This is a genomic window from Clostridium sp. BL-8 (assembly GCF_002006495.1).
GTDB lineage: Bacteria > Bacillota > Clostridia > Clostridiales > Clostridiaceae > Clostridium.
Genome location: NZ_LZZL01000010.1, coordinates 1 through 57,671 on the forward strand (window position 1 = coordinate 1; position 57,671 = coordinate 57,671).

At 29.2% G+C, this 57,671-nt stretch carries 54 protein-coding genes (1 of these 54 running past the window's edge); 11 read left to right on the forward strand and 43 right to left on the reverse strand.

The features are described 5' to 3' along the window. Positions 1 to 255 precede the first annotated feature (255 nt). From CLOBL_RS04295 to CLOBL_RS04315, 5 genes are all read right to left on the reverse strand, one after another. Positions 256 to 561 (reverse strand): hypothetical protein, encoded by a 306-nt coding sequence (locus CLOBL_RS04295; RefSeq protein WP_077857888.1) that lies wholly within the window; start codon positions 559 to 561, stop codon positions 256 to 258. Between the two features lie 143 nt (positions 562 to 704). Next, entirely contained in the window at positions 705 to 1,142 is a 438-nt protein-coding gene (locus CLOBL_RS04300; protein WP_009169536.1) for an ACT domain-containing protein, read from the reverse strand. Further along, positions 1,142 to 2,038 carry a homoserine kinase gene (gene thrB / locus CLOBL_RS04305; RefSeq protein WP_077857889.1) on the reverse strand — a complete coding sequence of 299 codons (897 nt, stop codon included), beginning with the start codon at positions 2,036 to 2,038 and terminating at the stop codon, positions 1,142 to 1,144. The genes CLOBL_RS04300 and thrB overlap by 1 nt, the downstream gene beginning before the upstream one ends. A gap of 12 nt (positions 2,039 to 2,050) precedes the next feature. Beyond that, positions 2,051 to 3,508, reverse strand: coding sequence for a threonine synthase (gene thrC / locus CLOBL_RS04310; protein WP_077857890.1), 1,458 nt, complete (start codon positions 3,506 to 3,508; stop codon positions 2,051 to 2,053). Between the two features lie 161 nt (positions 3,509 to 3,669). Next, complete coding sequence (locus CLOBL_RS04315; protein ID WP_009169533.1) at positions 3,670 to 4,608, reverse strand: hypothetical protein; 939 nt, start codon at positions 4,606 to 4,608, stop codon at positions 3,670 to 3,672. A gap of 383 nt (positions 4,609 to 4,991) precedes the next feature. Here CLOBL_RS04315 and CLOBL_RS04320 point away from each other — a divergent pair, with 383 nt between their 5' ends. Beyond that, on the forward strand, positions 4,992 to 5,966 hold the full coding sequence (locus tag CLOBL_RS04320; RefSeq protein WP_077857891.1) for an alpha/beta hydrolase: 975 nt from the start codon (positions 4,992 to 4,994) through the stop codon (positions 5,964 to 5,966). 233 nt (positions 5,967 to 6,199) lie between these two features. Here CLOBL_RS04320 and CLOBL_RS04325 read toward each other — a convergent pair whose 3' ends face one another. From CLOBL_RS04325 to hemA, 8 genes are all read right to left on the reverse strand, one after another. Further along, a complete protein-coding gene (locus CLOBL_RS04325) occupies positions 6,200 to 6,751 on the reverse strand; it encodes a DUF3867 domain-containing protein (protein WP_009169531.1) in 552 nt (183 codons plus the stop codon). A gap of 102 nt (positions 6,752 to 6,853) precedes the next feature. Beyond that, positions 6,854 to 7,489, reverse strand: coding sequence for an epoxyqueuosine reductase QueH (locus CLOBL_RS04330; RefSeq protein WP_077857892.1), 636 nt, complete (start codon positions 7,487 to 7,489; stop codon positions 6,854 to 6,856). 92 nt (positions 7,490 to 7,581) lie between these two features. Next, positions 7,582 to 8,874, reverse strand: a complete 1,293-nt coding sequence (gene hemL / locus CLOBL_RS04335) for a glutamate-1-semialdehyde 2,1-aminomutase (RefSeq protein ID WP_077857893.1) — start codon at positions 8,872 to 8,874, stop codon at positions 7,582 to 7,584. A gap of 35 nt (positions 8,875 to 8,909) precedes the next feature. Beyond that, the gene (hemB, locus tag CLOBL_RS04340) at positions 8,910 to 9,878 is read right to left on the reverse strand and encodes a porphobilinogen synthase (RefSeq protein ID WP_077857894.1); all 969 of its coding nucleotides are present in this window, start codon (positions 9,876 to 9,878) and stop codon (positions 8,910 to 8,912) included. Positions 9,879 to 10,100: 222 nt separating this feature from the next. Then, on the reverse strand, positions 10,101 to 11,561 hold the full coding sequence (cobA, locus tag CLOBL_RS04345; RefSeq protein ID WP_077857895.1) for a uroporphyrinogen-III C-methyltransferase: 1,461 nt from the start codon (positions 11,559 to 11,561) through the stop codon (positions 10,101 to 10,103). Between the two features lie 72 nt (positions 11,562 to 11,633). Beyond that, the gene (gene hemC / locus CLOBL_RS04350; RefSeq protein ID WP_077857896.1) at positions 11,634 to 12,512 is read right to left on the reverse strand and encodes a hydroxymethylbilane synthase; all 879 of its coding nucleotides are present in this window, start codon (positions 12,510 to 12,512) and stop codon (positions 11,634 to 11,636) included. Between the two features lie 36 nt (positions 12,513 to 12,548). Continuing rightward, entirely contained in the window at positions 12,549 to 13,232 is a 684-nt protein-coding gene (locus CLOBL_RS04355) for an NAD(P)-dependent oxidoreductase (protein ID WP_077857897.1), read from the reverse strand. Beyond that, the gene (hemA, locus tag CLOBL_RS04360) at positions 13,190 to 14,401 is read right to left on the reverse strand and encodes a glutamyl-tRNA reductase (RefSeq protein WP_077857898.1); all 1,212 of its coding nucleotides are present in this window, start codon (positions 14,399 to 14,401) and stop codon (positions 13,190 to 13,192) included. The genes CLOBL_RS04355 and hemA overlap by 43 nt, the downstream gene beginning before the upstream one ends. A 517-nt stretch (positions 14,402 to 14,918) precedes the next feature. Between hemA and CLOBL_RS04365 the strand changes: the two genes are divergently transcribed. Then, a complete protein-coding gene (locus tag CLOBL_RS04365) occupies positions 14,919 to 15,560 on the forward strand; it encodes an undecaprenyl diphosphate synthase family protein (protein ID WP_077857899.1) in 642 nt (213 codons plus the stop codon). A 183-nt stretch (positions 15,561 to 15,743) separates the two neighbouring features. Beyond that, a complete protein-coding gene (locus CLOBL_RS04370; protein ID WP_009169522.1) occupies positions 15,744 to 16,016 on the forward strand; it encodes a DUF1294 domain-containing protein in 273 nt (90 codons plus the stop codon). On the opposite strand, the gene metA is transcribed toward CLOBL_RS04370, so the two are convergent. Beyond that, positions 16,003 to 16,917 (reverse strand): homoserine O-succinyltransferase, encoded by a 915-nt coding sequence (gene metA / locus CLOBL_RS04375; RefSeq protein WP_077857900.1) that lies wholly within the window; start codon positions 16,915 to 16,917, stop codon positions 16,003 to 16,005. The two genes, CLOBL_RS04370 and metA, sit on opposite strands and share 14 nt — an antisense overlap. 348 nt (positions 16,918 to 17,265) lie before the next feature. Here metA and CLOBL_RS04380 point away from each other — a divergent pair, with 348 nt between their 5' ends. Both CLOBL_RS04380 and ade read left to right on the forward strand, forming a co-directional pair. Next, complete coding sequence (locus tag CLOBL_RS04380) at positions 17,266 to 18,324, forward strand: beta-propeller fold lactonase family protein (RefSeq protein WP_077857901.1); 1,059 nt, start codon at positions 17,266 to 17,268, stop codon at positions 18,322 to 18,324. Between the two features lie 199 nt (positions 18,325 to 18,523). Beyond that, positions 18,524 to 20,293, forward strand: coding sequence for an adenine deaminase (gene ade, locus CLOBL_RS04385; RefSeq protein ID WP_077857902.1), 1,770 nt, complete (start codon positions 18,524 to 18,526; stop codon positions 20,291 to 20,293). A gap of 137 nt (positions 20,294 to 20,430) precedes the next feature. Here the strand turns inward: ade and CLOBL_RS04390 are convergent, their stop codons facing one another. Together CLOBL_RS04390 and yidA are read right to left on the reverse strand one after the other, a co-directional pair. After that, the gene (locus tag CLOBL_RS04390; protein WP_077857903.1) at positions 20,431 to 21,549 is read right to left on the reverse strand and encodes an HD domain-containing phosphohydrolase; all 1,119 of its coding nucleotides are present in this window, start codon (positions 21,547 to 21,549) and stop codon (positions 20,431 to 20,433) included. Between the two features lie 107 nt (positions 21,550 to 21,656). After that, entirely contained in the window at positions 21,657 to 22,472 is an 816-nt protein-coding gene (gene yidA / locus CLOBL_RS04395) for a sugar-phosphatase (RefSeq protein ID WP_077857904.1), read from the reverse strand. A gap of 262 nt (positions 22,473 to 22,734) precedes the next feature. On the opposite strand from yidA, the gene ytaF reads away from it, so the two are divergent. Further along, positions 22,735 to 23,361, forward strand: coding sequence for a sporulation membrane protein YtaF (gene ytaF / locus CLOBL_RS04400; protein ID WP_009169516.1), 627 nt, complete (start codon positions 22,735 to 22,737; stop codon positions 23,359 to 23,361). A gap of 408 nt (positions 23,362 to 23,769) precedes the next feature. Then, a complete protein-coding gene (locus tag CLOBL_RS04405) occupies positions 23,770 to 24,828 on the forward strand; it encodes an HD domain-containing phosphohydrolase (RefSeq protein ID WP_077857905.1) in 1,059 nt (352 codons plus the stop codon). Between the two features lie 106 nt (positions 24,829 to 24,934). Here the strand turns inward: CLOBL_RS04405 and CLOBL_RS04410 are convergent, their stop codons facing one another. The 24 genes from CLOBL_RS04410 to CLOBL_RS04525 form a co-directional block, all read right to left on the reverse strand. Further along, on the reverse strand, positions 24,935 to 25,450 hold the full coding sequence (locus CLOBL_RS04410; RefSeq protein ID WP_077857906.1) for a hypothetical protein: 516 nt from the start codon (positions 25,448 to 25,450) through the stop codon (positions 24,935 to 24,937). 16 nt (positions 25,451 to 25,466) lie between these two features. Then, positions 25,467 to 26,966 carry a cobyric acid synthase gene (locus tag CLOBL_RS04415; RefSeq protein WP_077857907.1) on the reverse strand — a complete coding sequence of 500 codons (1,500 nt, stop codon included), beginning with the start codon at positions 26,964 to 26,966 and terminating at the stop codon, positions 25,467 to 25,469. A 105-nt stretch (positions 26,967 to 27,071) separates the two neighbouring features. Then, a complete protein-coding gene (gene cobD / locus CLOBL_RS04420; protein WP_077857908.1) occupies positions 27,072 to 28,157 on the reverse strand; it encodes a threonine-phosphate decarboxylase CobD in 1,086 nt (361 codons plus the stop codon). A 51-nt stretch (positions 28,158 to 28,208) separates the two neighbouring features. Continuing rightward, positions 28,209 to 29,153, reverse strand: a complete 945-nt coding sequence (gene cbiB / locus CLOBL_RS04425) for an adenosylcobinamide-phosphate synthase CbiB (protein ID WP_077857909.1) — start codon at positions 29,151 to 29,153, stop codon at positions 28,209 to 28,211. Between the two features lie 12 nt (positions 29,154 to 29,165). Next, entirely contained in the window at positions 29,166 to 29,774 is a 609-nt protein-coding gene (locus CLOBL_RS04430; protein WP_077857910.1) for a phosphoglycerate mutase family protein, read from the reverse strand. Between the two features lie 16 nt (positions 29,775 to 29,790). Then, positions 29,791 to 30,165 (reverse strand): bifunctional adenosylcobinamide kinase/adenosylcobinamide-phosphate guanylyltransferase, encoded by a 375-nt coding sequence (locus tag CLOBL_RS04435; protein ID WP_077857911.1) that lies wholly within the window; start codon positions 30,163 to 30,165, stop codon positions 29,791 to 29,793. Between the two features lie 50 nt (positions 30,166 to 30,215). Then, positions 30,216 to 30,974, reverse strand: a complete 759-nt coding sequence (locus CLOBL_RS04440) for an adenosylcobinamide-GDP ribazoletransferase (protein WP_077857912.1) — start codon at positions 30,972 to 30,974, stop codon at positions 30,216 to 30,218. After that, positions 30,958 to 31,500 (reverse strand): bifunctional adenosylcobinamide kinase/adenosylcobinamide-phosphate guanylyltransferase, encoded by a 543-nt coding sequence (locus CLOBL_RS04445; protein ID WP_077857913.1) that lies wholly within the window; start codon positions 31,498 to 31,500, stop codon positions 30,958 to 30,960. The genes CLOBL_RS04440 and CLOBL_RS04445 overlap by 17 nt, the downstream gene beginning before the upstream one ends. 7 nt (positions 31,501 to 31,507) lie before the next feature. Continuing rightward, the gene (locus CLOBL_RS04450) at positions 31,508 to 32,038 is read right to left on the reverse strand and encodes a cob(I)yrinic acid a,c-diamide adenosyltransferase (RefSeq protein ID WP_077857914.1); all 531 of its coding nucleotides are present in this window, start codon (positions 32,036 to 32,038) and stop codon (positions 31,508 to 31,510) included. Positions 32,039 to 32,052: 14 nt separating this feature from the next. After that, positions 32,053 to 33,144 carry a nicotinate-nucleotide--dimethylbenzimidazole phosphoribosyltransferase gene (gene cobT / locus CLOBL_RS04455; protein ID WP_077857915.1) on the reverse strand — a complete coding sequence of 364 codons (1,092 nt, stop codon included), beginning with the start codon at positions 33,142 to 33,144 and terminating at the stop codon, positions 32,053 to 32,055. 31 nt (positions 33,145 to 33,175) lie between these two features. Next, a complete protein-coding gene (locus tag CLOBL_RS04460; protein ID WP_077857916.1) occupies positions 33,176 to 34,138 on the reverse strand; it encodes a glycoside hydrolase family 73 protein in 963 nt (320 codons plus the stop codon). 360 nt (positions 34,139 to 34,498) lie between these two features. Continuing rightward, on the reverse strand, positions 34,499 to 34,678 hold the full coding sequence (locus CLOBL_RS04465) for a transcriptional regulator (protein ID WP_009169503.1): 180 nt from the start codon (positions 34,676 to 34,678) through the stop codon (positions 34,499 to 34,501). A gap of 169 nt (positions 34,679 to 34,847) precedes the next feature. Beyond that, entirely contained in the window at positions 34,848 to 35,609 is a 762-nt protein-coding gene (locus tag CLOBL_RS04470) for a cobalt-precorrin-6A reductase (RefSeq protein WP_077857917.1), read from the reverse strand. Between the two features lie 40 nt (positions 35,610 to 35,649). Beyond that, entirely contained in the window at positions 35,650 to 36,219 is a 570-nt protein-coding gene (locus CLOBL_RS04475) for a GNAT family protein (protein WP_077857918.1), read from the reverse strand. A gap of 27 nt (positions 36,220 to 36,246) precedes the next feature. After that, a complete protein-coding gene (cobJ, locus tag CLOBL_RS04480; RefSeq protein ID WP_077857919.1) occupies positions 36,247 to 36,981 on the reverse strand; it encodes a precorrin-3B C(17)-methyltransferase in 735 nt (244 codons plus the stop codon). Positions 36,982 to 37,265: 284 nt separating this feature from the next. Then, on the reverse strand, positions 37,266 to 38,243 hold the full coding sequence (locus tag CLOBL_RS04485) for a substrate-binding domain-containing protein (RefSeq protein ID WP_077857920.1): 978 nt from the start codon (positions 38,241 to 38,243) through the stop codon (positions 37,266 to 37,268). Positions 38,244 to 38,298: 55 nt separating this feature from the next. Continuing rightward, positions 38,299 to 40,290, reverse strand: coding sequence for a methyl-accepting chemotaxis protein (locus tag CLOBL_RS04490; RefSeq protein WP_077857921.1), 1,992 nt, complete (start codon positions 40,288 to 40,290; stop codon positions 38,299 to 38,301). Positions 40,291 to 40,578: 288 nt separating this feature from the next. After that, positions 40,579 to 42,969, reverse strand: a complete 2,391-nt coding sequence (gene lon, locus CLOBL_RS04495) for an endopeptidase La (protein ID WP_077857922.1) — start codon at positions 42,967 to 42,969, stop codon at positions 40,579 to 40,581. A 119-nt stretch (positions 42,970 to 43,088) separates the two neighbouring features. Continuing rightward, positions 43,089 to 43,655, reverse strand: coding sequence for a TetR/AcrR family transcriptional regulator (locus CLOBL_RS04500; protein ID WP_077857923.1), 567 nt, complete (start codon positions 43,653 to 43,655; stop codon positions 43,089 to 43,091). Between the two features lie 148 nt (positions 43,656 to 43,803). Further along, on the reverse strand, positions 43,804 to 44,175 hold the full coding sequence (locus CLOBL_RS04505; protein ID WP_077857924.1) for a four-helix bundle copper-binding protein: 372 nt from the start codon (positions 44,173 to 44,175) through the stop codon (positions 43,804 to 43,806). A gap of 140 nt (positions 44,176 to 44,315) precedes the next feature. After that, a complete protein-coding gene (locus CLOBL_RS04510) occupies positions 44,316 to 45,578 on the reverse strand; it encodes a S8 family peptidase (RefSeq protein WP_077857925.1) in 1,263 nt (420 codons plus the stop codon). A 244-nt stretch (positions 45,579 to 45,822) separates the two neighbouring features. Next, positions 45,823 to 46,200, reverse strand: coding sequence for a SnoaL-like polyketide cyclase (locus CLOBL_RS04515; protein WP_077857926.1), 378 nt, complete (start codon positions 46,198 to 46,200; stop codon positions 45,823 to 45,825). A gap of 48 nt (positions 46,201 to 46,248) precedes the next feature. Continuing rightward, on the reverse strand, positions 46,249 to 47,250 hold the full coding sequence (locus tag CLOBL_RS04520) for an acyltransferase (protein WP_077857927.1): 1,002 nt from the start codon (positions 47,248 to 47,250) through the stop codon (positions 46,249 to 46,251). Between the two features lie 233 nt (positions 47,251 to 47,483). Further along, positions 47,484 to 48,959: a methyl-accepting chemotaxis protein gene (locus CLOBL_RS04525; protein WP_077857928.1), complete on the reverse strand. Its 1,476-nt coding sequence runs from the start codon at positions 48,957 to 48,959 to the stop codon at positions 47,484 to 47,486. A 310-nt stretch (positions 48,960 to 49,269) separates the two neighbouring features. On the opposite strand from CLOBL_RS04525, the gene CLOBL_RS04530 reads away from it, so the two are divergent. After that, positions 49,270 to 50,268, forward strand: a complete 999-nt coding sequence (locus CLOBL_RS04530) for a 3-oxoacyl-ACP synthase III family protein (RefSeq protein ID WP_077857929.1) — start codon at positions 49,270 to 49,272, stop codon at positions 50,266 to 50,268. Positions 50,269 to 50,419: 151 nt separating this feature from the next. Here CLOBL_RS04530 and amrS read toward each other — a convergent pair whose 3' ends face one another. Next, positions 50,420 to 51,406: an AmmeMemoRadiSam system radical SAM enzyme gene (gene amrS / locus CLOBL_RS04535; protein WP_077857930.1), complete on the reverse strand. Its 987-nt coding sequence runs from the start codon at positions 51,404 to 51,406 to the stop codon at positions 50,420 to 50,422. Between the two features lie 228 nt (positions 51,407 to 51,634). Between amrS and CLOBL_RS04540 the strand changes: the two genes are divergently transcribed. Continuing rightward, positions 51,635 to 52,183: a manganese efflux pump gene (locus tag CLOBL_RS04540; RefSeq protein WP_077857931.1), complete on the forward strand. Its 549-nt coding sequence runs from the start codon at positions 51,635 to 51,637 to the stop codon at positions 52,181 to 52,183. A 134-nt stretch (positions 52,184 to 52,317) separates the two neighbouring features. On the opposite strand, the gene amrA is transcribed toward CLOBL_RS04540, so the two are convergent. Both amrA and CLOBL_RS27870 read right to left on the reverse strand, forming a co-directional pair. Next, a complete protein-coding gene (gene amrA, locus CLOBL_RS04545) occupies positions 52,318 to 53,724 on the reverse strand; it encodes an AmmeMemoRadiSam system protein A (RefSeq protein ID WP_077857932.1) in 1,407 nt (468 codons plus the stop codon). A gap of 80 nt (positions 53,725 to 53,804) precedes the next feature. Next, positions 53,805 to 53,960, reverse strand: coding sequence for a hypothetical protein (locus tag CLOBL_RS27870; RefSeq protein WP_009169488.1), 156 nt, complete (start codon positions 53,958 to 53,960; stop codon positions 53,805 to 53,807). 379 nt (positions 53,961 to 54,339) lie between these two features. Here CLOBL_RS27870 and CLOBL_RS04550 point away from each other — a divergent pair, with 379 nt between their 5' ends. Both CLOBL_RS04550 and CLOBL_RS04555 read left to right on the forward strand, forming a co-directional pair. Next, complete coding sequence (locus tag CLOBL_RS04550; protein WP_077857933.1) at positions 54,340 to 56,343, forward strand: KUP/HAK/KT family potassium transporter; 2,004 nt, start codon at positions 54,340 to 54,342, stop codon at positions 56,341 to 56,343. Between the two features lie 331 nt (positions 56,344 to 56,674). Then, on the forward strand, positions 56,675 to 57,671 hold the 5' end (the start) of the coding sequence (locus CLOBL_RS04555; RefSeq protein WP_077857934.1) for a KUP/HAK/KT family potassium transporter. The gene runs 1,007 nt beyond the window's last position; the window shows 997 of its 2,004 coding nt (coding positions 1-997); it begins with the start codon at positions 56,675 to 56,677; the stop codon falls past the right edge of the window.

A 57,671-nucleotide genomic window follows, 5' to 3' on the forward strand; every position in this document is an offset into this window, starting at 1 on the left:
ATATGTTGCAATAATAAAATTACATTTAGGATGTCTATCCGCTAAGTAAATATCTGAATGTTAATTGTAGAAAATCAATTGCAACATATATATTAAAAACACCTAACAAAAAGTGTACTATACCCATGTTTACTTCACTCAATATTTAAAGTAAACTTAAAAAATATAAACACACATTCTATTAAGTGTTTTTTATAGATAACTATTTTAAGAAAACGTATATGCCTAATTGTCATTTAAATTAATAAATTTGATTTAGAAACAGCAACGTCTAGAACATCTTCTTCTGCCTGCAAGATTTAAAACGGCCTGCCTTGTTCTAGCATTAGCATCTTTTACGCCTTGCCTATACCCTTCCATAACTCCCTGGTCTCTCCCACCTGTAAATCCATCATTGTAGCCATCATTATAGCCTTCTCTATATCCTTGATTGTACGTATCTGCTAATGTACCTGCTAGAATGTTATCCCTTCTGCAATTACGATTAACATTTTCTCCAGCTGTCTCTCCAAACGGATTTGAATTATTACATCTGCATCTTCTATAATTTCTATTTTCCATTTTTTCTCTCCTTTGTATTTTATCAATTTCTATATAGTATATTATGATTATTTATTTTATTTGTTATTGATTTAAGTACTCATAAATATTTAATAATTCACTATTTTATATAAAAAAATAGCGAGGGCCCCACCTCGCTATTTCTATTCCATACCTACAAAATCAACTTTTTCTACATTTTTAATATTAAGCAATCCATTTGTTAAAGTTTTTATGTCACAATCCACAGTTGAAAGATCTATTGTTATACTTAAATTAGCATAACCATTAAGAGGTATACCTTGATTTATTGTCAAGATATCTCCACCTTTTTCTGAAATATAATTACTAATAATAGATAAAAGTCCTTTTTCATTTCTAAAAATGATATTATAAGTGATTTTTCGCCCCTCTGAAGTTTCTGCAAAATCAAATACAAAATCCTTATACTTATAATATACACTTCTACTTATCCCTGCTATTTTTACAGCTTCTGTTATTTCTTTTACTTTGCCGTCTTTTAAAAGTTTTTTAGCATATAAGACTTTTTCATAAACATCGGGTAATACCCGTTTATCTATAACTAAGTAATCTCCACTCATTAGTTTCTACCTTCTATAATGGTCGCCCCCGCATTATCTATAGATAATTCTAATATATCCCATTCCAATCCTTTTATTTTTAAAAATTCCCTAAGCTTATTGCTAAAGCGCTCATCCTTTTCGTCGATAATCGCCATGATTGTCGGACCTGCACCACTTAAGTAGCACCCCAATGCTCCTAATTCATAGCTCTTATTATACACCTCTTCAAAACCAGAAATCAATTTGCTTCTGTAGTTTTGGTGAAAGGCATCTTTACATGCATACTTAATTAATTCATATTTTCCACTTGAAAAACTTGCTACCATAAGAGCAGCTCTTGAAACATTATAAATCCCATCTTTCAAGCTTATGTCTTTAGGAAGTACACTTCTTGCTTTTGATGTGGATAATCTAAAATCAGGAATTATCGAAATAAACCTAATCCCCTTTTTTACATCTACCTTATCATAGAAAGTTTTATTTTCATCAACTATTGCAACCACCATACCACCAAGTAATGCTGGTGCAACATTATCTGGATGGCCTTCAATTTCTACAGCCATCTGTAATAATTCATCTCTTGAAAACCTTCGCCCTAAGATCTCATTTGCTCCTACTAGTCCCCCAACTATACATGTAGAACTGCTCCCAAGACCTCTAGATACTGGTACATCTTGTTTTGTTTCACTTATTTCAAGTCCTTTTATTTTATAGCCCGCCTTATCAAAACAATATTTCATTGCTTGATATATTATATTGCTTTCATTACAAAATTCTTCTGGCATTCCATTGAACTTCAAACCATCTTCCAATTCTTTGAATTCGAACTCATTATATAAGTTTAATGCTATCCCTAAAGAGTCAAATCCAGGTCCCATATTAGCTGATGTAGCTGGTATTCTCACTTTTATCATACGCATATTCCTCTATGCATTTAAGTAAGAAAGTAGAGCATTTTTCATCTCATTCTTATCCCATACTTCATCATAAAGTACCTTAGCATTTTCCAAAACACTTAAGCTATCTGGCACTTTATTATCAGTTGCTTTAGATAATTTTTCTAATACCTTAAAATCATTTAATCCTTCTACATCAATGTTAAGCGCATTACAAATGCTTCTTGGAAATTTGAATGGACTTGCCGTTGAAAGTATTAAAGCTGGTTTGTCATCCTTAGTGTCTTTTACATACTTCTCTTTAACAACATATGCTACAGCAGTATGAGTATCCATTAAATACTTATCTTTTTCATAAACTTCTTTTATTGCTGCATATACTTCTTCAGTTGTTGCAAAATTTCCATAGAACTCTTTTATAAAGGTTTTTATTTTTTCATTCACTTTATAAATACCTTTTGTATTTAAATCCTTCATCAATTCACTGACAACTGCTGTATCCCTTCCGCTTGCTTCAAATAATAATCTTTCTAGATTTGATGAAACAAGTATATCCATTGATGGCGATTCCGTTAAAACAAGTTCTCTTTTCTTATCATATACTCCTGTTTCAAAGAAATCTGTTAAAACTTTGTTTTCATTTGATGCACAAATAAATTTATCTATTGGTAACCCCATTTGCTTAGCGTAGTATCCTGCTAAGATATTACCAAAATTTCCTGTTGGAACTACTACATTTATTGCATCATCTTTTTTTATTATTCCTTGATTTACTAAATCAAAGTATCCATAAAAATAATACACTATTTGAGGTACTAGTCTTCCAATGTTAATTGAGTTTGCTGATGATAAAATGAATCCTTTTTGAGCTAGCCCTGCTCTAAAATCATCATCTCCAAATATTTCTTTAACTCCAGTCTGAGCATCATCGAAATTGCCCTTTATTCCGATAACTTTAACATTGTTTCCTTCTTGACTTGACATTTGTCTCTCTTGAATTGCACTAACTCCATTTTTAGGATAATAAACTACGACTCTAAAGCCTTCAACATTCTTAAACCCTTCAAGTGCAGCTTTTCCAGTATCTCCTGACGTTGCAGTAAGAATTGTTATATCCTCTTTAACCTCACAAATCTTCTTAGCCCTTTTCATAATTTGTGGTAAAAATAACAATGCTGCATCTTTAAATGCGCATGTAGGTCCATGATACAATTCCAAAAAGTTATTTTTCACTTCTACACTAAACCTATCATTATATGCATCATTAATCGCCCCTATTAATTCCGCATCATCAATGTCAGTGAAATACTCATTGATAATTTTAAATGCTAGCTCTTCATATTTGATGTGTGTATCCTGTTTCAGCTCATCATAAACCTTAGGAAATTCATCTGGAACATATAATCCTCCATCTTTAGAAATTCCATTAATTATCGCTTTAGCAGATAGTATGTCTTTTTCTAAACCTCTAGTACTTCTAAACTTCATCTGATCTCACCTCAAAATTGTATTAAATATGAAAATATATTCCTCTTTTACTGACAAATTTAAATATATAAAAACATATTCCACTTGTTATATATATTATCATGTATTTTATAGATATACAAGTGTTTTTCTGTAAAATACATGATAATATAATTATTTTTTTACATGTAAATGTTTAAAGGCATAATTTGAATCGCGCATTCATTTATTCTTAAATCTGGACACTTAGGTACAAATATATCATTTTTCTCTAAACACTCTAAAAGAGGTTTACATTTTTCAAAAAAATTTTCATAGAACTCCTCTTGTCCTGTTTTTCTCAAGAGACTTATGGAATCACATTCTTCAGTGCAAGTTTTAATCACTTTTCCAATAACCCTGCAAGGGCAATTTACAGTATCAAATATGTTATACCTATTATTCATAAAGTTTTCTTTATTTACAGTTAGAATTGCTGTTCCTTTTCCACTGTTCATTATTAAATCCAATGTATTGTTATATGTCAAAACACTTTTTACATATGTTAACATCTTCAAGAACATTGTAAAATTAATATTTCCAGGACAATTCTTAGCTAAATCATCTAGATATTCACTTCCAAATATAGATATTAAATTTATCAATGTATCAACAAAAGGCAGAATACCTTGATTTGTAACTGTCCCTCTAAGTTCTATTAGATCTCCTGGATATATATTATTATTCTCTATATCATTTTCAGTCTTATGCTGCAAATGCTTATTTTCATCAAAATAATCAATTAAATTTCTATTTAATACAAAAGTAGTATAAGTAGTTTTAACCTGTCTTTCTTCTCTTATACATTGCTTTGCATCTATGTCTTTATCCATATGATGACTTTCCATATTATTATTAGCATCTAATTTATTTTTATCCCTATATCCTTTTCTTTCAATTCTTGCAATACTTCCCTGGTTAGAATTTTCTATTCTATCTCCTTGGTGCAATCCTGCCGATAATGTTCTATCAAAAGCCTTAGTATTAGTTATTGTTTCTATAAATCCTGTTAACACTAAAGAAGATAAATTTCTAACTAAATTTTCGTCTAAATAAACAAGTACATCAAAGGAATTATTCATAAATGCTCCTTCCCTTCAAAAGGATTACTAAATAAATGTTCTTCTTATATATTATTCATATTCATATGACCATAAAATATTATTTCTATTTTTATTCCGATATTTCCTAATTAATTACATAATTCTTACACTTAAAACTTTTTTAATTTCTTATGATATAATTTACTGTATAATTCTTTATTAATGTAGAAATTCTAATATAGTCTTCACTTCATTCTATTATAACTTAATACGTAAACTACTTTGATTTCCACGTTAGTAAATCACTTCTAGTAACACTCACATAAGAAAGGAGGATGCTAAGGCATATTTAAAAATATCAATAGTATGCCTAATTTTTGATAAACTATATAATTTCTAGTTTATTGCTAGCATATGTTTTAATGAAGAAATTTTTCAAAAGATCATTTTTGATTCTTATTGCTGTAACTATTATCTTTTCTATAATATTTCGTACGCGAATTATGTTTTGCTACAGAATTGCAGATAAATATATTGCTTTAAAAAATAATCAATGGGACTTACAACTAACTAATCCCCAAAAATTATCAAACTCTATAACTTATAAAGATGTTGTATATAAGAACACTAATAACGTTCCTCTAAAATTAGATATTTATGAACCAATAAATCAAATATATAAGTCTTCACCTGTACTTTTATATGTTCATGGTGGAAGCTTTGTTTATGGCGATAAAAGTATTCCTTATACTTTAAGTCCAATATTAGATACATTCAGAGAACAAGGTTATACAATCATAAGCACTTCCTATGAACTTATGAAAGATAAAGAAAATTTCAACAAACAGATTTGCGATATTAAGGATACCATTAGATGGATCTATAAAAATAAGTTAACTTATAATTTCAATACAAGCGAAATAGGAATTATCGGTATTTCATCAGGTGCTCATCTTTCACTTATGGCAAGCTATAGTGGAGAGAATGAATTTGTAGACGATAAAGACTTGAGTAATTATCCTTCAAAAATCAAGTATTTAATTGATTTTGCAGGCCCAACTGATTTAAGCCTTTTAAATACTAGTAATTTAAATTATGATCTCTCAAAAATATTTTCTTCAATTTCAGATAAAGAAGAGGTAATCAAAAAATATAATCCTATAAACTATGTTAATAAATCAATTCCAAATACATTGATAATACATAGCAATTTTGACCCCACAGTTCCTTATGAAAGCTCAAAGGAACTTTATGATGCAGGTGTAAAAGTACATGCTGGCATTAAGCTAATCACTCTAAATAGCAGTGTTCATGATCTATCAAGTATTTCAAATAACGATATAACTTCAATTTCCAAAGGATTGTTGGAATTTGTAATATTCAATTCTCCTCTATGATATTTTTTAGTTAATTTAAGGCACATGAAAATAAATAACAGGTCCAATATTTTTCATCATGCAAGGAGGTAAATTGACCTCATAGCCGGATCTATTAGGTCAATTTGCCAACGTAGTATGATGGAAAATAGGCTAACAAATGGACTTATTATTTATTTGATTGTGCCTAAATACTTATATATTAAAATAAAGGATGAAATTTCCTTAAAATTTCATCCTTAACAACTTATCTATTAATATTCATAGTTTTTTATATTTTCGCATAAGACTATATTTATTTTTTTATCCTCTATTACTTTCTTATACGAGCATAAAAATTCATTTAATTCATTATCATTTAAATCTATGCTCTTTTCACTTGCTAATATGACATCACTTTTTTCTATAAGTACTTTCAAATCATTTTTATCATTTTTTATGAAGTACTCAGACATAACCTTATTTGCCATCCTGCTTTTATACTTTTCTTGAAAGCTCATATTTTTCTTCATAGTATCATAATTTGAATTATCAATACTTAATCCTGGAATCTTAAACTGCTCTTCAATCATAGAAGGATCTACTCCATATCTCTCCAAAAACTTCTTTTGTATATTAATTAATTTGTCTTGAGATATATTGTTTTCCTCCATATAAGTCATTATATTTTTAGAGAACTCCGCCATATTCATTTTTCCTTCAGCTAATTTATAATACATAGAATATATATAATCTTCAAACTTATCTACATCTTTGTCTTTAACTTTATTCTTTAACTCATTAAAATCTATAATCTTATCAGACATATTAATCCTCTCCTTTATACTATTATATAATAACAAGTATTTATCTGGTGTAAATTTTTTATTACATTGGTAATGCATAAGAAAAAATGATCATTGTCTAATTCATTCTTTATTCATCTGCGCTCTTTCATTTTTCGAAAATACGCAACCGCAATAATCTTGTCTATATAAATTGTATTCATTTGAAAGTTCTATGGAACGTTTATAGCCTTCTTTTTTTTTGAAATCTGAATACAAATATTTTATATTATATTCTGTACTTAATTTTTGGCCTATTTCATTTAGTTTTTGTGCATTCTTATGAGGACTTATCGATAATGTTGTTGTAAAATAATCATAACCTTTATCTTTAGCTATAGCAGCTGCCTCTTCAAGTCTTAATTCATAGCACTTAAAACATCTCGTGCCACCTTCCCTTTCGTTTTCTAATCCTTTAGATATTTCATAGAAATTTTCAGTATCGTATTTTCCCTCAATAAAATCTATTTCATGCTCAACTTTAAGCTCTGAAATAAATCTTTTTTGTTCTACTACTCTTCTTGAATATTCATCTAAAGGATAGATATTGGGATTATAAAAGAAAATCGTTATTTTAAAATATTTTGATAAATATTCTAATACGTAGCTGCTACATGGTGCACAGCAGCTATGCAACAATAATCTTGGAACCTTTTTATCATTCACTAAATTTTCTATTAGTAAATCCAATTCCTTTTGGTAATTAATTTTATTCGTCATAAGCCATTCCTTTAATATTACAGACCTCTCCTCAAAAGAGTATAGTCCACAATCTCTTTAAATATTCTATTCTTAGTCTATATAAATTTTCACTATTTATTACGACTTTCGTTAATTGCAAATTCTTCGAAGGCATTTAAAAATCTATCAATATGTATTTCTTCATGTTTTACACTTAAAAATACTGCTTCAAATTGAGATGGTGCTATATTTATTCCTTTTCTTAGCATATGATCAAAATATCTATTAAATCTTTCCACATTACATTTCTTAACATCTTCGTAAGTTCTAACTTCCTCCAAGTCAGTAAAGAATATTGTCATCATACCTCCAACTCTGTTCATTACACTTGGGAGATTGTATTTTTTTGATATCTTTACTACCCCTTCTTGAAGCTTTGCTCCTATTTTTTCAATATGATCATAATAATTTAAATTATTATTTAATTTATTTAAAGTTGCAAGTCCTGCTGCCATGACTATTGGATTTCCAGACATTGTTCCTGCTTGATATACTCCACCAAGTGGTGATAATTTTTCCATTATCTCTCGTCTTCCGCCATAAGCTCCACATGGAAGTCCGCCGCCCATAATCTTAGCATAGGTAATCAAATCTGGTTTAACATTAAACAAAGCCTGAGCACCTTTAAATGTAACTCTAAATCCATTCATTACCTCATCGAATATTAATAACGCTCCATATTGTGTACAAAGATCTCTTAAGGTCTCCATAAAATCATCTTCTGCTTTTATTACTCCCATATTTCCTGCAACTGGTTCAATAATAACACCTGCTATTTCATTTCCATACTTCTCAAATAATTCTGTAATTTGCTTTTTATCATTATATATACCTATTAATGTATTCTCTATGCTTTCATTTGGGACACCAAGTGAACCTGGAATTCCTCCTGTCATTACCCCAGAACCAGCTTCGATTAAAAATCCATCAAAATGCCCATGATAGCATCCTGCAAATTTCACTATTCTCTTTCTATTAGTATATCCTCTTGCCAGCTTTACTGCACTCATAGTTGCCTCTGTACCAGAATTAACCATTCTAATCATTTCAACATTGTCTAAATTAGTACACATAAACTTAGCTAAGTCTAATTCTAATTTTGTTGGCGCCCCAAAAGCTAGAGCTTCTGAGCTTATTTTTTGAATAGCCTCGACAACATCATCATCGCAATGTCCAAGAATTAGCGGCCCCCAAGCTAAAACAAAATCAATATACTCGTTATCATCTTCATCTTTAATTATTACACCTTTTCCAGACTTTATAACTGGCGGGTTTAATTTAACACCTTTAAACGCTCTAACTGGGCTATTAACTCCACCTGGCATATATTTTTCTGATTCTTTAAATATTTCAAGGTTTTTCATGTCTTTTCCTCCTTGGGCTTACATTATTTATATATTTATCGTCCATTTAAAATTTTTGATGCTTCTAATGCATGATAAGTAATAATTATATCAGCTCCAGCTCTCTTAATTGAAGTTAAGGTTTCCATCATTACTCTCTCCTCATCAATAAGCCCAAGTTTTCCTGCTGCCTTAATCATAGCATATTCTCCACTTACATTATATGCTACAAGCGGCATATTAAAGTTTTCTCTGCAATCTCTTATTATATCCAAATAAGAAAGTGCTGGCTTAACCATAATGAAATCTGCTCCTTCTTCTATATCCATTTGTGTTTCACGAAGAGCTTCCATTCTATTAGCTGGGTCCATTTGATATGTTTTTCTGTCTCCAAATTGTGGTGCAGAATTTGCTGCATCTCTAAAAGGTCCATAATATGCAGAGCAATATTTTGCTGAATAACTCATTATACTAATATTTTTAAATCCATTTTCATCTAATGCTTTTCTTATAGCTCCAATTCTTCCATCCATCATATCAGATGGTGCAATTATATCTGCTCCTGCTTTAGCATGAGATACAGATATTTTAGCTAAATATTCCAAAGTTTCATCATTATCTACATATTCATCATGAATTATTCCACAGTGGCCATGAGAGGTATACTCACACATACAAACATCTGTTATGACAAGCATGTCTTTGTCTAGCTTTTTGATTTCTCTTATTGCTTGTTGAACAATTCCATTATCATTATAAGCCTCTGATCCACATTCATCTTTATGATCTGGTATTCCAAAAAGCAATACTCCTGCAATATCAGCTTCCTGAATCTCTTTAATTACTTCATGTAATCTATCAATAGAAAAATGATAATTTCCTGATAATGAAGAAATTTCATTCTTTATATTATTTCCTTCTACAACAAAAATAGGATAAATAAAATCCTTTGAATTTAATATTGTTTCTCTAACCATATCACGAATGGCTGGATTTACTCTAAGTCTTCTTCCTCTTTTAATCATAATAATACATACCTCCACTAATTCAGTTCACAGCTCGCAAAATATTAATTAACAGTTTCAAATGAAAATCCATGTTTCCAAATATAACTTACTTATACATTCACTTTTCTTTCAAAATCTCTAGATTAATCTCTTTTACTTGCATAACTCTTCCAATTTTCATTTATATTTATGATTACCTTCAAGTAACATTTTAATCTTTTTATTATTAACTTCTAATTATTAAATAAATGCTTGTATTTCCTTTAAAAAGCCCTCTTCACTATGTTCTGTGCATACATAGGCCTCTATTCCTAATTTTTCTAATGGCTCACTTGTTTTTGGTCCTATTGCTATAATCTTCTTCTTTTTGATTTCTTCTATGCCTAACATCTCTATCATATTATTAACAGTTGATGGGCTTGTAAAGAATACTATATCAACTTCATCAAAAGACTTTTTATTAACCACAGAACCACAAACAGTATCATAAATATATACTCTATCAACCTCAATACCACAGCTTATAAGTTCTTCATATATATACTTTCTGCTCTTAGCTGAGCATGGTAAAAGTAAATTCTCATTTTTATTTAAATGTGGCTTTAATATATTTAATAGACCCTCAGAAGCAAATTCCTTTGCTTTTGCAAAGCATCTAATTCCTCTTTGCTTTAAAGCTTTCTCTGTTGCATCTCCAATAACTGAAATTTTTGCCTTAATTCCTCTTATATCATAATCTTTTTCTATTAAATAATCAAAGAATACTTCAACACTATTTACCGAAGTAAACACTATATGTTCATACTTTCCTAATTTATCTATATAATCTTTTAGATTATCTGCCTCATTTTTTATCTCTATAGCATTGAAGCTTGTAACTTCTGCTCCTAATTCTACTAATTTATTTTTTAAATTTATCGATTGTTTCCTTGAGCGTGTAATACATATATTCTTTCCGAACAAAGGTTTATTCTCATACCAATTTAAATCTTCACTTAAATTTACTACTTCCCCAACTACAATTATGCATGGAGATTTTAAATTAGCAGCTTTTACTTTTTGGGAAATATTATCTAGAACTCCTATCACTTTTTTTTGCTTAGCTGAAGTCCCTCTCATTATGACACCACATGGAGTAGCTGAATCTTTTCCATTTTTAATAAGCTCACTAACTATATTATCTAAATTACTTAAACCCATCATAAATACCAAAGTTCCTTCTTCAGATGCTAATGCCTTGAAATTCACCTTTAGATCTTTAGCTGATTTACCTGTTATAACATGAAAGCTTTGAGCTATCCCTCTATGAGTTATTGGAATTCCTGCATAATTCAAAACTGCAATGGGAGATGTTACTCCCGGAATTACTTCAAAGGATATATTTTCTTTTTTTAAAGCTAATACTTCTTCTCCGCCTCTTCCAAACACATATGGATCTCCACCTTTTATTCTTCCAACTATATGTCCTTTCTTAGCTAGCTTTACTAAAAGTTCATTAATTTCATCCTGAGTTTGAGAATGAGCCCCTGGTTCTTTGCCACAATAATAAACCTCACAGTTTTCACTTAAGTAATTTAATATATTATTTGAAACCAATCTATCATAAAGTACAGCCGTACATTTTTTCAACGCTTTAACAGCTTTTAAAGTTAATAACTCTTCATCTCCTGGTCCTGTCCCTATTATATATACTTGCTTCATAACATGCCTCCTAATTAAATCAGTTAACAGCTATCAATTAACAGTTAACGATTATTAATAAAACTCATCAATCTATACATTTATTATCTTTTCAGCTAATTTTTTTCCTAAGATACTATGCTCATCTTTACTTCCTAAAATATCCTTTTTTACTATTTTGCCTCCAATATCATATATACCAATCATATATAAATCATTTCCTTGAATTTCTGAATACGCCCCAATAAGGCTGTGACAGTCTCCATTTAGTCTTCTCATAAAACTTCTTTCTGCTTCAACTGTCAATTTAGCATTTGAATCCTCTAACATTTCAAAGTAGCTTTTAGCCTTACTTGTTTTTAAACACTCAATTCCAATAGCCCCTTGGGCAACTGCTGGTAGGAACTTCTTAGGATTAAAATATTCAGTTATTAAACTTTCTTCATTTAATCTTTTAAGACCTGCTGCTGCAAGTATGATTCCATCTAAATTTTGATTTTTCATTTTTTCAAGTCTTGTTTGAACATTTCCCCTAATTGAAACTATTTCTATGTCATCTCTTAAGAGTTTAAGCTGACAAGCCCTTCTAATGCTGCTGGTCCCTACTATTGCTCCTTTTTTAAGTTCCTTAAAAGGTATATTATCCTTTGAAATAAGGACATCTCTTATATCTTCTCTTTCAGTTATTGCAGCAATTTCAAATTCCTCACTTAATTCATAAGGAACATCTTTCATACTGTGAACTGCTCCATCTGCTCTTTTCTCTAAAAGTGCACGTTCTATATCTTTGACAAATAATCCTTTGCCACCAACTTTAGCCAAAGAAACATCTAATTTTCTATCGCCTTCTGTTACTATAAGCAGCTTCTCGCTGTCTATATTAAATTTTTCTTTTAAGCTTTTCATTATAATTTCTGTCTGTACCTGAGCCAATCTGCTTTTTCTTGTTGCCACTGTTATAAGATTATTCATTAATTAACATTCCTCCGTAATTATATGTAAAAATTATCATTTAAAATCCAATAAGTACTCAGCAATTTCTTTTGAAAATTTAGTCCTAAGAGCACTTTCACTTTCTCCTTTATCAAATGAGTCTTTAAAATCTTCATCACCAATAAATTCAAGTATATCTTTTTTGTATTGTGGTACTTTTTTTGCTTTATCTCTAATTCTACCTGTAAATTCAATAAATTCATCATATTCTTCTAAAAAATTTTTCACTTTATTTGAAAGTAAAATTGTACCTTTTGGATTTCCCTGTTTTGTATTAAGTGCAAAAGTTATATTTTTAGTGTTCCTCTCAATTGGAACTGCTCCCATTCCGTCTTTAAAACATGTTGAATCTATATAAAGTTTATAATTATCGTCACAATATTTTTTAATTTTACTTCTTAATTCTTCATCATCCAGCGCAATTATTATAAGATGCTTATCTTCTAAAAATTTAAAATTAAAGCTATCAGTAATTAACTTTAGCCGTTCAGGTTCACATTCTGCTAATTTAATTATATTATTATCAAAAGTCCTCGATAGTATCTCAACATAGCATTTACTATTTACAAAATGTCTAGCTTTTATTTCACCGGCTTTTCCACCACCAATTATTCCAACCCTAAGCTTCTTAGATATTAATGCAATATATGAAAAATCTACTTCGTCATCATAAATATCTTTTCCATTATTTTTGTCCATTCTTCACCACGTCCCTTTAAAGTTTCTTCTTTAATAACTTCAATGGCTCTATTTATATAAAAATCTGATGTACTTTTAATTAGCTTATCAGCTAAGGCAATGTCTTTTTTTTCATTGCTCTTATGTGAAAAAGTTTCAATTCGCTTTTCACTCACCTCGTTACCTAAGTCTCTTAATTTTTTCATTGTAGGTGCAATGCTTCTAATTTTAAGCCAATCTTCATATTCTTTTATGTACTTGGTCATAATATATGTATGCTCTTCCATTCTTTCTTTTCTAAGCTTCTTATTCTTATCATCAATTCGACTTATGGTATCAATATTATAAACTTCAGTCCTATCTAATAGTGCAACTTCCTTTTCTATATCTCTAGGAACGGATAAATCATATATTATAAGTTTATTTCCCTCTTTTTTTACATCTTGTCTTCTAACAACTGGATGAGGTGCTGATGTACAACCAATTATACACTCTACTTCATCTATATAATTGTTTTTTTCTTCAAAATTTATTACTCTGACCCTTTCATCACATATTTCATCCTTTATTCTACTATTCCTAACTACCAAATAAATAACTTCAACATTATGAGAAAGGAGATATTTCATGATTAATTGTCCAACTTCCCCATATCCTAAAACCATAAACCTAGTACATTTATGATCGATTGCTTCATTTGCTACTATTGACGCTGAAGATACCGGAATTTCAAATAACTTAGCATCTCTTCTAAATTTCTTTCCACAAGTAATGGCTTCTTGAAATAATCTATGCAATTCTAAAGAGACACCTTTAATATTTAATGATTCTTCATAAGCATCTTTGACCTGCCCTAAAATCTGATCCTCACCTAATATTTTAGAATGAAATCCACAACAAACTTCAAACAGATGCCTATAAGCATCTTCATTTGCTTCTATGAATATATAGCTTTTATATTCATAATTCCAATCAAATATTTCAAAAATCTCTTTTAATAATTCTTCTTCATTTTTATCTGATGAAGCATTAAAATAAATTTCTGTTCTATTGCAAGTAGCCAAAATCACTACTTCTTGTAATTCTTTAAGCAGCTTTTCAACATATTCATTATGTTTCTTAGCTTTTATTATAAATTTTTCTCTAATTTCTAATGGAGTATTTTTCTTAATACCTATTAAGCCTATCATCCATTATCACCTCACATGTCTTTTCAATTAATATGCTAATTTCCTTATTTCCTTTATAAACTCTCAGCTTACAAGAATAAGCATAAATTAGGTTTCCAAAGTAAACTTAATTTATTATAGTATATCTTTAGATAAATGCAAAATTTTGAGTCTATAAACCCTGAGTAAGTTCGAGCAGCCAAATACAAGATTTGGGCTCTTAGAGGAAACTCGACTCACATTCGCTCCCTGAGTAAGTTCGAGCAGCCAAATACAAGATTTGGGCTCTCACTTAAGTTTATCAAATAAGTCGCACTTTTTCCAACAAATAAATTTTATAGTATGATAATATTTACTTATAAAGCGTATTAATTACATAGCAGATATCCAATATAAGAAGTAGATTTATAACTTAGAATTCAAATATAGACATTCAATCACCATATATAGCTTATTCGCATTTTCAAGAATGTATTTTTTTAAAATTACTTGGTTATACTCTTAATGTCAATACTAATACAAGAGGTGAAATAAAATTATGCGAATTCCAAAACATATCGGCATTATTCCTGATGGTAATAGGCGTTGGGCTTTATCTAATTCATTAAATAAAGAAAACGGCTACGATCACGGAATAAATCCTGGACTTGAAGTATTTAAACTATGTCAAAAAGAAAATATTGAAGAAGTAACCTTCTATGGATTTACAATAGATAATACTAAACGTCCTAGGGAACAAAAAGCAGCCTTTACAAAAGCCTGTATTGACTCAGTTATGCTTTTAACAAAAGAAAACTGTGAAATTTTAGTACTTGGAAACACTGAATCCAGCTGCTTCCCAAAAGAATTATTACCATTTACTGAAAGAAAAAAATTCGGATTAGGTGGAATAAGAGCAAATTTTCTAATAAACTATGGTTGGGAATGGGATCTAAATTTATTAAAAAACAGTGATACATCCAAAAAGCACATTCATCCATATCTAAGGTCTAAAGATATTTCAAGGGTAGATCTTGTAATAAGATGGGGTGGTCGAAGAAGACTTAGCGGTTTATTACCGGTTCAGTGCGTATATTCAGACTTTTACATTTTGGATAATTATTGGCCTGATTTTAAAGACGAAGATTTTTATAACGCCTTAGCTTGGTATAATGAGCAAGATGTAACTTTAGGCGGCTAAAATCAGTTCCGAATAATATCATCATTTAAATACATATGACAATAAATAAAATTATAATCATTGCTATTATTTCAAATATAAATTTCATGGACTTTAACATATTTATGTTCTAAAATAAATTAGGCACATCAAAATGAATAATGTGCCCTATTATCATAAATAATTTATATTGGAGTGAAATTTATGCTAAAGACCGTTTTGATATATTTATTACTAATTAATTTTATTGGATTTATTATCATGCTTATAGATAAGCAAAGAGCTATTCATAAAGAATGGAGAATACCTGAAAAAACTCTTATTTTACTTTCAATTTTTGGAGGTTCAATAGGGATGCTTGCTGGTATGTCTACATTTAGGCATAAAACAAAGCATAAGAAGTTTACAATTGGAGTCCCATTTATACTTCTTATGCAGATTTGCTTAATAATGATATTGTATTTTAAAGCTTATTAAGATCAAAAGGTGTATTTTGATATACACAATAATTGAGCCAGTTTCCAAAAACTATACTTGCAGGGCCTCTCCATATATATTGAGGTCTTTCATTTACATCATCATTTTTGAAATAGTTTTTAGGTATTGCTATCTCTTCGCCTTTTTCCTTATCTCTTATATATTCATCTTTTAATGTGTCTCTATCATATTCCATATGACCTGTAACAAAAATTTTTCTTCTATCTTTGGTTGCTACAATAAACACTCCAGCTTCTTCAGATTCAGATAAAATCTCAAGCTCTGGAACCTTTTCTATATCTTCACGTCTTACTTCAGTATGTCTGGAATGTGGCGCATAAAATATATCATCTAATCCTCTTGTAAGATCAGCTTTCTCATCATTTACCCAATGGGAAAATACTCCAAACATTTTTTCTTTCAAATCATATTTAGGTATATCATAATGATAATACAATCCTGCTTGTGATGCCCAGCATATATAGAAAGTGGAAAATACGTTAGTCTTACTCCAGTCCATTATTTCAGTAAGCTCATCCCAATATGTGACTTCTTCAAATTCCATTCTTTCAACTGGAGCTCCTGTAATTATAAGCCCATCAAATTTTTCATTTTTTATATCCTCAAAATAACAATAGAATTTATTTAAGTGCTCCGATGATGTATTATGAGAAATATATGTTTTAGTTTGAATAAGTGTTATTTCTACTTGTAGCGGCGTATTAGATAAATATCTGAGCAGTTGATTTTCAGCCACCACCTTTTTAGGCATTAGATTAAGAATCGCTATTTTTAGTGGTCTTATATCTTGTGTATTAGCTCTCTCATTATTCATTACAAATATATTTTCATTTGATAAAACCTGAAATGCAGGTAATTCTATAGGAATTTTTATTGGCATTCCTATGCTCCCCCCTTTATTGTAGTACTTCTTATTGCTATATTTCTTATTAAAATTTTTTTTCAATCTTATTATTTATAGTTATTATTATATCAAAATTCTATGCCTTAGCAATATCTTAGCTTAATATATATGTTGCAATAATAAAATCACACTTGGGCATTCTATCGGCTAAGTAAATATCTAGATGTAAAATATATAGAACCAATTGCAGCATATATGTAATAATTTTAATTAATTTTAGTAGTTAAATTCTCATATAATTTATTATTAGAGGTAAATTCAAGAAAAAATTTTCTATAATTTATGCTATACTAATAAATATATTAATACTAGGGGGCATACGTAATGATATCAACAAAAGACACTACAATTGGATTCATTGGAACTTATACAAAAAATAAAAGTAAAGGAATTTATAGAATTAAGTTCAATACTAGCAATGGGCATATTGAAGAAAGCAATCTAGCTTACGAAATCGAGAATCCTACATATTTGTGTATTGATAAAGAAAGACATATACTTTATTCTACTTGTAAAATTGATGAAAAATCTGGGGTATCCTCATTTAAATATTGGAATGAAAAAAGCAAGCTTAATTTAATTAATTATAATCTCTCTGAGGAAAAACAACCTTGTCATGTCAGTCTAAGTGATACTAACAATATATTAATTTCATCAAACTACCATGAAAATAAGATGCTTGTCTACAATACCTTGGATGGTTTTATTTTAAACCCTCCTTTGACTGGAAGCCATTCTGGCCATAGCCTACATACCGAAAGACAAGAGAAACCGCATATTCATTGTTCAATGTTCACAGATGATCAAAAATATATTGTATCAATTGATTTAGGAATTGATAAGATGATAATTTATACTTTAGAAAACGGGAAACTTCTAAAAAAAGATGATATCAGTCATTCTTTTCCTGCTGGAACAGGCCCTAGACATATTACTTATTCAAAACTAAAGCCATTTTATTACGTTTTAAGTGAATTAACTTCAGAAATTTTTGTTTTAAAATATAATTCTGAAGCAGAAATTCCTTTCGAAAATATCCAAACTCTAAGTAGTTTACCTAAAAATTATAATGATAAAAAATCTGGTGCTGCCATTCGTATACATAAAAACAATAGATTCTTATATACTTCAGATCGAGGAAGTAATACTTTAAGTTTATTTATTATAAATCAGGAAAATGGAAAACTGACATTTGTAGATGCTTGTTCTTCCGAAGGAAATTCACCCAGGGATTTTCAAATTGATCCAACAGGAAATTTCCTGCTTTGTGCAAACGAAAACTCTGATAATATATCTATATTCTCTATTGATCAAACAACCGGCAGCCTAACCTATATTAAATCTGAAAATATTCCTACACCTACTTGTATAGAATTCGCATAGTATTATATTAACAAGGTTACATTACTTATGTAGCCTTGTTCTATATAAATAATATGCTATTCTAAAATAGATATTTATCTTTAAGCAAACCTTTTCTATTTTTGTCAATATTAATTTATTTAAATAATGATAAGTAAATATATCTTAAAGAGAGATTATACATATAATAATTTCAACTTTAGAAAAGGAGGATCTTATTTTGAAAAGAGAAAATCTAATTAATCATATTAAGGCTTCAAATAAAAATATTAAATGTGATTTAACAATAAAAAATGTTACTATAATCGATGTTTTTGATAAAGATTTGTTTATAGATAGCATTGGAATTAAAGATGGTTATATTGTTGGTATTGGAGAATATGATGCATGTAAAATTGTAGATGGTACTAATAAATATATCTGCCCTGGACTTATTGATGCTCACTGTCATATTGAATCAAGCCTTGTAACTCCTGAAGAATATTCTAAATTAGCTTTACTAAATGGAATAACTTCTGTTATTGCTGATCCACATGAAATATCAAATGTATTAGGTACTGATGGAATAAATTTTATGCTTGATTCTTCAAAAAACATTCCTTTTGATATATATTTTATGCTACCTTCTTGCGTTCCTGGTACCAGTTTTGAAAATTCCGGTGCAATTTTGTTAGCCAAAGACCTAATAAGTTATTATAAAAACAATAAAGTTTTAGGTTTAGCTGAAATTATGGATTATCCTGCAATAGTAAATTGTGAAAAAAATATGATAGATAAAATTTACGATGCTATAAATAATAATAAAGTCATTGATGGTCACTGTGCAGGTTTTTCCCCTATGATGGCTAATACCTATAGAAGTGCTCAAATTTTAACAGATCATGAATGCACTAATGCTGAAGAAGCAATTGAAAAAGTTAAACGAGGAATGTACATTTTAATGAGAGAGGGTACTGTAGCTAAAAACTTAAAGGAGTTATTGCCTGCTGTTAATGAACGTAATAGCGATAGATTCTGTTTTTGTACTGATGATAAACATATTGATGATATTGCCAATAATGGATCAATTAATAGTTCAATAGTTTATGCAATAAAAAATGGTTTAAGACCTCCAACTGCAATTCAAATGGCTACCATTAATCCAGCCAATATATACAAGCTAACTAATAAAGGGGCAATAGCACCAGGATATATAGCTGATTTTATTCTACTTAGTAACTTAGAGCAATTTAAAATCTCTCAAGTTTACAAAGAAGGTAAGCTTGTTGTTGATGATAATAAACTAATGGATTATGATAATGACTCAAATAGATATTTTTATAAAAATATCTATACCAGTAATTCTGTAAACCTTCCAAATATAAATACAGATAATTTTAGAATTGATATAGAAAATAAATCTTCTAACTTATTAAATGTAATCAAAATAATTCCAAACAAGCTTGAAAGCATACATTTAAAACTTAACATTTCGAATATTGACTCAATAAAAAGTAATAATTCTAAATATTTCACCTCATCTTTAAAAGATGATTTAATAAAAATTTCAGTCATAGAAAGACATAAGGCTTCTGGAAATATAGGCCTTGGAATATTGAATGGTTTAGGACTTAAAGAAGGAGCAATTGGAACCACCATTGCCCATGATTCCCATAACTTAATAATTGCTGGAGTAAATGATAATGACATGTTATTTGCAGCTAAAGAGTTAGAGAAAATGCAAGGTGGAATTATAGTTGTCAAAAATCAAACTATTCTAGCACAAATAAAACTTGAAATTGGCGGCCTTATGACAAGTAGAAAATATACTGAAATTCAAACAAATTTGGATAATCTTCATTCGGCAATTAAAATAATAGCTCCCGACATTACTTTTAATCCATTTTTGACTTTATCATTCTTATCATTACCTGTAATACCTGAATTAAAAATTACAGATAAAGGACTATTTGATGTTATTAATTTTAAGTTCATAGATATTTGTGAATAATAAGTGTACGAATAAAGCCTTCTTTTAATCTATTAATAAAAAACAATAGAAATTAAGTAAAAATAAAATCTCCTTTTAAAAGTTCGAAAATATAAAAACTTAGAATCTCGAGCTTTTAAAGGAGATTTATAATGTAATCACTCTAACTGATGTTTTACTCTAGTAATTACAATTGAAATTTCTTTAATCAATTCAGTTTTATCATCAATTCTGCTTACTCTAGGGCTTTCAATTATTCTTACTGTTGGCCTTAAGGGAAAGCCTGGCTTTGTTTCCTCAACTATAGCTGTTTCACCTGTGCTTAGCTCTACTATTGTTCCTTTTGGATATGGGATAACTATTTTGCAAAAAACATTGACAATATCATGGTCAAACATTGTTCCGGCATTAGACATCAAATATTCTAAAACATCACTTGGAAACATTGCCCTCTTTCCTGGCAAATCTGTTGATAAATTATCATAAGCATTTGCAATACTTACAATATTACTTAAATCAACGATATTTTCTTTGCTTAAACCATCTGGGTAACCTTTACCATCAATTCTTTCATGATGCTGCAAAACCACTATCTTGCTTAAACTATTTATGTTATATGTGTTTGATAGATATTTATATCCAAGCCTTGGGTGGTTCTTTACTAGTTCTTCCTCTTCTTCAGTCAGTTCACAGTGAATATTCTGTTTCCACAAAATCTCTTTTGGTAACATTGATTTTCCAATATCATGAATCAAAGCTCCTATGCAAAGTGCCTCTAACTTCTTCTTTGGAAATTGAAATGCAATTCCTATTGTAAGTGAAATTACAGCAACATTTACTGAGTGCGAATACGTATAATTATTCATACTTCTTATATCCACTAGTGCAAGTAATACGTCTTTGCGTTTCAATATATCTTCAACTATGCTGACTGCCATTTTTCCTATATTATAAAAATAACTTTGCTCCTGCCACGTATAATCGCTCTCTTTATTTCTTAATGCATCACCGCTATTAAGCCTTCCTATATTTGAGAAAGCCTCTTTTATAGTCATAATTGTCTTCTGCCTTATTTCCGGCTTAATGATATCTTCAATTTCTTCATTGCTATATTTATCAACTATATATATAGATAAAATATTTATCTCTTTTATCTTTGCAATTGTATTTTCTCTTAAAACAATTCCAGCTCTAAGTAAAACTCTTCCCTCAACATCATATAATGTTTTGCCTAGCACTGTATTAGGTTTTACGCTTTCAATCGGGACTAATCTCACATTTTTCCTCTCCCTTAAATTGTTACAACTTATCTATTTTTTTATAACTTTGAATCATTGTGCATTGTACATACTTTTTCTTTAGTCTATTTAATTATAATACTTTCTTATACAGATTCATTTAAAATAAATTTTTCTATTACATTTGCAATACCATCTTCGTCATTTGATGTAGTAATAAAATTTGCTACCTCCTTAACTTCTTTGGTTGCATTCTCCATAGCAACTCCAAGCCCAGCATATTTTACCATTGATAAATCATTTCCTGCATCTCCACAGGCTATAATTTCTTCCTTCTTTATTCCAAGATACTCGCCAAGTTTCTTAAGCCCAAGTCCTTTATCTACTTCTTTATTGGTAAACTCTAAGAAAAATGGTGCACTTTTAAATACACTGTACTTCTCATAAAGTTCAGCTGGTAATTTTTTTATAGCTGGATCTAATATTTCTTGTGGGTCTATCATCATAACTTTTATAATATCTTCTTCATCATCAATTTCATTAAAATCTCTTATATTAATTTCAATTCCATTTATATCTGCCTCATGTTCTGTATATTGACTGATTTTAGGTGTGATCAATCCATCTTTTGCAGAAAAAGCATGAATATTAATATTAAGTTCTTTACTAATCTTATATATATTCTTTAGATCCTTTCCTTTTAATGGAAGTTCAGATACAACTTTCTGAGTCTTCGTATTTTGAACTAATCCTCCATTAAAGCTAAGTACATAATCGTCATCTTTTAATAAATCAAGCTCATTTAAATATTTAGTTATTCCAATTAGAGGTCTCCCTGATGCTAATACTATCTTTACTCCCTTTGCCTCCGCTTCCTTTATGGCTGCTTTGTTTTTTTCTGAAACTCTCTTATCTGTTGTAAGTAGTGTTCCATCCATATCTAGTGCAATTAGTTTGTACATATTTTTCCCCCATTTGTTAGTTATTTATTTTATTCTTTAAGTTAATTACAACAAATCTCTGTATAAATTATAACATGAAATTCATCTTCTTAAATATTAACTTTAATATATTATCATTAATTTGATTTACTAAACTGATTAATTGGCTTTATAACTGTTTCAACGTGTATAATTCACTTGTTATATCCATACTAATTTTGTAACTAATAATATCTTTTTTTCATATCATGAATTGTATCTAACACTTTATGAGGTAATATTTATGCTCGAATCTCTATTATTAGTATCCTCTTTATGTATAGATTCTTTTGTTGCAAGCATTGCTTATGGTACATCAAAAATTCGTATTCCTCCTCTATGTATACTAATAATTAACTTAGTCTGTACCCTTACTCTTGCTTGTTCCTTATTTATTGGATCTATATTTAAAAACCTTCTTCCAGGTAATATTCCAATGCTTTTAGGTTTCTTCCTTTTAATGCTGCTTGGGATATATAGATTATTTGAATATATTTTTAAAGCATATATTTTTAAATGTTCAAAATCTGACAGGCCTCTCACTTTTAAACTTTTTGATTTTCAATTTGTTTTACAGGTATATGCAGATGAAATTAAGGCTGATTTTGATAACTCTAAATGTTTAAATGTTAAGGAATCTTTTTATTTAGCCTTAGCTTTATCTCTAGATAGTCTTACCGTAGGAATTGGTTCAAGCTTATGCAATATCAATTACATTCAAGTTCTTATTTTATGCTTTATCATGGGAACTCTTTTAGTATCCATCGGCGTTTTTCTCGGAAGAAGATTCGCACAAAAAATTCATTTCGAATTATCCTGGTTGTCCGGAGTACTACTCATCTTATTAGCAATACTTAGAGTTTTAAAGTAACTTAATTTATAAAAACTTCATTTGTCTCATAATGAGCTTAATACCACTTGTAGTATTAAATACTCTAAAATATTAAATCGATGATTTCTTTATATTAAAGAAATCATCGATTTAATTGCATTAAATTACATTATCTTTTACTTAATACCATTTTTCTGCTAAAATATTACTAGGGTATTGTAAAAATTTTTTATAAAGAATAAATAACATAATTCATAAACTAAATTTAAGATATTATATTAGGGATGTAATCGGTATACCTTATTTAAAATCGTAAACTTACTTTTACTTTCTATGTATACCAATGCATAATTATACAGCAAAATATTTTCAATAATAACTAGATTGCTATATAAACAAAAAATGTATTTATTGAAGTTATATTGCTAAAAATGAGGGGGATAATATATGGATCATATCATAATTGTAGATGATAATGTACTAAATTTGAAGTTTGCAGAGCAAGCTTTGAAACCATATTATAAAATTACTTTGCTTACTTCTGCTACTCAAACAATGAATTTTTTATCAAAATTTACTCCAGATTTAATATTGCTTGACATTAATATGCCTAATATTAATGGATATGAACTATTTAGCACAATAAAATCGATTGATAGATTAAAGAAAATACCTATAATATTTTTAACAGCTTTAAATGATATCGAAAGTGAGCTAAAATGTCTTAGACTTGGTGCTTTAGATTTTATTAGCAAACCTTTTGTTCCTGAATTAATGCTAAGCAGAATTAGACTTCATTTGGAACTTACAGCTTATAGAAAAAATCTTGAAGTTCTTGCTGCCGAAAAAACAAAAACCATAGAAAAACTTCAAGATAGTATGGTTGTAGGTCTAGCAGAATTAGTTGAATGTAGAGATGGTGAAACAGGTGGTCATATTAAAAGAACTGCTAAGTATCTTGAAATTTTAGTAAATGCCATGCTTAAAGCCGGACTTTATACGGATATTCTGACAGAAGAGTATATTCATAATATCATCCGTTCCGCTCCACTTCATGATATTGGGAAAATAGGAATTTCTGATAGCATTCTTTTAAAGCAAGGTGACTTTGATAAAAATGAACGTGATTATATGAAACAACATACAACATTAGGTGGTATGGCACTTCAGAAAGTTATTGATGCAACGTATGGTGAGAATTTTTTATATGTAGCAAGAGATATGGCCCTTTGCCATCATGAAAAGTGGGATGGAACCGGCTATCCATCTGGTATTTCTGGTTACTCCATCCCTCTATGTGCTCGAATTATGGCTGTTGCTGACGTCTATGATGCTCTAACCTCAAAACGGCCTTATAAGAAACCTTTTCCGCACTCAAAAGCAGTAGATATAATTATAAATTCTTCAGGAACTCACTTTGAGCCCTGCATTGTAGAGGTATTTGAATCCGTAAGTAATTCATTTAATAACATCTCACAATTATATAATCAAAAATTAGAGGTATAGATACAAAAAAAGATTTAGTTCTAAAATATTTCTTGAACTAAATCCTCATAACATAACACTTGGTATTTCTTTTATTCCTTTACATACAAAATACAATTTAATAGATTTATAAATTCATAAATCTATTAAATTGTTTATCTAACTCTTCAAGGTCTGATTCTAAAAATTTATGGAAGGTTTCTTTTTCTAATTTAAATAAAAATAGCGGAGAGTTTAAATAATTTAAATACTTTTCTGTCAATTCCATTATTTCTTCATCTGGAACTTTATAAACTTCTCTTAAAATATCTAAAAATGATCCGCCTCCAAAATTTTTCAATCTTCTCTCTGCAGTATATAACACACCTTGTACTTTATCTCCACCAAATACTTCTACTTGTTCTTGTATTGATCCATATCCTTTTTTTAACATATCAATATATTCATTTATAATCGCTTCTTTAGAATTTCCTATATTTTTTCTTGAAATTATATTCCTTAGTACTTCATATGCTCTATCTTCTGATATCCAAAAAGCTTGTTCTAATACATCAGTCATCTTATAAAAAGTTTTTCCTTTAACATTTTCTCTTGCTCGCTCTTCTATATACTTTAATAATCTTTCTTCTGTAACTGTTAGCATACCTTTCCTCCAAATCCTATATATTCATTATGCCTCTTAATTTATATATATCGATATTTTCTTCAAATACCTTAGCTAATTTATCATATTCGCTATCCTTATATTCATTTATCTTTTGAATGATTACTTCCTCTGAAAATTTTATGCTGCTCTTATCTCTTAACGATTTTACAAACGAAGTCATAAATTTTTCCGAATCAAATATCCCATGAAGATAAGTTCCTGCAACCATCTTTTCTTTATCACATACTCCTACGATAGTTCCATCCAAATCAGTTATAAATGGCATCACTTTTTTTCCAACCTTGCTTATTCCATTGTGGGTTTCATAACCTTTTATTATAATACCTTCTATAGATTTTATTAAATTAAGATCACATAAAATTTTTCCCTGAGTCTGCTTTGTAATTTTCGCCTCATTAAATCTTGTCTTTATGTCCAAAAAACCAAAGCCATCTTCCTGGCAAATATTTCCTTCAACTCCCAACTTATCAAGAATTAAAGTTCCAAGCATTTGATACCCCTCACATATACCAAATATAGGAGTTCCATTTTCTTTAGCTTCTTTTATCTTATCAAAGAGCTTATTTTCCTTTATATTTCTTAAATCTTCAATTGTATTTTGGGTTCCAGGTATTATTATTAAATTCGGATTCTTTAGCTCGTTTGGTTTAGTTATATATCTAACTGTTACTCCTGGCATTCCCTCTAAAACATTAAAATCTGTGAAATTTGACATATGTGAAAGTTTAACGATAGCTATATCTACAATTCCTTCTTCTTGGTTATTTCCTATTTTCTCAATTCCACTATCTTCATCTTCAATATCGAACTTTTCATAGGGCATAACTCCAAGTACAGGAATATTTATAATTTCTTCAAGCTGTTTTATTGCAGGTTTAAATAACTTCATGTCTCCTCTAAACTTATTTATTATTACACCTTGAATCCTTTTTCTTTCTGATTCAGATAATAATTGAATAGTTCCAACAATTGAAGCAAAAACTCCACCCCTATCAATATCTGAGACTAAAATTACTGGTGCATCTGCTATTTCAGCCATGGACATATTTGAAACATCACCATCTTTTAGATTTATTTCAGCACAACTTCCAGAACCTTCTAACACAATTATATCATAGTCTTCACTTAATTTCTCATAAGATTCTTTAACTTGCATTTTTAAAGTCTCAGTAAGTTCTTTATATTTATATGGATCAATTCTACAAAAGACCTTTCCTTTTACAATTACTTGTGTATAATCTCCACTAGGTTTTAATAATATTGGATTCATTAAAGCATTTGGTTCAACTTTACAAGCTTCTGCTTGTACTATTTGTGATTTTCCCATTTCCAATCCATCTTTTGTAACATAGGAATTCAATGAAATATTTAAAGCCTTAAAAGGAGCTACTTTTACACCTAAATTTTTCAAATATCTACATAGGGCTGTTACTAAAGTACTTTTCCCAACAGAAGACGCTGTACCTAAAAACATTATACTTTTTTTATCCATTTATTTACTCCCCTCAAACTTAGGCACCTAAAAATGAACTTTCATCCATTTATTATATGCAATACAGGTCATTTTTTTATGCTGAGTTTTAATATATATCTTATATTACTCTCTTTTTCCATTTCCTTCAAATATTTTCTTTAGATTCTTTATTAATATAAGATTTTCTTCATGGTTTCTTACCGCAACTCTATAATAACTATCATTTAAACCATTATAATTGCTACAACTTCTAATTAAAATATTCTTTTTTAAAAGTTCAATCTTTAAATCAACTTCAATAAGTGTTTTAAGGAGAATAAAATTTACACTTGGTTCATATACCTTTAATTCATTAATCTGTTTTAGTTCTTTATATAAATATTCTCTTTCACTTATTAAGCATTTTCTGGATTGGCTTATATATTTTTTATCATTAAGCCCTGCTTTTACAGCTACTTCAGCTAAAACATTTATATTCCAGGCCGGAGTTATCTTCTCTAACTCTTCTTTTAAAATATAGCTTTTACATAGTCCATAACCAATTCTTAGGCCTGGAAGAGCAAAGAATTTTGTTAATGACTTTATTATAACTAAATTATAATATTCATTTATGTATGACGCCATCGATAAATCTTCTTCTATAAAATCTAAAAAAGATTCATCTATTATAACAATAACATTATTTTGTTTTGCTTTAAATAGAATTTTTATTAATAAGTCTTTTGAGGTTATAACTCCTGTTGGATTATTTGGATTGCATATAAATATTAGATCTAATTTGCTATTTATATAATCTAAAATATCATCCTGTATATGAAAATCATTTTTTTCCATTAATCTATAATAAATAATCTCGCCATTTACAGCCCTTATAGCTTCTTCATATTCCGAAAAAGTAGGTGCCAAGACAAGTGCATTTTTAGGCTTAATTCCTCTAACCACATTAAATAATACTTCTGCCGCACCATTTCCTAATATTATATTCTCTGCATTTACATTTTCAAATTTACTAATTGCAGCCTTTAGTTCAAAGTAAGTTATATCAGGATATTTTTCAATTTGATTCAGATTCTCTATAATTTCTTTTCTTATACTATCCGCCATTCCCAAAGGATTTATATTCGCTGAAAAATCAATTATTTTATCATATTCCAGCTTATTTTTTCTACTTATTTCTTTTGCATTTCCTCCATGCCCAAAGCTTGCCATAACAGTTCCCCCATCATAAATTATACATTGCTAATTTTACTTATTTACAACTTAATATAGTTTTATTGTCACTCTAACTAACAATATAAGAACAAAACATATAAAAGAAGATAAATATAATACTTTAGATGTTTTACTCACATGATCAATATTTATTTCCTTAATTTTGTCTCCTATTGTAGGCTTTTCTACAAGTTTTCCAAAGTAGTAATTAGCTCCTCCAAGCTGAACTCCTAAAGCTCCTGCCATTGCTGCCTCCGGATGTGCACTATTTGGACTTGTGTGATTATACCTATCTCTTTTAAAGATCCTATAGCTATTTTTATAATCATATCTTAATATTGCAGCTGATATCACAATTAATATTCCTGTTATTCTAGCCGGAATATAATTAAAAATATCATCTAATTTTGCTGGAAAGTATCCAAATTCCATATATTCATCATTCTTATAACCAAACATTGAATCCATAGTGTTTACTGCTTTATAGGCAAAAGCTAAAGGTGCTCCAAAGATTCCTGCATAAAATAAAGGTGCTATTACTCCATCTGCCATATTTTCTGCTATAGTTTCTACAACTGCTCTTATTATACCTTCTTTATCCAAACTTCCAGTATCGCGTCCAACAATAAAGGAAAGTTGCTTTCGTGCACCAACTATATCGTCTTTTAATAAAAATTTAATGACTTTATATCCTTCAACCACTAAAGCCTTTGAGGATATGCAAAAATATATTAAAATCCCTTCTACTATAATTCCAAAATAAATATTAATTTTTTTAGAGATAACACTAATTCCCAAAGTAACTGCAAATGTAATTGCAATTGTTAAAATCCAGGTTATAAGACCAGCAAGTTTTAATTGCTTTTTAAAAATTTTTCTAAATATCATCTCTAATCTTTTAGTAAGATACCCAATTCCCCTTACAGGGTGAAGTGGATTATTAGGGTCTCCAATTATTAAATCTAGCAAAAACCCTATTGAAAGTTCAATCATATATGCCTCCTTTTAAATATGCCTAACCTCATCTATTGTAAATCTTTCATTATCATCATCCATATAAATGATCATCTTATATCCTTCACCATTCTTAGGCTGCCATTCGTAAAATTTCTTATTATCATCATACAGCATTTCTAGTATCATTCCTATACTTCCGCCATGAATCACCCCTAGTGCTGAATGCATCTCCTCTTTAGCTAAATATTTTACAAGGCTTATAAATGCTTCTTTTATTCTTTTTTTAAACTCTCCCCTGCTTTCTCCATTTGGACATTTAATAATTTCTTCCTCATCCTCTATCCAGCTTGTATATTCTTTTAGTAATTTCAACTCTTCATATCCTTTTAACTCAAAATCTCCAAAATTATATTCAAAAAAGTGTTCTAATATATTATATTTTTTTTCAGGACAAATAATCTCTAGAGTTTGATTTGCCCTTTTAGCTCCACTTGTAAAGTAAAAGTCACACTCTGGATATCTAACGTTTTTTAAAATTTCCTTTAAATCATTAATACCATTTTCACTTAGATCAACATCACTTTTTCCACAATATAATTGTTTTTCATTACAATAAGTTTTTCCATGTCTAATTAAATATAATTCTATTTTTTTCATATATCATCCTTACCAATTACTTAATTTTTTCTTCAATTCCAAAAAATATTCTGTATACTTCCGAAGAATTTTTACTTAAAACCTGTAATATACGTCCTGTTGCTTCTCTCCATTCTCTATCTAACTTTTCCATTGGAACAATCCCTGAATTTATTTCATCGCAGATTATTATCTTGCCCTGTAATAACTCCATATTATTCTTTAGCTGTTCCAAAGGATCTAGCTTCTTTAAAATACATGCTCTTGTAAGCATATGCAGGCCACATATGACTTTTTTTTCAAATTCTAAATTCTCATCTTCGCAAAAAAATATTTCTTCATTACTTATGTCATATTTCTCTTTCACAAATTCAAGCTTCCCATTATAGGCTCCGCCAAAGACTAAGATCATTATTTGCCACCTCAAAACTCAACATATATATAATCTATTACTATATATATCTATAATATTATTGCTAAAGCCAGTATTCCTGTAACTTCTCCTATAACGAGGGCAAACCCCGCAACATCACCTGATATTCCTCCAAATTCTTTTTTGCATTTTTCAACTGCCCATGTAACTCCAAGGATTATTAATAATTCTAATATAATTCCCTCATATTTCAAGAAAGCAAATGCTGCTACAAGCATCACTAACAATGCTATAACCATAATAATTCTATCTGTAATATTAGTTCCTTTTTTAAAATATGTTCCTAGGGTACTTTCTTTTATGGTAGTTCTGCTTAATAAAAAATACGCTGTAGTAGACCTGCTTACTATTGGAATCAAGATTAGTATATAAAAATGAATGTTTTTCTCTACAATAGAATATATGCCGCCAAATTGCAGAAAAAATAAAATCAATAAAGATATTACCGCAAAAGCACCAATCTTTGAATCCTTCAATATTCTAAGTTTTTCTTCTTTATCTCTCCTTGACAAAATTGCATCACAAACATCCATAAAACCATCTAAATGCAGCATTCCTGTTATTACAAATGGTACTATCATGATTACTGCACTTTTTAATACTAATGAAACCTTCAGAATATTAATTAAATAATATACAACACTCCATATTCCTCCAACAATTGCTCCAATTATGGGATAAAACTTCATCATATTTTTAACTCCCTCGTCATCCCATTCAACATATGGTGTTGGAAGTACAGTAAACATACTTAATGCCATAATGAATCCTTTATAAAGTTTTTTCATTGATTTTCTCCCTATGATATTTAATATTTCCAAAGCTGCATTCTATGACATTATCACAAATCTTTACTAACTCTCTATTTATTATAGCTAGTTCTTTTTTAAATCCTTCAGTTATCTCATCATATTTTATTGCATCATTAAAAATGTAGTCGCTTATGATAATAGTATTTTTGCTTCCTGCTATTATTTTCTTTAAACCTTTTAATATATTAACTGACACATTCATTATTATTTCATTTTCAAAAAACATTTCATTTGTTAAAAGAGATGTAATACTGTCAATTAGTACCGTATCCTTAGAATCAATATTGTCTATTATTTCATGCAGATCTCTTTCTTTTTCCAGTGTCATAAAATTTAAGCCTTTTCTATTTTCTATATGTGCATTTATTCTTTTCTCATCTTCTTTATCATAAGGCTTCATGGTAGCAACATATACTACCTTATCCTTATTTAAACTTAGAGCTATCCTTTCTCCAAATTCTGACTTGCCGCTTTTCGATCCACCAATTATTAAATAATTCATACTCCTATTACTTCTCTATACCTATTCTTGAAGTTATTCCTTTTTCATAAGGATGTTTTATAGCCTTTACTTCCGAAACATAATCTGCAAGCTCAATTAATTTTTCATTTGGATTTCTACCTGTTAATACAACTTCTAAGTCTTCAGGTTTATTTTCTAGAAAGCTTACTACTTCCTCTAGAGAAACTAAATCTAAATTAGTGGAAGCTATTATTTCATCTAATATCAGTAAATCAATTTTTTCATCAATAGCTTTTTTAGTAACTTCTTCAAATCTATTTTCATGTTCATTTTTAGTTGCGATTTGCTCTTCTTCTGTCATGAATTTAAAGAATTTTTTAACTGGTGCTCCTTTAAATACTTTAAAGTTTTCACCAATCTTTTCAATTGAAATCAGTTCACCTGTATCATTATCTTTTAAAAATTGAGTTAATAGTACCTTTTTATTTCTGCCAGCCGCTCTCATTCCAAGGCCCATAGCTGCTGTAGTCTTGCCCTTTCCATCACCACAATAAATATGAATTAATCCCAATTCCATATTATTCATCCTTTCTACTTTTTCATTGCTTTAAGTTCATCTAAATAGCTGTCATCAATTTCAGCTTCTTCAAAGGTTGCCATATTATTCATTATTGCACATGCAGAATCAAGTATAGAAAATGCTAACGGACAGCCGCTGCCTTCACCTAGTCCCATATCTAAATTTAATATTGGACTTAGACCAAGTTCTTTCATTGTTGCTTTAAATCCCAACTCTTTGGAATCATGTGAAGTAAACATATATTCTTTTACTTTATGATTTAACCTAAAAGCTACAAGTGCTGCAACCGCTGATATAAATCCATCTATTACAACGGGAATTTTATAATAAGCAGCACCTAAAAATACCCCAGCCATAGCTGCTATATCAAAACCTCCAACTTTAGAAACCACATCTATTGGATCTTCTTTTATTGGATTGTTTATTTCTATAGCAATCTTTATAACTTCTTTCTTTTTCTCGAAAGCCTCATCTGTAATTCCAGCTCCTCTTCCAACAACCTCTTCCACATTGATATTAGTTAATGATGAAAGTACTGCACTGCTTGTTGATGTATTACCTATTCCCATTTCTCCAACACCAAGTATTTCGTACCTTGAGTTTTTCGCATTCTTTACGCATTCAATTCCAATTAAAATTGCTTTTACAGCTTCATCATAGCTCATGGCAGGCCCCTTAGCCATATTGTATGTTGATTTCCTTATCTTTTTGTTTATGACCTTTGGATGCTCAAAATCACAATTTATTCCTACATCCACAACCATAAGTTCTGTATTATTTGCTTTTGCAAGTACTGCAACCCCAGTTAATCCTTTTGTAAAATTAATTGTTTGAGCCAATGTTACAGATTGAGGTGATGATGCAACTCCCTCTTCAACCACACCATTATCTGAGCACATTATTATAATTGCCCTTTTATTTATATTATTTTTTATTTTGCCTGTAATTCCAGCTAGTTTTATTGACATATCTTCTAATTTACCTAAACTTTTTAGTGGCTTTGCAAGGGAAGTCATTCTTTTATCTGCCTCTATTATTATTTCTTTATTAACATCTTTTATTTCATTTATAATACTATTTAATTGTTCTAAATTATACTCCATCATAATTATCCCCTTTTTATTTAAAAACTTATTAGTTTTTATTAAAATATTTCATCTCACATTCATAATCCAAAAGCTGAAGATTTTGTTCTTGAATAATTCCAATTAATAACTCTGCATAAATATCTTCACCTTTGTCATTTTGTACAGTACTATAACCAGCATTTTCTATTGCCTTTGCTTGCTTTAAATACTGAGTGGCTTCAAAGACCCCACTTTGTTTATATCTTTTATTATTATTAAGAAATTCTCCATAGTCCTTCATTGAATCTTCATGACTATCATAAACACGAAAGTCATCAATAATTTTTTTATTATAGTATTCTGAAGTATTCATCTTAATCTTTTTTCCCTTCCAGCTAGGGTCTGCTTTTATTCCAAATAAATTGTTACTTTTTACACTAAGGTCTGATTTTCCCCATCCGCTTTCCAATATTGCTTGAGAAATTGATATTGAAGGAAGCACTCCATATTTATCATATATTTCTGCTGCCTGAGGATATAATTCCTTAATAAAATCCTGCTTAGAAGAATCATTTAACGTATTTTTTTGAGTTCCTGTATATTTCAGATTTTCTATGTAATGCTGTACCTTTTCCTTTTCTGTTTCATTTAATGATAACTTACTTAATACTTCATCAAGCTCAACTAATCTATACTCATTATTTTTAATTTTAGAGCTTGTACTATTTTTTTCTATAAACATATTTGCGAGATTCTTTAAGCTTTCATCTGTAATCTTAGAAAAATCATTTTTATATCTCACACCATCAATTGCCGCCATATACTGCCAGTTAATCTGAAGTTTATCTTCACTTGCACTATCTGCTGCTTGTATGTACCTTTTTGTATCTAGTCCCTCCAAATTAATATCCTTATATTTTTCATTATATCCTTCATATAATCGCAGTCCAATAATTCCTGTAAACATAATAAAAATTATTAGCAATACTTCTCTGCTTTTCTTCTTGAAATTATTCTTTTTTTTCACCATGTTATTAAGTAACTCCCTTATATACTACATATCTTTTTTATTATAACTTATAAAGACTAATTAATATAAACTTATAGTTTCATCTACATATTAAATATATCAAAAAATGAAAAACTATGCTATTTTTTAGCTAAACTTTAAAACCTCTATATTGTAAGCATACGATTATATTTTATTTAATTAAGATATATAATTCATGAAAACTTCTACCTAATAACTTTATAAATTCTTTAAAATAAAAAGTGAAAAACTATAAATCAAGGAGAAAATTACAAGACAATTTCTAACAATCTAATCTCTAACTTTCATACTCAATTTATAACTTTTCACTTTAAGCTTGTGAATTACCTAATCATATTTCTAATTTGCTGGTTCCCATTTACAACGCACTGGTGATACAATGGCGCTTTCTTTTTTTAATTCTTTAAATGCATTATCAATTTCCTTACGATCTAAGCCAGATAATTTTTCAACCTCACCGGCACTTACAGGTTTCCCTGCTTCTTTCATAACTTCTAATACCTTTTCCTTAACGCTCATTAAATCCAACTCCCTTTATCAATCAAATTGTTTTTCTTTATTATAATATATTAATATTTTTTAATCAATAATTATTATCCATTAAAATCCATTGCTTAAAATTATCATATAAGTCTTCATTAATTTTTACAACTCAGCTTGTATAAATAAGCTTATATAAAACTATGTATTAAATTGCCTTTACTAAATAGTTAATCAATTCCTCTTCATCTTTAAACACCAATTCTCCTGTAAACTTTGGTTTCTCAATCACAATTAACTTAATATGAGCGTCCTTAACAGCCTTATATTTTTCTAATACTCCGCCTTCAATTCCACTATCCTTCGTCAATATTGCTTTAACTTTATACTGCTCAATAAATCCCTTTTCAAGTTCATAGGATATTGGCCCCTGCATTGCAATAATATCTTTTATACTTATTCTAGCTTCTACTATTTTATTTAAAACTTTAGGTGACGGTAAAATTCTATGTATAATCCTATAATTAAAATCTAAATCCAAAAATTTAACAACATTATTTCCGCCCGTTGTATTTAAAACATTCCCATTTATTTTTTTTATTATTTCAATAGCTTCATCATAATCATTAACTCTTATTATATCTTCATCAGTTATGTTTTCTAAGGCACCTTCTCTTTCGTACCTTATGAATTTAATATTAAGCTCTTTCGTACATTGTAAGGCCGTTTTTGTTACTTCCTGGGCATATGGATGTGAAGCATCTACTAAAACTTCAATTTCATTTACCTTAATCCAACTTAACATTTCTTCCTTATTTAATGGCTTTGTATTTAAAACTTTTATATCAAATTCCTTAAGAAGCTCTCCACCATATGTTGTTGCCGTAGAAACCGCAATATTATTTGTATATTTATTTATTAATTCTAAAATCTTTCTTCCTTCAGATGTTCCTAATATAAATCCAATCATATGTCCTCCATTTCTATTTCATCTAAATATTTTGATTCTATTATAACTTATCTTGTATAACTTCCCATTCTTCTTTTAATATTCCATAGCTGATAGAATCATAATATTCATTGTTAACAATTCTTGCTTTCCTATATACTGCTTCTTTTTTTAACTGAAGCTTTTCTGCAAGCTTCATCATTCTTGTATTTCCGGACCAAGTTGATAATCCAATTCTAATAAGTTCTGGATTCTCATCAAATATTTCATTAATCCACATTTTTAAAGCTAAATGACCTATACCTTTTCCCCAATAATTTTCATTAAAAATAACAATTCCAACTTCCATCCACAAGGTTTCTATTGACTTCCAATACCAATTCACTTGTCCAATTATCTCATCAGTATCTTTGTTGGCTATAATCTTTTTATTTTGAAGAACATTTTTTTCTCCATTTAGTAACCGAACTCTATATTCTTCTATATCTTGTTTTAATTCTTCTTCTGTGCTTTGTGCATAATAAGGTCCATTATATTTACGGAATTCACGCGAAGGAAGATTCCAATATAAATAATTCTCTAAATCTTTTAATTCTAATTCTCGTAAATATAAATTTGTTAAATTACTCATTTATTCTCCCTACCTTTTATTCATATATTATATAGATTTTTCTCTTTTATTTTCATAGCCTCTTGGTGTTATGAATTTTTCATCCTTATAATAACTCTTTGAATTTCCTACTATCACTATTGACATCATATCTACTACTTCAGGATCAAAATCTCCAATTGTAAATAATTTATAGCTTTGGCCTTCCCTAAGGGCATGCCTTACTACTGCTACAGGTGTTGAAGCTTTTCTAAATTCTCTTATAATATCAATGCATTCTTTCAAGTAATCTGGTCTTCCTTTACTTTTAGGATTATATAGAGATATTATAAAATCACCTTCTGCTGCAAGTTTTACTCTCTTCTTTATATCCTCATAAGGTGTCATAAGATCACTTAAACTAATATTACAATTATCATGCATAAGAGGTGCTCCAATTACAGAACCTGCTGCACTACTTGCAGTGATTCCTGGAATTATTTCCACCTCTTCATTTTCTCTAAGTTCAAGTATAAGTCCAGCCATACCATAGATTCCTGCATCCCCAGTACTAATTAATGCTACTTCTTTATCCTTACATAGATTTAGAGCCTCTTTGCACCTAGCTTCTTCTCCTTTCATTCCTGTCGAATATAATTCCTTATCTTTAACTAAATCCTTTATCATATCTATATATTTATTGTAACCTACAATAACATTACTTTCTTCAATTGCTTTTAAAGCTCTAAGGCTCATATTTTCAATACTTCCTGGACCTATACCTATTACTCTTAATTTTCCCATAGATCTTATCAACCTCTTTCGTTTTATTTTTTATCTTTCAAATAATCTTAAATTAGTCGTTCTAATTAACCAATAACTGTTATTATATAATTATTTTATATTATAACATTACTACATAATTACTATATATTCAAACTTAAGCGCTATACGAAATTAATGAATTATCTTAAAAATTCTATTTTTCTTGATTACTAATACATAAAAATAGCAAGCCACTGGTACAATATTCATTCCCACATTGACTTGCTATTATTTTGAATTATCGATAATATGTTTAGATTAATCTAACTATATTGTTTCACGTTACTTTTATCTACTTTTTCAAATGGCACCCATATGTGTTTACCATCTTTATCTGCATTTTCTAATTTAGAAATATCATTCCCTGATATTATTTGAGCAGCTGCATCTACTGCACTTTTAGCTTGCCCTTTCGCAGATTGATAAACCGTAAATTTCATACTTCCATCATCAATGGCCTTGCAGGCATTAGCAGTTGCATCAATTCCTACAATAGGGATTGCTTCCGGATCTATTTTATGCTCTTTTAATGAATCTATTACTCCAAGAGCCATTTCATCATTGTTGCAGATTACAGCATCAAATTTTCTATTTGTAGATAAAAATACGTCAAACATATCTTTTGCTCCTTCTCTGCTCCAGTTTGCATTATCTTCAAAAACATAATCAACATTTATACCTTTTTCTTTAAATGTATCTTTTACTGCTTTTGTACGCCCTAATGTAGCCGAGTGTTTTTTCTCTCCCTTTAGTAAAACTACTTTAAGCTCATTCTCGTTTTTTAAATAATCTGCAATATATTCAGCTTGATATCTTCCAGCTACTTCTTCGTTGGATGCTACATAAATATATTTATTTTTTTCTAATGTATCATCACTTGGACTACTATTTAGAAAAACTATTGGTATACCTTGAGCTGCTTTCTTAAGCTGAAGTGCTGTATCTGAATTTACTGGAGCACACAAAATGGCATTATATCCATCTGAAACGGCCTCTTTCATATGTGAAACCTGTGCTTCTATGGATCCTGCAGCATCCATTACCTTTAAATCTATATTTTGGCTTTTCGCATAATCTTCTGCGTCTGTTGTAAGTAGATTTCGAAAACTATCTGAACCATCAGATACTGAAAATAAAACTTTTATGTTTTTATTTGAAACTGCAGTTCCTTTTGAGCTACAGCCTGAAATTGAAGCAAACATCATAATTACAATCAATAATATAGCTATTTTTTTCTGCATACACTTAATCCCCCTTAGTGTTTTATCCATAACTTTTTGAAAGGTTAAATTAACATTATATCTTGAACCTTTGAATTTCCTTACTAAGTTCATCTGATGTATTCGATAATTCTTTTGCATCAGCAGCTACATTTTCACTATTTTTAGTAATATTATTAGATTGAGTAACCATAACTTCCGATGTCGCTAATATTTCCTCAGAACTTGCTGCTTGTTCTTCTGCTATCGCCGCTACTGTTGTTGCAACATCATCTAAATGTCCTACTTTTGTAATCATATCTTGAATTAGGCCATTTGTACTGTTTATTTTGTCAAAGATAGTATCAAAAGTTTCTACAGTCCCACTTATTAAATACGTACTTTCATTTATATAATTGGCACTTTCATGGGATTGCTTTACTGTATCTGAAACGAGTTTATTTATTTCTTTTACAAGGACTGAAATATTACTTACCGATTCAGAGCTTGTATTTGCAAGCTTTCCAATTTCACTTGCTACAACTGCAAAGCCTTTGCCTGCTTCTCCTGCTCTTGCTGCTTCTATTGATGCATTTAAAGATAACAAATTAGTTTGTTCAGCAATTTCACCAATAACATTGATAATATTAGTAATCTCTTTTGAAGACTTTCCAACTTTATTTATAACTTCTTCAAGAGATGTTATTGAATTTCTTATATTTTCCATAGCTACAGTTACCTTTTCCATATCTTCTTTACCTTTTTCTGAAATACCAATAGTTTCTTTCATTTTTTGATCTACATTATTACCATCATCTTTTGTATCACTAACAACAGTTGCCAAAGTTGTTGTACTTTCTGCAATTTCACTTACTGAACTTGCCAATTGATCAACAGTAATATTTAAATTTTGCATAGATTCAGATTGATATTTAGATGAATCATATAGTTCTTTTGAAATTACAGTACTATTTTCAGCTTGCTTATTCATCTCATTCGATACTGTATTAATCTTGTTTATCATACTTCTCATAACTACTATAAAGTCTTTCACACTCTGTAACATTACAGAAATTTCATCATTTCCTTTTACTTCTACATCAACTGTAAAATCTCCATTTGTCATTGCCACAATTGTTCCTGTAAGTATTTTAATTGGTTTTATAACTACTTGTACAACTCTTTCCACTAAAACAATTAATAAAAGTATTGATATAATAGCAATTGCAATCATGAATGTACGAAGATTAGCTAATTCTGAGAAAACTGATTTCACTGGAACATATGATACAAGAATCCAATCTGTTCCCTCCACTTGTTTAAATACAACCATATTATTTTCTATTTCACAAGAATCATATTGTTCATTTTCAAGTTTGACTGCTATCTCTTTAAGCAGCTTATCATTGTTACTTGGATCTAATTTAGTTGAAATTAGAGAACTGTCATCATCGGCTAATATAGTCTTATCTTTATTATCAACTAAGAAAGCTTCTGCATTATTCATTCCTATCATTGAATTTACAATTACCGCTACTTTATCTAAATAAATATCTGCGGATATAACCTTCACTTTTCCTGAATTATCATTTAGAATTGCAGAAGCACTAACAGTATTCTTTCCTTCCTCATTTTTATAAGCCGATCCATATGCCATATTAAGTCTAGTTAATCCTTCTTTATACCACACTGAATCAAGAACATTATTACTAGATTTCTTAGAATCTTTAGCTTTTAACATACTTCCATTTTCATCGCAAATATACAAGCCTTCTGGATAATTACTGTTATAACCATAATATTTATCTAATAGATTCTGTAATTCGTCGTTACTTAATTTTGTATTTTCTATTGAAGTTTTCACAGCTTGAAATGATGCTAAATTTTCATTTAACCATGCCTCAATTTGGCTAACTTGGTTTTTGCTTGAAGATTCTAACAAATCATTAGCTGACTTAGTTATAATACTTTGGGATTTATTGTACGAAACAATAATAAGCAATGATACTATCACAACCATCATCGGAATAATAATTCCAATAAGTTTTACTTTGATTGAATACTTGTTTTTTAATTCTCGGCTGCCCATTAATACTCCCCCTTACTTTAATCAAAAAACACCCATATTTCTAGAACTCATCTCTTCATGTACTTTATTTAACACACAAAACCACTTTTATCTTAAGTAAACGTTTTCTAGGATGCTACACTTAATTAGCTATATTTTTGTCTATATTATATTTTCGTATGAAATATCAAAAAGTTAATAACTTTATCTCTTAAAAATTCAAATCTTTATTAAAAGATAGAGTAACAACATAAAAAGCTCGTTCATAGTAATTCTAAAATACTATGAACGAGCTCCTTAATCTTATACTTAGATTTGATTCATATTAAATGTTTCTTGTGCAAAATTAACTGGACTAAATACATGTTCAACTTTAGGTAATGCTATTCCTAATGTCTCTTTAAGAACTTCCTCTACAGTTTTAACTGGTATAATATTTAGTTGTTCTCTTACTTCACTTGGAACTTCTTTTAAATCAACCTCATTATCCTTTGGAATTAACACCTTTGTTATTCCAGCTCTTTGAGCTGCTAATAACTTTTCCTTAAGTCCTCCTATTGGAAGTACAGCACCCCTTAGAGTAACTTCTCCTGTCATTGCAAGCTTTGAATCTACTTTTATTCCTGTAACAAGTGATGCTAGAGCTGTGAATAATGTTATTCCAGCAGATGGTCCATCCTTTGGAACAGCTCCTGATGGAACATGGATATGAATATCCCTCTCCTTAAAATTCACTGCATTCATTGGCAATCTTGATTTTAGTAAACTCAAGGAGATTTTTGCTGATTCCTTCATAACATCTCCTAATTGACCTGTTAAAGTAACTTGTCCATTTCCTAACATATCAGTTGCTTCAATAAATAAGATTTCTCCTCCTACAGGTGTCCAAGCAAGCCCTGTAACAACTCCTGGTGAATTATCACTTTGAGCTTTATCATGACTCGACACTCTTCTTCCAAGTAAATCCTCTAATTTACCCATTGTAACCTTAAATGGTAATTCAACTTTATTAGATACGATTTTTTCTGATGCAATTCTTGCAAGTGTAGCCAATTGCTTTTTAAGACCTCTCACACCAGCCTCTAATGTATATTCACTTATTACTTTTCTAAGAGCTTCATCTTCTATAACAAACTGTGTGTCATTTAAACCATGCTCTTCAAGAACCGCTGGTATTAAATAGTTCTTACCTATATGGAATTTTTCATTCATAGTGTAACTTGATATCTCAATAATTTCCATTCTGTCTAATAATGGTCTAGGAATTGTATCTAATGAGTTAGCTGTAGCTATAAAAAATACATTGGACAAATCATAAGGTAAATTTAAATAATGATCAGTAAAAGTATCATTTTGTTCTGGATCTAATACTTCTAATAGTGCACTTGCAGGGTCACCATTATAGCCTGTCATAAGTTTATCTATTTCATCTAAAACCATAACTGGATTTATTTCTTCAGCTTTCTTTATGCTTTGAATGATTCTACCTGGCATTGCTCCTACATAAGTTCTCCTGTGACCTCTTATTTCTGCTTCATCACGCACACCACCAAGACTTATTCTTACATATTTTCTTCCAAGAGCTTCAGCAATACTCTTACCTAAGCTGGTTTTTCCTGTTCCAGGAGGTCCAACTAATAGTAGTATAGAACCTTTTTTATCCTTTTTAAGCTGCATTACTGCTAAATGTTGAAGTATCCTATCTTTTACTTTTTCAAGACCATAATGCTGTTCATCTAAAATTCGTCTTGCTTCATTTAAATCAACGGCCTTATCTTCATTCTCTTTCCAAGGAAGCGAAACTAACAGATCTAAATAATTGCGTATTACATTATACTCTGAACTGTTTGGACCTTGACTTTCTAACTTGTCTAATTCCTCTAATGCAGCCTCTTTTATTTCATCTGGCATCTGAGCTTCTTCAATTCTCTTCAAATAATCTTTATCTTTCTTTGAGCTATCACTTTTTCCTTCATTTAATTCCTTTTGAATAGCTCTTAACTGTTCTCTTAATACTGATTCTCTATAATTTTTATTAGCCTTATCAGTAAATTTCTGTGCCAACTCAAATTGTAATTTTAAGGATTCTTTTTGCTTTAATAAATGATCTATAAACTTTAATCCTCTATCCTTTAATGATCTTGTTTCAACTAAATCATATTTTTCTTCATTTGAAAGCGGCATATAAGTAGTTAAATATCCAATAAGCTTATTTAAATCTTTATAGCCTTTAATGCTTACCATAAAGCTTTCCGAACCTTTAAAGTTCTCACTTATTTCACGGGTCACTCTTTTAATGTAACTTATCATCTCTTCTTGATCTTTTTCTGTAATATCAATAATATCTGGTGCTAGCTCGAAGTCTACATTAATTGCATCTTCTTCAAAGATTATTTTTTTTACTTCAACTCTATCTAATACCTTCACTTTAATTTCATAGCCATCTTCTGTTTCATATGTTTCATTTATTTGAAATGAAATACCTACCCGATAAAAATCTTCTTCTTTTAAATTATTCTGATTAAAATTCTGCTTTAAAATCAATGCAACTTTAACTCTATCATCATTAGATAAAACCTCGATTTCGCTTTTACTAAATCTATTTAATCTTAAAGTATCTATCATCCCTGGTAATAAAACAGCACTTGTTGCTACTGGAACTCCAAGTCCTTGATTATATTTTTCTTCTAAATTCATCATATTTATCATCCTTCCTTTAGTTTATTAATAAACGAGCATTCGTTTAAACTTTAGTCTAGTAATAGCGAGATATTTCTGTAATTATATTTTCACAAAATTCTCTCGCCTAGTTTCTGTCACTATTTTATTAATAAAGCATCTTCTATAATCTCAATAAGCTCATCTAATAATTCTGGTTTTTCATCTTCGTCAATGCATGAATTTATTGCAATTGATTTTATCGGGTAAAAAAGTATAGCCATCAGATTATCATTTCTGAAGTTTTTAAAAATCCCTCGTCTTTTCATTGTATCTAAGAAATCATTAAAAATTCTTATGCCTGCTCTTGAGGAACATTGATTAGATAAAGCTGGGCAGCTTGCAAATTGATCTACAAAATGAAAAATTTCACTATTATCTCTAATATAAAGATAGTATTCTGTAACAAGTATTTCTATAAGTTCTTTTCCGCTAGTGCAATCATCAATTTTATCTAGCAGACACTCAAAAATGTCTTCTGAGTACTCCTTATATATATCCTGGAGCATAACCTCTTTATTTTCATAATATATATATACAGTTGCTGGTGATACTCCTGCTTCTCTTGCTATCTTTGAAATAGAAGTTCCATGAAACCCTTCCTTAAGTATTAGCTTAATAACTGCTTCTTTTATATTTCTTTGCTTTTCATCATCTTTCCTTCTCATTTGAACACCTCTATTATTATATTTCTATAATAAACGAACGTTCTTTTATTGTCAAGAAATTTTTGTACTTATAAAAATTAAAAACCGCTACTTATTTAATAGCGATTTTTAATTTCCATCATGATTTTATATTTTATATGATAATACTCTACATATTCAACATGCTTCTACATTCGCTAGCACATTGACGACATATATCTGCACATGTTTGACAATGATTATCACTAAATGTACTGCACTCTTTTGCACAACTTTCACAAATTGCAGCACATACAGTGCATATTTCTCTTATGTGGCCACTTCCTCTTGACATAAAGCAAGCTGAAGTTGAACAAATTTCAGCACAATCCTGAAGTGTTTTAATACAATACATTCTTTCTCTTACATTATCTTCTTGCAAGCATAAGTTTATACACTCCTCACAAATCTGTACACATTTGCTGCATGTATCAATACATGATTGCATTGGATTCCCTTCAGATATTAATGAATTTCTTGACTTAGTCATAGTTGCTTCCATATTTATTTCCTCCCTTATGATTTAACATTACAAAGTATATTTTCTACTAATGGATTTGAAATATACTTAGGAAATTATAGAATATATGCACTACTAAATTTAAAAATATAGGAAGTTATTTTTATTGCAATGTTATATACTTACTTACTTTCCAGTTGTTTAACTTTCTTAATAGCATTATAAGCATCTATGAGGCCATATCCAGAATTCTGATCCTTTCCTTTTGTCATAATATCTTTAGCTGTACTATCTAAAATATTTTCTATCTGACTTGGAGATAGCTTTGGATCTTCTGCCTTGACCATAGCTGCAATACCACTTACTATTGGTGCTGCCATACTTGTTCCATCCCATGCTTCATAACCACCTGGCACTGTGCTTAATATTTCTTCACCTGGTGCGGAAACTTCTATACAATTACCATAATCTGAAAAATCAGCAGTTTTATAGTTATAGTCCATTGCAGCTACTGCAAATGCTCCATCACTAGCCGGGCTAGAGTTATCACTGCTTACTCCATCGTTACCAGCAGCTGCTACTACAAATACTCCTTTGCTCTTAGCATAATTTATTGCCTCTTCAATTGCTTTACTCTTAGCATTAGTTCCGAAGCTTAAATTAATTATATCCGCACCATTATCTACAGCATATTTAATACCTTTAACAATATTAGTTACTTCTCCTTCTCCATCTTCGTCAAGTACCTTTACTGGAATTATTTTTACATTTAAAGTTCCAGTAATTCCTGATATACCGATGTCATTATTTGCACTTGCGGCAATTATTCCCGATACATGGGTTCCATGTCCATTATCATCCATCGTTTCAGAATCATTGTCTACAAAATTATAACCTTTATCTTTTAGTACTCTATCTTTTAAATCTGGATGTGTATAATCTACTCCAGTATCTAAAACCGCAACCTTCACTTCTCTTTTTTGCTTCATCAAAGTCCATGCTTTATCAGCTTCTGTATAACTTATATCCCACTCATACCTATATCCCGGATCATTTACTGCCTTATTATTATTTTCCTTTATTTCTCCTAACTGAAAATCTCTTTTTACAGGAGTTTTTTGTATTGGCTTAATTATTTCTATGATTTTAGGTTCATCAATTATATTTATTCCTTTTATATCTTTAATCTTATCTAAAATATATTGCTCTAACTCGTTTGGCGATGTTTCACTATTTTCTCCATTAGGTTTTTTAACAATTATAATATTTCTTAATATAGTTCTAAGATCATTTCTATCAGTATTCTTCATAGATTTTATAAAATTGCTTAAACAACTTAGCTTACTATTATTTAGATTGCTTTTTTCATAGAAATTGATTGATATATAACCTAATGCTAATACTACTGATACTGCTACTAATATTTTAATAAATTTCCTTGTCATAAAAGCCTCCTACACTTATTAGTATTGGTTAACATTAAAATATATAGGTTCCATAAAAGTTAGCTATTAATAATACTACAAAATACTTATGTGTATTTTATTTAAGTTTCCTATTTTACAATTATCTCTTAATAATAAATTTTTAATCATTTTTTATTCCATATTATAGTATAAAAAAGCTGATATATTGTAATATGCAAAATATCAACCTTTAGCCAATTTTTATATCTAAAATATCTCATTATTATTTTGTATCATAAGGAAAATAATTAGGTACCTTAGATTGATATTCTCTAAGTTTAATAATCTTATTTTCTCCGCTGAATTCAATCCATGAAACACCATTAAAACCATCTAATTTCCCATCATATTCACATTCAAAATACCAATCACATATACTATATCTTTCATTATGAACAAACTCATTTATATTCCAAGCTATCACTCTTCCATGTTTATACCATTCTGTAACCCACTTTTTAACTTGTCCAATTCCTTTATAGGCAGGCCCGTAGCACTCAATATACATTATATTTTCTTCAAACACTTTTTCTAAAACAGATTCATCTCTAATAACCCATGAATTAAAATATTCTTTTATAACTTCTTCTCGTTCTTTCACTTTAAATCATCTCCAATTATGAACACTACTTTACTGGATTATTTCCATTTAAAATAATAATTTTCTTACAAATGTATTCTCTATAATCTTATAGAGCAGCATTGTTATAATAATCGTTAATACTGCTATTATAAATGATTCCGCTACTGAATAATAGATCCCATAAACTTTAAAAATATACGATATATCTGTGCAGAATATTGGCTCATGTAATAAGAATATATAGAATGAATATTTTCCTAAATATTGCAGTAACTTATTTTCCTTTATTCTTATGATCCAAAAATAATATGCAACAACTGACATTGGCCATATTATAAATCGCTTTAATATTCCAGATAAGTTTTCTGAAGTATTTAATGTTAATATTAGAGTTACAAGTATGTATACAACTATTATTAAAATATCCCATCTTTTAAATTTGTTCTTTATATCATACTTACAAAAAATCAATCCCATATGGAAAAATAAATAATAATACACAAAATCGAATGGATGTCCAGCCAATAAATCACTATACCAAGATAAAGCATATTGGATTACTATTATTCCTAAAATAAATATTGTTCTAAACCATTCATTATTTATTATTTTATATATTATTGGGTAAGTTAATGATATAAATACATACATTGGAATATACCATAACTGATACGCAGCATTATAGCCTATAAATATTTTTAAAAAGCTTTTGCTTAAACCAAATATATCTCCATATTCATTATTAGTAATAATGCTTTTTATAAAAAATATAACACTAATTATTAAGAATGGCTTAAATACTTTTGTTATTCTGCTTTTAGCAAATTTTTTATATGGTATATTCAAATCATTTAACGCATATTTATAGCCAGCTATAAATATGAAAATTGGTACAGCCCCATGAATAAGGTTGTCAACTAATCGTGTTATATAATCTGTTTCTTCAAAGTAAGTCATATGTAACACACTTAAAAGGTAATATGCTGTAGCATGGATAAGAACTACAAATATGATAGCAAGTCCACTAAAACTTTGTAGCTCTGGAATCCATTTTTTTGATTCGTTCATAAACTTCCTCAATTCTTTTGATATTTTAGTTTAAAGTAAATTATTCTTGGTATTCTCTATTGAAAGTATACCACTTATAAGTTAAATAATTAATATATTAGGATTGAATTTAGATCTTCTCTATACTTCAAGAAAAGCAAAAAGCCTCTAAAATTTCACCTTAATTTTTAGAAGCTTTTATTACATTAAAATATTTCCTATTAAATTTTACAAATTAAAAGTAATTTTTTTCATTATTCATTTGAAAGCTGCAATGAATTTAATTCATCACATATATTGTCTATATCATTATAACTACTAGTTATATTTGACACTCCATTATTAAGTTCATCAATGGCTGCAAAAATTTCTTCTATGGCTGCTGCCGTAGTTTCTACATCTTCACTTATAGTATTTACCGAATGTAATGCACTTGTTACCGATTCTTCTAATGCTGAAGATTGTGAGCTGACATTTTTTGAATGATCTAGTACATTCAAATTATTATTATATACATTAGCAAACAATTCCTTAACATCATTAGTACGTTTGCTACATAATTCAATGGATTTTTGCTCATTTAAAACTTGTTCACATACTGATTTTGTCTTACTTAATATATTATTTGATATTAGTTCTACCTGACTTGTAGAAACCTTAGAGTCCTCTGCGAGTTTTCTAACTTCTTCTGCAACAACCGCAAATCCTTTTCCATGTTCTCCAGCTCTTGCTGCCTCAATTGATGCATTAAATGCTAATAAATTTGTTTGCTCTGATATCTCATTTATTGTACTAATTATCTGCATTATTTTTGCATTTTCATCACTTAATTCATTTATCAATTTCACTGCATCCATAATATTGTCATTTACTTTATCCATTTCAGTAGTCAATATTCCAACTGTTTTATTACCTTTTTCTATAACCTCTCCTGTTGAAATAGATAACTGTGACATTAAATTAGTTGCATTTGTAACTTCTTTTACTTTTTCAACACCAAGGCTCATTGATGTTTTCATATCATTCATTATATTAACTTCCCTACTTGCTCTATCTGCGACTTCACTAGTTGAAGTTGTAATATCTTGTGTTATTTGAGCTGTTGCAGAAATTCCGTCTTTAATTTTAATATTAGCAGTAGTTAAAACTTTTATAGTATCGGATATTCTGCCTAATAAAGTCTCTGCTTTACCCTTTGCCTCTTCTATAATTTTATGATTTTGTTCCTGATCTCTATAAATAATTTTTGAAATAATAGCATTAACTGATAATATTGCTGTGCCTGCTAAAACATATAATATATAGAATGCCAATTCAGTATAATCTACTGATACGAATAATGTAGTTCTATAATTAATAAATGCATATAATATAAAGCATACACTTGCTATTGCCTCTATAATCATAATTTTCAAATCTTGATATACACTTATAGCTATAAGACTATAATAAATAAGTATAAAATTAGCTAAATTAGGCTCAGACATAAACATTATGCAAATTACGATAATGTACATAGGTACAGAATAATACATACCTTGAATTATTAATTTCTTTTTCATCAAAATTAAGCCTATTAAAAGTAATGGAATTGACACCCCTAATAACATAAATATAGCTCTTGCTTCCACTTTTAAGAAAACATCAAAAATCGTTCTTAATATTACTGAAAGAAAAAAACCTAAAAGTAATATCTTATTTTTTATTTCTATATTTTTTTTGTAATCCATTTATTTTCCCCCTTATATCTTCCCTATATAACTTGGACTAATCTAAAATATTCTCGTCTAACTTTAATAAATATTTCCCGCTATTTAATTATTATATCATATAATTCTCCATGTTTATCATTTTTTGTTACTAAATAGATCATTTTCAAGCATTTACGTAAATTTATTACACGCTTGCAATTGAATATTTAAATTAAATTATATTTATTATTACTTATTTTTTGATTCTATGTAATCTTTCGCCAATTTTTGTGGTATAATTATCCTTTAATGTATTTTAAAAACTTTTATTATTAGGGGGTATTATAGGATGAATGTAAAAATAAACAAAATAGAATATTATCATCCAGATACAAAGTATTCAAATGACTATTTCTTAAACCACTTTTCACAGCAAGGCACTGATATCTCAGGGCTACTTAACGTAACAGGACGAAAAAACAGATATATCTCAGATGATTTTCATGAAAATTCATTAACTATGGCTATTGAAGCAGCAAAAAAGGTAGTAAGAAATTCTAATGTCGATATTAACGATATTCATTTAGTAGTTTTCGTTTCTACTACTCCTGAATTTTTATCTCCTACAAATGCTGTAAAAATACATAATGCCTTAGGCTTAAGTAAAAAATCAAATGCATATGATATGAATGGAAATTGCTCAGGTATGATAACTGCAGTAAATCAAGTTAGCAGAGTAATGAAAACTGATTGTAATATAAGATATGCCTTAGTTGTAGGATCTGATCAATTAGTAAGGTACTCCAGAAAAAATGAAGCAATAACATATTCAAATTTTGGAGAATCTGCATGTGCAGTTTTACTTGAAAACACAAGCGATACTACCTCAGACTTCATTGATAGTTCTTCTTATGTAGATAGCACACTATGTGAATACATAAACTTTCCACCTAGTGGTTTTTCCAAATTTCTTCCTATGGATGAATATGAGGAGAAACATAATAGAATTATTGAATGGATTGACTTTGATACAGATGAGGCTTTTGCTAGCTGCATAGATTCTGTAAATGAAATACTTGCTAGAAATAACTTAAGCAAAAATGATATAAAATTATACTGTTTATCTCAATTTGCGAAGAAAAATATCGAGTTAATTATGCAGGGTCTTGAAGAACCAGCTGAGAAATTTCCTTTTGTGGGAGATAAATTTGGTTATACTGGCGTAACAAGTCCATTCCTTGCTCTATCAGAATCAATATCTCGCAATGAAATTAAACGTGGAGATAATGTCATACTATGGACAGTTGGTGCAGGAGTCGTCGCTTCATGTATTCTTCTTAGATACTAATATTTGAATTAAAATTAATTTATATAATTATCTGTATAAAACCTGTTATGTTTATTAAGTAAAATTAGTCAAATGATAAATTTGGCTAATTTTATTTAAACCTCGAAAATAAAAAACTCAATTTAAATTTATAACTTCTAATCTATTATTTCTAAATTATTATGTTTATAATTTCACCACACTTTTCACATTTATTATCTTTCATGAACACTTTAGTATAGTATCCACTTCTCTCAATAAGAAGTTCATTACACTTTGGGCAGTAGGTATTATTATCTACTCCTTGCACATTCCCTATATAAACATATTTTAAGTATTTCTTAGCTTCATTTTGAGCTTCTTTTATAATTTCTACTTTTGTTGCTTCGTTTTCCATCTTATATCTTGGAAAATATCTGCTTAAATGAAGAGGAATATTTTCATTAACACTGGCTATAAATTCTGCTATCTGCCTAGCTTCTTCTATGGAGTCATTTTCTTCACTTACAAGTAGGGTTGTTATTTCCACATGACAATGGTCATTACATCTTTTTATTGTTTCTAGTACTGGTTCCAGTTTTGCACCACAGATATTATTATAGTATCTATTAGTATATCCTTTTAAATCAATATTCATAGCATCAACATATGGAAGTAACTTCATAAGTGGTTCTTCATTAATATATCCATTAGTCACTACTACAACATTAGTATCCGAATAATTTTCTTTTATACTTTTCGCTGTATCATACATATATTCATACCACATGAAAGGCTCATTATAAGTAAATGCAATTCCAGCATTGTTTTCTAACTTTTTAATAATATCAAGCAGCTTTTCTATATTTACGTATTGAGTTTTAGGTTTCCCTTGAGATATTTCATAGTTTTGACAGAAACTACAGGTCATATTACATCCAAAGCTTCCAATAGATAATATTTCCTTTGAAGGTTTAAAATGATATAGTGGCTTTTTTTCTATAGGATCAACCGCCATTGAAGTTACTTCACCATAATTTACCGCAACAGGACTATTAGATTTTACTGTTCTCACTCTGCATACTCCAAATTTATTTTCAGCTATAATGCAATTATGTGGACATATTTTACACCTAATATTATCTTTTTCCTCTTCATAAAACGGTATTTTAACATCCATAATTTTTCCACCATCCTTAATTAATTAAGTTCCTTCTTTTCTATTAATAATTATTCCACATGTTTTATAACATAGTATATTCTCCTACATATAATGTATAAAAAGCATAGACTAACATCCTCAAAGAAAAACGTTACTTACCTTGATTACATTCTAATTTTACTTAATTTATTTATATATCTAAAAAATATAATCTTATTTTTTAGATGATTAAAGGGGGTGAATTCTATGCAATTACTATATTTATTTATAATAGCAATTCTTAATAGTATAGATAATTTCGGGGTAGGTATAGCTTATAGCGTAGCTGGCATAAAAGTAAATCTACCTAAAAATATTTTAATAGCGTTTCTCGCTTTTATTGTTTCTTTTATAGCCTCTTTATCTGGTCAATTTATATCTCATTTTCTTAGTGATAGTGAATGTACTATTGTCAGTATGTTGTTATTAATATTAATGGGTATAAATATGATCTATAGATCACTTTATAATAAAAAAGATAATTCTGTAGATAAAATTAAAGAAATAGGCTATAAAGAGGCTTTATCTGTAGGTGTTGCTTTAGCACTTGATGATGTAAGCAGCTCAGTTAGTTCTGCTTTAATCGGTTATAGCCCATTCATGATATCATTTCCATACTTTCTAATAAGTTTAGCTATATTTTCCTTTGGAAACTATGCTTTAAAATTTATTTCTAAATTGAATTTTGGAAATAAACCTACTATTTTAGCTGGTATATTAATGATTGTGATAGGTCTATCTCAGTTTTTTGACTAATATCGTAATCATGAACTTGGTTTGATACAAATTTTATCTTTGTATTTTAATATGGAGGTTTATTTACTTTGATATTATTACTTAAAATTAAACCTCCATAATTTACATTTTAAATTTCTAAGCTACTTAACAAATTATATTTCCTTATACCTTATGACTTCAAATCTTTCTATCTTATACTTCTCATCAAAATCTATATTTCCTTTATCACATGCGATCTCTAATTGTTTCTCTATAGTATTCACACCATCTAAATCTGGAAGTAATAGACCTCTCCTCATACCTGAAGATACAATAACTCCATACTTTTTAGGATCTAAATCTTCTTTATTACATGATTCTGAATCCATAAGTACATCTACAGATATGTCTATATCCTCCATTTCCTCTTCTGAAACTGCTGGAAACCTAGGATCATGCATAGCTGCTTCTATAGAATTTCTTATTATTTCCTCTGCCACAGAATTTGTTGTAGGTGCTATGGTTCCTATACATCCTCTGAGATTACCAAATTTCTTTAAAGATACAAAAGCTCCATGCTTTTCCTTTAAAAGCTCTTCTGGTAAATTTGAAATATTACTTATACTTTTCCCATGAGAAAAATAATAGTTCAAATTTTCTCTAGCAAGCTTAACATAAGGATTACTGTTATTTAATTTCTTTTTAAGATTCTCTTCTTTATGTTTTATTAATTCATTTAAATAGCTTTTATCTGCATTCAGCCTTTTTAGTTTCATTACTCCATATCCTACTCCAAAAGTTCCCTCATAAGATAATAGTTCTCCTTTTATTTCCTTGCCCTCCATAGCTCCAAGAAGTATATAAATAGAATTCAAGCCACATTGCCCTGCTTCATTAATCATAGTTTTATTTAAATTAAAAGCTCCAATAACATCACCTTTTTCAAGATCCTCTAATAGTTCGCGATCAAACTTTTCTCCATAAGGTGAATAAGAGTATGGACCTTCTTCCTTCAGCTTATGAGATAAGTCTCCACTAGCTATAATCACAATTTTTCTATTTAATTTCCCTGCCACATTCTTTATTTCCATACCAAATTTATATAAATTTATATCTCCTATCATAGAATAAGTAATATGGACTAACTTATAATCCGTATAATACTTATTTACAAAATATAAAGGAATCATAGTTCCATGGTCTAATTCATAATTAACATTATATCTATTTAATAATTTTGTATCTACAAGTACTGACGGAATTCCTTCTAGATGACATACTGTCCCAAGCTGTATATTAAATTCCTTATCTATTGCAATATCCATGTTTATATTAGTGCATCTAAATTGACTTAGATCTCCGGAAATTCTTTCTTCATCCGATACAGCTATAGCATCACTGAACATTGTAGCATGGGGAGTTATAACGATTATAGTCTCCGGTTTAATATCCGCTATTTCCCTTCCTATTTCATTACATGCTAAAGTTGTTTGCTCAATTTTTTTCTCCTCGCCTCTCCCTATATCAGGTATTATTATTGGTGGATGCGGCATTAAATAAAATCCTGCTATATTTTCCATTCTCTCACCTCTAAAAAACTTAATTCATTAAATACATGATATGCATTAGCATAACACTATAAGTATTATGCTAATGCATATCATTCTAAATCTTTAGCTTTTTCATTGCTTTTAACTTTCTCTAAATAATCTTTTTGATTCACTATATTTTCTTCAAAATTTTCTACAGCATGTTTAGTGAAATTTCCTACACTCATTATATGCTTAAACTTATCTCCTTCATTATTTTGGTTCATAATTAATTCCTCCTCATTAAATACATATTCGTAAGGCAAAATTCATTAACCATATTTAATGACTCTATGAATATGCCTAAATATAATTATTGCTTTCAATAATAGTATTACAATAATAATTGATTTTATAATTTATTATTATTTTCTATTTCTATCTGCTCAAAAATTTTTTCTACAATGTTTAAAGCTTCGAATTTTATTTTTAAGTAAACCGCAAACATATTTGAATCCTTAAATGGAAATACTAAATCGATTCCACAAATAATGGTTTAAATTATTATTATAGTTTTATTAATTTTTAAGAAGTGTTTTACTATATTTAAAGAATTTTATTATACCTAATGTGGGAGCAAACTATAACTATAAAGGAAGGCTGAATATGAATAAAACTTTAAAACAGAATGATATTAACAAACTCACCCTAAGTGGTGTCATCATCGCTCTTGGTGTAGTTTATGGTGATATAGGTACTTCACCTCTATATGTAATGAACTCAATTCTCCAGGGTAATGGCGGTCTAAAAAACATATCTGAAAGCTTTATTCTTGGAGTCTTATCTCTCATATTTTGGACTATTACTGCATTAACCACAATAAAATATGTTGCTATAACTTTAAATGCAGATAATAAAGGCGAAGGAGGTATTTTTTCTCTCTTTACCTTAGTTCGTCATCGCGCGAAATGGCTTATTATTCCCGCTATGATCGGCGGTTCTGCACTTCTAGCTGATGGAATGTTAACCCCAGCCGTAACTGTAACTTCTGCTATTGAAGGATTGGATTTGATCCCCAGCTTTAAAACTACTTTAGGTTCTAATGAAAATAGCATCATTATAATTGTAATAGTAATTATAAGTATTCTTTTTTTCATTCAACACTTTGGAACTGATATAATTGGAAAACTGTTTGGTCCTGTTATGCTTATTTGGTTCTTGTGCTTAGCATTATTTGGAATTATAGGACTTTTTCATGATTGGACTTTATTACGTGCCCTTTCTCCATATTACGGATTCAAAATTCTCTTTAGCAACGAAAATAGACAAGGATTTTTTATTCTCGGGAGTATATTTTTATCAACAACAGGTGCAGAGGCTCTTTACTCTGATCTTGGGCATGTTGGGAAAAATAATATCTATGGTTCTTGGCCTTTTGTTAAAGTATGCTTATTATTAAATTATTTCGGGCAAGGAGCCTGGATACTATCAGCTAGGAAAAGAACTGAATTTCTTAACGCAGATAATTTGAATCCTTTTTTTCAATTAATTCCACATTATTTTTTGCTCTTCGGCATAATAATTTCTACCCTTGCAGCAATTATTGCTTCACAGGCCTTAATTTCTGGTTCTTTTACTCTTGTTTCTGAAGCAATTAAATTAAATTTATTTCCTAGATTGCATACTATGTATCCATCTAAGTCTAAGGGACAGCTTTATATGCCTTCTGTTAATAAAATATTATGGATTGTTTGCATTGGTATAGTTCTTTATTTTAAAAGCTCAACACGAATGGAAGCAGCTTATGGACTCTCAATTACTGTTACAATGATCATGACAACCATTCTTTTATTTAATTATTTATTAAAGAGAAAGGTTCCTTTTCTCTTTGCATTATCTATACTTATCTTATTTGGTATAATTGAAATCTCGTTCTTTTTAGCCAACATTGTCAAATTCATGCATGGTGGATTTATAGCAGCCTTAATAGCTTTAGCCATTCTATCTATTATGTATATTTGGATTAAAGGTTATTATATTAAAATTCGTTTATTAGAATATGTGCCAATTGAAGATTATAAAGAACAGTTACATATGTTACGTCAGGATAACGATCGTCCCAAATACACAACAAACCTTGTATGTTTAACTAGTAGCAGCAAACCTAAGGAAATTGAAAGAAAAATATTGTATTCCATCTTAGATAGAAAGCCTAAAAAAGCTGATGTTTACTGGTTTGTTAATATTATCGTTACTGATGAACCCTACATTGCAGAATATTCCGTAGATACTTTTGGAACATCATATATCGTCAAAGTCCAAATAAAACTTGGTTTTCGGGTAGAGCAAAAACTAAATGTTTTTTTACGTCAAATTTCAGTGGAGTTAGTTGAAAGTGGAGAAGTACAAATTCAATCCAGAAACTATACTACAATCCCTGAAAGAAAGCTTGGAGATTTTCGTTTCCTTCTAATTCAAGAACGGCTTTCATACGGATCAAAATTAAACTTTTGGGATGAATATATACTTAAAGCTAAATTATTTATAAAGAGATATACAGTTACCCCTGAAAGATGGTTTGGACTTGAAACTAGTGAAGTTGATGTTGAAAATGTTCCTTTTTTTGTAGGAATAGATGATAGCATAAAATTAAAAAGAACATCAAAATAATAAATGTTTTTGACTGGTTATTTACATATAAATATTTAGATAATAGGAGCCATACATAGTAAAATGAAGAATCCTTCTGTGTATGGTTCCTATTCTTAGAAATTCTATAATAATTCCTCTTATCTTCATGATAAAGACAATTTGACTTGTTTTTCTAAAAGTTATATCATAGATATTATTTTAAAAGTAACTCATGATATAACTTTTAAGTTTCTCTTATTGATTTTATAACTATAGAAATTATTACCAAATAAAGTTTTAAAAATCACAAAAGTTCGTAAAATAAACAAAAATTCATAATACTATGTATATAGAAAAGGAAGATTTTAAAATGAGATTAAATATAAAACAAAATACTATTCAAAAACTTTCCTTAGCAGGTATTACTGTTGCACTCGGCGTAGTTTATGGCGATATTGGTACTTCACCACTATACGTAATGAAATCAGTTATTGATAGTAATGACGGCTTACCAAATATATCTGAGAACTTTATATTAGGAGTCTTATCTCTGGTTTTTTGGACAATCACTATTTTAACTTCAATAAAATATGTTTCACTTACATTAAATGCAGATAATAAAGGTGAAGGAGGAATCTTTTCTCTTTTTACCTTAGTACGAAATCAAGGAAAATGGCTTCTTATTCCAGCGATGCTTGGTGGATCAGCATTGCTTGCTGATGGTATGTTGACTCCAGCTGTAACTGTTACATCAGCAATTGAAGGATTAAATCTTATTCCAAGTTTTAACCACGTTTTTGGAAATAACCAAAATGATGTTGTCGTAATTGTAATAGCTATTATAAGTGCTTTATTTTTTATTCAACATTTTGGAACTGATTTTATTGGTAAATTGTTTGGTCCAGTTATGCTTATTTGGTTTACCTCATTAGCTATATTCGGAATAATAGGGCTTTCTCATGATTGGACATTGCTACGTGCACTTTCTCCATACTATGGAATTAAAATACTTTTAAGTCCAGAGAATAAAGCAGGCTTCTTTATTCTGGGTAGTGTATTCTTAGCAACAACAGGTGCTGAAGCTCTTTATTCAGATCTTGGACATGTTGGTAAGAAAAACATTTATGGTTCCTGGCCTTTCGTTAAAATATGCTTATTGTTAAATTATTTTGGACAAGGTGCTTGGCTTTTATGGGCTAAAAAGAACCCTGAAATTATGAGAATTGAAGACTTAAATCCATTTTTTCAAATGATTCCAAGAAGCTTTTTGATTTATGGTATAATAATTTCTACCCTTGCAGCAATTATAGCATCGCAGGCATTAATTTCAGGATCATTTACACTTGTGTCTGAAGCAATTAAATTAA

What these genes read in the sequence shown, in the direction of transcription:
- CLOBL_RS04510 (WP_077857925.1), bottom strand. Translation starts at nt 45,578, where the DNA reads ATGACAAGGAAATTTATTAAAATATTAGTAGCAGTATCAGTAGTATTA.
- CLOBL_RS04470 (WP_077857917.1), bottom strand. Translation starts at nt 35,609, where the DNA reads ATGATTGGATTTATATTAGGAACATCTGAAGGAAGAAAGATTTTAGAA.
- cobT (WP_077857915.1), bottom strand. Translation starts at nt 33,144, where the DNA reads ATGGAGTATAATTTAGAACAATTAAATAGTATTATAAATGAAATAAAA.
- CLOBL_RS04380 (WP_077857901.1), top strand. Translation starts at nt 17,266, where the DNA reads ATGATATCAACAAAAGACACTACAATTGGATTCATTGGAACTTATACA.
- CLOBL_RS04325 (WP_009169531.1), bottom strand. Translation starts at nt 6,751, where the DNA reads ATGTCTGATAAGATTATAGATTTTAATGAGTTAAAGAATAAAGTTAAA.
- lon (WP_077857922.1), bottom strand. Translation starts at nt 42,969, where the DNA reads ATGATGAATTTAGAAGAAAAATATAATCAAGGACTTGGAGTTCCAGTA.
- CLOBL_RS04540 (WP_077857931.1), top strand. Translation starts at nt 51,635, where the DNA reads ATGCAATTACTATATTTATTTATAATAGCAATTCTTAATAGTATAGAT.
- thrB (WP_077857889.1), bottom strand. Translation starts at nt 2,038, where the DNA reads ATGATAAAAGTGAGAATACCAGCTACATCAGCTAATATGGGACCTGGA.
- cobA (WP_077857895.1), bottom strand. Translation starts at nt 11,561, where the DNA reads ATGAAGCAAGTATATATAATAGGGACAGGACCAGGAGATGAAGAGTTA.
- hemA (WP_077857898.1), bottom strand. Translation starts at nt 14,401, where the DNA reads ATGATAGGCTTAATAGGTATTAAGAAAAATACTCCATTAGAAATTAGA.
- CLOBL_RS04465 (WP_009169503.1), bottom strand. Translation starts at nt 34,678, where the DNA reads ATGAGCGTTAAGGAAAAGGTATTAGAAGTTATGAAAGAAGCAGGGAAA.
- CLOBL_RS04475 (WP_077857918.1), bottom strand. Translation starts at nt 36,219, where the DNA reads ATGAGTAATTTAACAAATTTATATTTACGAGAATTAGAATTAAAAGAT.
- CLOBL_RS04410 (WP_077857906.1), bottom strand. Translation starts at nt 25,450, where the DNA reads ATGCTAACAGTTACAGAAGAAAGATTATTAAAGTATATAGAAGAGCGA.
- CLOBL_RS04430 (WP_077857910.1), bottom strand. Translation starts at nt 29,774, where the DNA reads ATGAAAAAAATAGAATTATATTTAATTAGACATGGAAAAACTTATTGT.
- CLOBL_RS04490 (WP_077857921.1), bottom strand. Translation starts at nt 40,290, where the DNA reads ATGGGCAGCCGAGAATTAAAAAACAAGTATTCAATCAAAGTAAAACTT.
- metA (WP_077857900.1), bottom strand. Translation starts at nt 16,917, where the DNA reads ATGCCAATAAAAATTCCTATAGAATTACCTGCATTTCAGGTTTTATCA.
- CLOBL_RS04500 (WP_077857923.1), bottom strand. Translation starts at nt 43,655, where the DNA reads ATGAGAAGGAAAGATGATGAAAAGCAAAGAAATATAAAAGAAGCAGTT.
- CLOBL_RS04445 (WP_077857913.1), bottom strand. Translation starts at nt 31,500, where the DNA reads ATGAATTATTTAATAATTGGTGGATCGAAAAGCGGCAAGTCAGAATTT.
- CLOBL_RS04330 (WP_077857892.1), bottom strand. Translation starts at nt 7,489, where the DNA reads ATGACGAATAAAATTAATTACCAAAAGGAATTGGATTTACTAATAGAA.
- CLOBL_RS04300 (WP_009169536.1), bottom strand. Translation starts at nt 1,142, where the DNA reads ATGAGTGGAGATTACTTAGTTATAGATAAACGGGTATTACCCGATGTT.
- cobD (WP_077857908.1), bottom strand. Translation starts at nt 28,157, where the DNA reads ATGGCAAGCTTTGGGCATGGAGGAAATGCAAAAGAAATAAGTAGAAAA.
- hemB (WP_077857894.1), bottom strand. Translation starts at nt 9,878, where the DNA reads ATGATTAAAAGAGGAAGAAGACTTAGAGTAAATCCAGCCATTCGTGAT.
- ytaF (WP_009169516.1), top strand. Translation starts at nt 22,735, where the DNA reads ATGCTCGAATCTCTATTATTAGTATCCTCTTTATGTATAGATTCTTTT.
- CLOBL_RS04355 (WP_077857897.1), bottom strand. Translation starts at nt 13,232, where the DNA reads ATGGACAAAAATAATGGAAAAGATATTTATGATGACGAAGTAGATTTT.
- CLOBL_RS04405 (WP_077857905.1), top strand. Translation starts at nt 23,770, where the DNA reads ATGGATCATATCATAATTGTAGATGATAATGTACTAAATTTGAAGTTT.
- cbiB (WP_077857909.1), bottom strand. Translation starts at nt 29,153, where the DNA reads ATGATTGAACTTTCAATAGGGTTTTTGCTAGATTTAATAATTGGAGAC.
- amrA (WP_077857932.1), bottom strand. Translation starts at nt 53,724, where the DNA reads ATGGAAAATATAGCAGGATTTTATTTAATGCCGCATCCACCAATAATA.
- CLOBL_RS04505 (WP_077857924.1), bottom strand. Translation starts at nt 44,175, where the DNA reads ATGGAAGCAACTATGACTAAGTCAAGAAATTCATTAATATCTGAAGGG.
- CLOBL_RS27870 (WP_009169488.1), bottom strand. Translation starts at nt 53,960, where the DNA reads ATGAACCAAAATAATGAAGGAGATAAGTTTAAGCATATAATGAGTGTA.
- CLOBL_RS04485 (WP_077857920.1), bottom strand. Translation starts at nt 38,243, where the DNA reads ATGCAGAAAAAAATAGCTATATTATTGATTGTAATTATGATGTTTGCT.
- CLOBL_RS04415 (WP_077857907.1), bottom strand. Translation starts at nt 26,966, where the DNA reads ATGGATAAAAAAAGTATAATGTTTTTAGGTACAGCGTCTTCTGTTGGG.
- CLOBL_RS04370 (WP_009169522.1), top strand. Translation starts at nt 15,744, where the DNA reads ATGCTAAAGACCGTTTTGATATATTTATTACTAATTAATTTTATTGGA.
- CLOBL_RS04520 (WP_077857927.1), bottom strand. Translation starts at nt 47,250, where the DNA reads ATGAACGAATCAAAAAAATGGATTCCAGAGCTACAAAGTTTTAGTGGA.
- hemL (WP_077857893.1), bottom strand. Translation starts at nt 8,874, where the DNA reads ATGAAAAACCTTGAAATATTTAAAGAATCAGAAAAATATATGCCAGGT.
- CLOBL_RS04450 (WP_077857914.1), bottom strand. Translation starts at nt 32,038, where the DNA reads ATGGAATTGGGATTAATTCATATTTATTGTGGTGATGGAAAGGGCAAG.
- thrC (WP_077857890.1), bottom strand. Translation starts at nt 3,508, where the DNA reads ATGAAGTTTAGAAGTACTAGAGGTTTAGAAAAAGACATACTATCTGCT.
- CLOBL_RS04550 (WP_077857933.1), top strand. Translation starts at nt 54,340, where the DNA reads ATGAATAAAACTTTAAAACAGAATGATATTAACAAACTCACCCTAAGT.
- CLOBL_RS04530 (WP_077857929.1), top strand. Translation starts at nt 49,270, where the DNA reads ATGAATGTAAAAATAAACAAAATAGAATATTATCATCCAGATACAAAG.
- CLOBL_RS04460 (WP_077857916.1), bottom strand. Translation starts at nt 34,138, where the DNA reads ATGGTGAAAAAAAAGAATAATTTCAAGAAGAAAAGCAGAGAAGTATTG.
- CLOBL_RS04365 (WP_077857899.1), top strand. Translation starts at nt 14,919, where the DNA reads ATGCGAATTCCAAAACATATCGGCATTATTCCTGATGGTAATAGGCGT.
- CLOBL_RS04320 (WP_077857891.1), top strand. Translation starts at nt 4,992, where the DNA reads ATGAAGAAATTTTTCAAAAGATCATTTTTGATTCTTATTGCTGTAACT.
- CLOBL_RS04315 (WP_009169533.1), bottom strand. Translation starts at nt 4,608, where the DNA reads ATGAATAATTCCTTTGATGTACTTGTTTATTTAGACGAAAATTTAGTT.
- amrS (WP_077857930.1), bottom strand. Translation starts at nt 51,406, where the DNA reads ATGGATGTTAAAATACCGTTTTATGAAGAGGAAAAAGATAATATTAGG.
- hemC (WP_077857896.1), bottom strand. Translation starts at nt 12,512, where the DNA reads ATGAATAATCTTATAACAGTGGCAACAAGAAAAAGCAGATTGGCTCAG.
- CLOBL_RS04295 (WP_077857888.1), bottom strand. Translation starts at nt 561, where the DNA reads ATGGAAAATAGAAATTATAGAAGATGCAGATGTAATAATTCAAATCCG.
- CLOBL_RS04435 (WP_077857911.1), bottom strand. Translation starts at nt 30,165, where the DNA reads ATGATCTTAGTCTTTGGCGGAGCCTATAATGGGAAGCTTGAATTTGTG.
- CLOBL_RS04525 (WP_077857928.1), bottom strand. Translation starts at nt 48,959, where the DNA reads ATGGATTACAAAAAAAATATAGAAATAAAAAATAAGATATTACTTTTA.
- yidA (WP_077857904.1), bottom strand. Translation starts at nt 22,472, where the DNA reads ATGTACAAACTAATTGCACTAGATATGGATGGAACACTACTTACAACA.
- CLOBL_RS04440 (WP_077857912.1), bottom strand. Translation starts at nt 30,974, where the DNA reads ATGAAAAAACTTTATAAAGGATTCATTATGGCATTAAGTATGTTTACT.
- cobJ (WP_077857919.1), bottom strand. Translation starts at nt 36,981, where the DNA reads ATGGGAAAATTAAGAGTAATAGGTATAGGTCCAGGAAGTATTGAAAAT.